The sequence below is a fragment of the Desulfarculaceae bacterium genome (assembly GCA_020444545.1).
GTDB lineage: Bacteria > Desulfobacterota > Desulfarculia > Desulfarculales > Desulfarculaceae > Desulfoferula.
Map to the genome: position 1 here is coordinate 619169 of JAHLKT010000003.1, position 57671 is coordinate 676839.

Annotated in this window: 52 protein-coding genes and 1 tRNA gene (2 of these 53 running past the window's edge); 36 read left to right on the forward strand and 17 right to left on the reverse strand. The window is 63.6% G+C overall.

The features are described 5' to 3' along the window. A protein-coding gene (gene uvrA, locus KQH53_11355; protein ID MCB2227264.1) for an excinuclease ABC subunit UvrA crosses the window boundary here: on the forward strand, positions 1–1415 show its final stretch. Its footprint begins 1423 nt before the window's first position; the window shows 1415 of its 2838 coding nt (coding positions 1424–2838); its start codon lies off the left edge, out of view; the stop codon is at positions 1413–1415. 56 nt (positions 1416–1471) lie between these two features. Further along, positions 1472–2176 carry a glycosyltransferase family 2 protein gene (locus KQH53_11360; GenBank protein ID MCB2227265.1) on the forward strand — a complete coding sequence of 235 codons (705 nt, stop codon included), beginning with the start codon at positions 1472–1474 and terminating at the stop codon, positions 2174–2176. Between the two features lie 196 nt (positions 2177–2372). Here the strand turns inward: KQH53_11360 and KQH53_11365 are convergent, their stop codons facing one another. Then, positions 2373–2672, reverse strand: coding sequence for a hypothetical protein (locus tag KQH53_11365; GenBank protein MCB2227266.1), 300 nt, complete (start codon positions 2670–2672; stop codon positions 2373–2375). A 151-nt stretch (positions 2673–2823) separates the two neighbouring features. Between KQH53_11365 and KQH53_11370 the strand changes: the two genes are divergently transcribed. The 12 genes from KQH53_11370 to KQH53_11425 all read left to right on the forward strand — a co-directional run bounded on the left by KQH53_11370 (position 2824) and on the right by KQH53_11425 (position 15814). Then, positions 2824–3525, forward strand: coding sequence for a DUF116 domain-containing protein (locus tag KQH53_11370; GenBank protein ID MCB2227267.1), 702 nt, complete (start codon positions 2824–2826; stop codon positions 3523–3525). A gap of 99 nt (positions 3526–3624) precedes the next feature. After that, a complete protein-coding gene (locus tag KQH53_11375) occupies positions 3625–3909 on the forward strand; it encodes a hypothetical protein (GenBank protein ID MCB2227268.1) in 285 nt (94 codons plus the stop codon). Positions 3910–4176: 267 nt separating this feature from the next. Continuing rightward, positions 4177–4713 carry a HEAT repeat domain-containing protein gene (locus tag KQH53_11380; protein MCB2227269.1) on the forward strand — a complete coding sequence of 179 codons (537 nt, stop codon included), beginning with the start codon at positions 4177–4179 and terminating at the stop codon, positions 4711–4713. A gap of 205 nt (positions 4714–4918) precedes the next feature. Continuing rightward, positions 4919–5386 carry a hypothetical protein gene (locus KQH53_11385; protein MCB2227270.1) on the forward strand — a complete coding sequence of 156 codons (468 nt, stop codon included), beginning with the start codon at positions 4919–4921 and terminating at the stop codon, positions 5384–5386. Positions 5387–5692: 306 nt separating this feature from the next. Continuing rightward, complete coding sequence (locus tag KQH53_11390) at positions 5693–8803, forward strand: glycosyltransferase family 39 protein (GenBank protein MCB2227271.1); 3111 nt, start codon at positions 5693–5695, stop codon at positions 8801–8803. 11 nt (positions 8804–8814) lie between these two features. After that, positions 8815–8997 carry a hypothetical protein gene (locus KQH53_11395; GenBank protein MCB2227272.1) on the forward strand — a complete coding sequence of 61 codons (183 nt, stop codon included), beginning with the start codon at positions 8815–8817 and terminating at the stop codon, positions 8995–8997. 97 nt (positions 8998–9094) lie between these two features. Next, positions 9095–10261 (forward strand): aminotransferase class I/II-fold pyridoxal phosphate-dependent enzyme, encoded by a 1167-nt coding sequence (locus KQH53_11400; protein MCB2227273.1) that lies wholly within the window; start codon positions 9095–9097, stop codon positions 10259–10261. Positions 10262–10643: 382 nt separating this feature from the next. Further along, the gene (locus KQH53_11405; protein MCB2227274.1) at positions 10644–11309 is read left to right on the forward strand and encodes a PEP-CTERM sorting domain-containing protein; all 666 of its coding nucleotides are present in this window, start codon (positions 10644–10646) and stop codon (positions 11307–11309) included. 491 nt (positions 11310–11800) lie between these two features. Further along, positions 11801–13261 (forward strand): helix-turn-helix domain-containing protein, encoded by a 1461-nt coding sequence (locus KQH53_11410; protein MCB2227275.1) that lies wholly within the window; start codon positions 11801–11803, stop codon positions 13259–13261. A 78-nt stretch (positions 13262–13339) separates the two neighbouring features. Further along, positions 13340–13433 (forward strand) — tRNA-Ser (locus KQH53_11415). A gap of 169 nt (positions 13434–13602) precedes the next feature. Further along, entirely contained in the window at positions 13603–14055 is a 453-nt protein-coding gene (locus tag KQH53_11420) for a GNAT family N-acetyltransferase (GenBank protein ID MCB2227276.1), read from the forward strand. Positions 14056–14209: 154 nt separating this feature from the next. After that, positions 14210–15814, forward strand: a complete 1605-nt coding sequence (locus KQH53_11425; protein MCB2227277.1) for an ATP-binding protein — start codon at positions 14210–14212, stop codon at positions 15812–15814. A gap of 294 nt (positions 15815–16108) precedes the next feature. Here the strand turns inward: KQH53_11425 and KQH53_11430 are convergent, their stop codons facing one another. Further along, on the reverse strand, positions 16109–16711 hold the full coding sequence (locus KQH53_11430) for a hypothetical protein (protein MCB2227278.1): 603 nt from the start codon (positions 16709–16711) through the stop codon (positions 16109–16111). 162 nt (positions 16712–16873) lie between these two features. On the opposite strand from KQH53_11430, the gene KQH53_11435 reads away from it, so the two are divergent. The 4 genes from KQH53_11435 (at position 16874) to KQH53_11450 (ending at position 20388) form a co-directional block, all read left to right on the forward strand. Beyond that, a complete protein-coding gene (locus KQH53_11435) occupies positions 16874–18496 on the forward strand; it encodes an AAA family ATPase (GenBank protein MCB2227279.1) in 1623 nt (540 codons plus the stop codon). Between the two features lie 68 nt (positions 18497–18564). Beyond that, a complete protein-coding gene (locus KQH53_11440; protein ID MCB2227280.1) occupies positions 18565–18819 on the forward strand; it encodes a hypothetical protein in 255 nt (84 codons plus the stop codon). A gap of 32 nt (positions 18820–18851) precedes the next feature. Further along, positions 18852–19970 (forward strand): NADH:flavin oxidoreductase, encoded by a 1119-nt coding sequence (locus KQH53_11445; GenBank protein MCB2227281.1) that lies wholly within the window; start codon positions 18852–18854, stop codon positions 19968–19970. A gap of 13 nt (positions 19971–19983) precedes the next feature. Then, complete coding sequence (locus KQH53_11450; protein ID MCB2227282.1) at positions 19984–20388, forward strand: hypothetical protein; 405 nt, start codon at positions 19984–19986, stop codon at positions 20386–20388. Here KQH53_11450 and KQH53_11455 read toward each other — a convergent pair. The 6 genes from KQH53_11455 to KQH53_11480 all read right to left on the reverse strand — a co-directional run bounded on the left by KQH53_11455 (position 20372) and on the right by KQH53_11480 (position 27614). Further along, positions 20372–21574: a hypothetical protein gene (locus tag KQH53_11455; protein ID MCB2227283.1), complete on the reverse strand. Its 1203-nt coding sequence runs from the start codon at positions 21572–21574 to the stop codon at positions 20372–20374. The two genes, KQH53_11450 and KQH53_11455, sit on opposite strands and share 17 nt — an antisense overlap. A 14-nt stretch (positions 21575–21588) precedes the next feature. Next, positions 21589–22746, reverse strand: coding sequence for a DegT/DnrJ/EryC1/StrS family aminotransferase (locus KQH53_11460; protein ID MCB2227284.1), 1158 nt, complete (start codon positions 22744–22746; stop codon positions 21589–21591). Between the two features lie 699 nt (positions 22747–23445). Then, on the reverse strand, positions 23446–24648 hold the full coding sequence (gene sat / locus KQH53_11465) for a sulfate adenylyltransferase (protein MCB2227285.1): 1203 nt from the start codon (positions 24646–24648) through the stop codon (positions 23446–23448). A gap of 302 nt (positions 24649–24950) precedes the next feature. Continuing rightward, positions 24951–25718, reverse strand: a complete 768-nt coding sequence (locus KQH53_11470) for a glycosyltransferase family 2 protein (GenBank protein ID MCB2227286.1) — start codon at positions 25716–25718, stop codon at positions 24951–24953. 10 nt (positions 25719–25728) lie between these two features. Beyond that, positions 25729–26508 carry a polysaccharide deacetylase family protein gene (locus KQH53_11475; GenBank protein MCB2227287.1) on the reverse strand — a complete coding sequence of 260 codons (780 nt, stop codon included), beginning with the start codon at positions 26506–26508 and terminating at the stop codon, positions 25729–25731. Then, on the reverse strand, positions 26505–27614 hold the full coding sequence (locus tag KQH53_11480) for a glycosyltransferase family 4 protein (GenBank protein MCB2227288.1): 1110 nt from the start codon (positions 27612–27614) through the stop codon (positions 26505–26507). The genes KQH53_11475 and KQH53_11480 overlap by 4 nt, the downstream gene beginning before the upstream one ends. A gap of 105 nt (positions 27615–27719) precedes the next feature. On the opposite strand from KQH53_11480, the gene rnc reads away from it, so the two are divergent. Next, complete coding sequence (rnc, locus tag KQH53_11485) at positions 27720–28448, forward strand: ribonuclease III (GenBank protein ID MCB2227289.1); 729 nt, start codon at positions 27720–27722, stop codon at positions 28446–28448. Here rnc and wecB read toward each other — a convergent pair. The 4 genes from wecB to KQH53_11505 all read right to left on the reverse strand — a co-directional run bounded on the left by wecB (position 28445) and on the right by KQH53_11505 (position 30501). Further along, positions 28445–29500, reverse strand: a complete 1056-nt coding sequence (wecB, locus tag KQH53_11490; protein ID MCB2227290.1) for a UDP-N-acetylglucosamine 2-epimerase (non-hydrolyzing) — start codon at positions 29498–29500, stop codon at positions 28445–28447. The genes rnc and wecB overlap by 4 nt on opposite strands. Before the next feature lie 40 nt (positions 29501–29540). Continuing rightward, a complete protein-coding gene (locus KQH53_11495) occupies positions 29541–29753 on the reverse strand; it encodes a hypothetical protein (protein MCB2227291.1) in 213 nt (70 codons plus the stop codon). A 116-nt stretch (positions 29754–29869) separates the two neighbouring features. Further along, positions 29870–30193, reverse strand: coding sequence for a HigA family addiction module antidote protein (locus KQH53_11500; protein MCB2227292.1), 324 nt, complete (start codon positions 30191–30193; stop codon positions 29870–29872). Positions 30194–30213: 20 nt separating this feature from the next. Beyond that, entirely contained in the window at positions 30214–30501 is a 288-nt protein-coding gene (locus tag KQH53_11505) for a type II toxin-antitoxin system RelE/ParE family toxin (GenBank protein MCB2227293.1), read from the reverse strand. A gap of 387 nt (positions 30502–30888) precedes the next feature. On the opposite strand from KQH53_11505, the gene KQH53_11510 reads away from it, so the two are divergent. The 4 genes from KQH53_11510 (at position 30889) to KQH53_11525 (ending at position 35313) form a co-directional block, all read left to right on the forward strand. After that, positions 30889–31908 carry a TRAP transporter substrate-binding protein gene (locus KQH53_11510; GenBank protein MCB2227294.1) on the forward strand — a complete coding sequence of 340 codons (1020 nt, stop codon included), beginning with the start codon at positions 30889–30891 and terminating at the stop codon, positions 31906–31908. 119 nt (positions 31909–32027) lie between these two features. Further along, a complete protein-coding gene (locus KQH53_11515) occupies positions 32028–33068 on the forward strand; it encodes a hemolysin family protein (protein ID MCB2227295.1) in 1041 nt (346 codons plus the stop codon). 3 nt (positions 33069–33071) lie between these two features. Next, positions 33072–34442: an NAD(P)/FAD-dependent oxidoreductase gene (locus KQH53_11520; GenBank protein MCB2227296.1), complete on the forward strand. Its 1371-nt coding sequence runs from the start codon at positions 33072–33074 to the stop codon at positions 34440–34442. A gap of 1 nt (position 34443) precedes the next feature. After that, the gene (locus tag KQH53_11525) at positions 34444–35313 is read left to right on the forward strand and encodes a C45 family peptidase (protein MCB2227297.1); all 870 of its coding nucleotides are present in this window, start codon (positions 34444–34446) and stop codon (positions 35311–35313) included. Here the strand turns inward: KQH53_11525 and KQH53_11530 are convergent. Next, positions 35297–35581: a hypothetical protein gene (locus KQH53_11530; GenBank protein MCB2227298.1), complete on the reverse strand. Its 285-nt coding sequence runs from the start codon at positions 35579–35581 to the stop codon at positions 35297–35299. The two genes, KQH53_11525 and KQH53_11530, sit on opposite strands and share 17 nt — an antisense overlap. A 256-nt stretch (positions 35582–35837) precedes the next feature. Here KQH53_11530 and KQH53_11535 point away from each other — a divergent pair, with 256 nt between their 5' ends. Both KQH53_11535 and KQH53_11540 read left to right on the forward strand, forming a co-directional pair. Next, positions 35838–37649, forward strand: coding sequence for a sensor domain-containing diguanylate cyclase (locus KQH53_11535; GenBank protein ID MCB2227299.1), 1812 nt, complete (start codon positions 35838–35840; stop codon positions 37647–37649). A gap of 105 nt (positions 37650–37754) precedes the next feature. Further along, the gene (locus KQH53_11540; GenBank protein ID MCB2227300.1) at positions 37755–37964 is read left to right on the forward strand and encodes a TOBE domain-containing protein; all 210 of its coding nucleotides are present in this window, start codon (positions 37755–37757) and stop codon (positions 37962–37964) included. A 76-nt stretch (positions 37965–38040) separates the two neighbouring features. Here KQH53_11540 and KQH53_11545 read toward each other — a convergent pair whose 3' ends face one another. Continuing rightward, on the reverse strand, positions 38041–38757 hold the full coding sequence (locus tag KQH53_11545; protein MCB2227301.1) for a tetratricopeptide repeat protein: 717 nt from the start codon (positions 38755–38757) through the stop codon (positions 38041–38043). Between the two features lie 23 nt (positions 38758–38780). Further along, a complete protein-coding gene (locus tag KQH53_11550) occupies positions 38781–40433 on the reverse strand; it encodes a nucleotide sugar dehydrogenase (GenBank protein MCB2227302.1) in 1653 nt (550 codons plus the stop codon). 288 nt (positions 40434–40721) lie between these two features. Here KQH53_11550 and cysC point away from each other — a divergent pair, with 288 nt between their 5' ends. The 4 genes from cysC to KQH53_11570 all read left to right on the forward strand — a co-directional run bounded on the left by cysC (position 40722) and on the right by KQH53_11570 (position 45864). Beyond that, complete coding sequence (gene cysC, locus KQH53_11555; protein MCB2227303.1) at positions 40722–41345, forward strand: adenylyl-sulfate kinase; 624 nt, start codon at positions 40722–40724, stop codon at positions 41343–41345. 182 nt (positions 41346–41527) lie between these two features. Next, a complete protein-coding gene (locus KQH53_11560) occupies positions 41528–42355 on the forward strand; it encodes a hypothetical protein (GenBank protein MCB2227304.1) in 828 nt (275 codons plus the stop codon). A gap of 63 nt (positions 42356–42418) precedes the next feature. Continuing rightward, positions 42419–43228, forward strand: coding sequence for a hypothetical protein (locus KQH53_11565; GenBank protein MCB2227305.1), 810 nt, complete (start codon positions 42419–42421; stop codon positions 43226–43228). Continuing rightward, entirely contained in the window at positions 43225–45864 is a 2640-nt protein-coding gene (locus KQH53_11570) for a tetratricopeptide repeat protein (protein ID MCB2227306.1), read from the forward strand. Before KQH53_11565 ends, KQH53_11570 begins: the two co-directional genes overlap by 4 nt. A gap of 196 nt (positions 45865–46060) precedes the next feature. On the opposite strand, the gene KQH53_11575 is transcribed toward KQH53_11570, so the two are convergent. Then, positions 46061–46546 carry a hypothetical protein gene (locus tag KQH53_11575; GenBank protein MCB2227307.1) on the reverse strand — a complete coding sequence of 162 codons (486 nt, stop codon included), beginning with the start codon at positions 46544–46546 and terminating at the stop codon, positions 46061–46063. 603 nt (positions 46547–47149) lie between these two features. Here KQH53_11575 and KQH53_11580 point away from each other — a divergent pair. The 7 genes from KQH53_11580 to KQH53_11610 all read left to right on the forward strand — a co-directional run bounded on the left by KQH53_11580 (position 47150) and on the right by KQH53_11610 (position 56067). Next, positions 47150–48238, forward strand: a complete 1089-nt coding sequence (locus KQH53_11580) for an outer membrane beta-barrel protein (GenBank protein ID MCB2227308.1) — start codon at positions 47150–47152, stop codon at positions 48236–48238. Positions 48239–48469: 231 nt separating this feature from the next. Continuing rightward, complete coding sequence (locus tag KQH53_11585) at positions 48470–49528, forward strand: polysaccharide export protein (GenBank protein MCB2227309.1); 1059 nt, start codon at positions 48470–48472, stop codon at positions 49526–49528. Between the two features lie 18 nt (positions 49529–49546). After that, positions 49547–51706, forward strand: a complete 2160-nt coding sequence (locus tag KQH53_11590) for a polysaccharide biosynthesis tyrosine autokinase (GenBank protein ID MCB2227310.1) — start codon at positions 49547–49549, stop codon at positions 51704–51706. Between the two features lie 48 nt (positions 51707–51754). Continuing rightward, the gene (locus KQH53_11595) at positions 51755–53110 is read left to right on the forward strand and encodes a tetratricopeptide repeat protein (GenBank protein ID MCB2227311.1); all 1356 of its coding nucleotides are present in this window, start codon (positions 51755–51757) and stop codon (positions 53108–53110) included. A 126-nt stretch (positions 53111–53236) separates the two neighbouring features. Then, a complete protein-coding gene (locus tag KQH53_11600) occupies positions 53237–54340 on the forward strand; it encodes a glycosyltransferase (protein ID MCB2227312.1) in 1104 nt (367 codons plus the stop codon). Next, the gene (locus KQH53_11605) at positions 54315–55364 is read left to right on the forward strand and encodes a glycosyltransferase (GenBank protein ID MCB2227313.1); all 1050 of its coding nucleotides are present in this window, start codon (positions 54315–54317) and stop codon (positions 55362–55364) included. Before KQH53_11600 ends, KQH53_11605 begins: the two co-directional genes overlap by 26 nt. 40 nt (positions 55365–55404) lie before the next feature. Next, on the forward strand, positions 55405–56067 hold the full coding sequence (locus KQH53_11610; protein MCB2227314.1) for a class I SAM-dependent methyltransferase: 663 nt from the start codon (positions 55405–55407) through the stop codon (positions 56065–56067). 63 nt (positions 56068–56130) lie between these two features. Here KQH53_11610 and asnB read toward each other — a convergent pair whose 3' ends face one another. Beyond that, on the reverse strand, positions 56131–57671 hold the 3' portion of the coding sequence (asnB, locus tag KQH53_11615) for an asparagine synthase (glutamine-hydrolyzing) (protein MCB2227315.1). It continues 382 nt past the right edge of the window; 1541 of the gene's 1923 nt are visible here — the last part of the coding sequence; the start codon falls outside the window, past its right edge; it ends in the stop codon at positions 56131–56133.

The window sequence follows — 57671 nt, forward strand, 5'->3', positions numbered from 1 at the left end:
TGGGCCTGGACTACCTTACTTTGGAGCGCACCAGCGCCACCCTGAGCGGCGGCGAGGGCCAGCGCATCCGCCTGGCCACCCAGATCGGCTCGGCCCTGGTGGGGGTGCTCTACGTCTTGGACGAGCCCTCCATCGGCCTGCACCAGCGGGACAACCGGCGGCTGTTGAACACCCTCAAGCGCATGCGCGACCTGGGCAACACCGTATTGGTGGTGGAGCACGACGAGGACACCATCCGCGCGGCGGACACGGTTATCGACATGGGCCCCGGCGCGGGCCGCCATGGCGGGGAGGTGGTGTTCTCCGGCACGCCCAAGGCCATGCTCAAGAGCCGCAAATCCCTCACCGGCCAGTACCTGAGCGGCAAGAAGTTCATCCCCCTGCCGGACAAGCGCCGCAGCAACGGCCGGGGGGCCATCGAGCTGATCGGCTGCGCCGAGCACAACCTCAAGGAAATCGACGTCAAGATTCCGGTGGGTCTGTTCACCTGCGTCACCGGGGTCTCGGGCTCGGGCAAGTCCTCGCTGGTCATCGACACGCTCTACCGCGCCCTGGCCCAGCGGCTCTACCGCTCCAAGGAGCGGGCGGGCAGCCACAAGGACATCAAGGGCCTGGACAAGCTGGACAAGGTCATCGACATCGACCAGAGCCCCATCGGCCGCACCCCGCGCTCCAACCCGGCCACCTACACCGGGGTCTTCACCCCCATCCGCGAGCTTTTCGCCCAGACCGCCGAGAGCCGCGCCCGGGGCTATCAGCCGGGGCGCTTCTCCTTCAACGTGCGCGGCGGCCGCTGCCCGGCCTGCGAGGGCGACGGCATCATCAAGATCGAGATGCACTTTTTGCCCGACGTGTACGTGACCTGCGAGGTGTGCCACGGCGCGCGCTACAACCGCGACACCCTGGAGATCACCTACAAGGGCGCCACCATCGCCGACGTCTTGAACATGACCTGCAACCAGGCCCTGGAGTTCTTCGCCAACGTGCCGGCCATTAGAGCCAAGCTCCAGACCCTGGTGGACGTGGGCCTGGGCTACATCCGCCTGGGCCAGAGCGCCACCACCCTGAGCGGCGGCGAGGCCCAGCGGGTGAAGCTCAGCCGCGAGCTGGGCAAGCGGGCCACGGGCCGGACGCTCTACATCCTGGACGAGCCCACCACGGGCCTGCACTTCGAGGACATCAAGAAGCTCCTTGGCGTGTTGGAGCGGCTGGTGGAGATGGGCAACACCGTGGTGGTCATCGAGCACAACCTTGAGGTGATCAAAACCGCGGACCACATCATCGACCTGGGCCCCGAGGGCGGCGACAAGGGCGGCACCGTGGTGGCCCAGGGTACGCCGGAGGAGGTGGCCAAGGTCGCCAAGAGCTTCACCGGCAAGTACCTCAAAAAGGTGCTGGCCGGGCGCAAAGCTTGACAGGGGGCGGCCGGGCGGTGCTTACTGGCGGGGATGTTTCGCTCGCCAGGGGGTCCATGCTCGACTACAGCGTCTTCATACCGGTCTACAACGAAGAGGCCATCCTGGAAGGCAACACCCGCCGCCTGGTGGATTACCTTCGCGGGCTGGGCCACCCCTTCGAGCTGATCATCGGCTCCAACGGCAGCGACGACAACACCGTGGCCATCGGCGAGGCCCTGGCCGGGGAGCTGCCCGAACTGGTGTTCTTCCACCTTTCCGCCAAAGGCCCGGGCTTCGCCTTTGCCCAGGCCATCCGGCTCTTCAAGGGCCGGGCCCTGATCACCATGGACATGGATTTGGCCGTGGACCTGGAATTCATGCCCCAGGCCCTGGAGCTTTTGGCCGAGAATCAGGTGGTGGTGGGCTCCAAGCGCCAGGGCCGCCAAGAGCGCAGCCTGACCCGCATCCTGGGCAGCGGCCTGTTCATCAGCGCGGCGCGGGTGCTTCTGGACCTTCCCTTTCAGGACTACTCCCTGGGGGCCAAGGGCTTCGCCCGGCCGGTATTGGAGCGCTTCGCCGGGGCGGTGGACGGCCACACCTCCTATATCACCAACCTCATGTTCTGCGCCCGGCGGGCCGGGCTGCCCATGGTGGAGCTGGCCGTGAGCTGCTCGGACAACCGGGCCAGCCGCTTCAACCTGGGCCACGAGGCGGCCTATCGCCTGGCCTGGGCCCTGCGTCTCTTCTGGCGCGGCCGCATCCTGGGCCGCTACCCCTAGTAGCTTTTCCTAAAAAACCGGCCGCCTGGTAAGATCAAGGGGCAAGGAGGCTGCCCCGAGATGAAACAGGCCTGGTCCAAATATTGGTGGGTGCTGGTGGTGGCGGCGGTGCTGGCCGGCTGGTACAGCGGGGTGCTGCCCCTGCCGGTTTGAGTATCCTCGGTGTGCGGGCTCCCCGGCGGGGCGCCTCAATAACCTACTCGAAGCTCTGGGAGGATCTGAATTCCTCTCCAATGGCCGGGGCCTGCTTGGGGTCCTGGGCCCGCTCCAGGGCCTTTTTCTTGGCCTGGTTGGCCTTTAGCTTGCGCAGATGCTCCTTGAGGCGGATCACCTCGGGGTGGTCGCCGCGGTAAATGATGCTCAGGCCGTCCAGCTGCTTCTGGATGTCCTCCACGCTGTTGGGCTCGTTGGGCCCCGCGGCCAGGGCCGGGGCGGCCGCGGCCAGCAGGCCCAGGGCCATCAGACAGGCCAGAATATAGACGCGCGGGCCGGGCAAGGCCGCCTCCGTTGGGGGGTTAACGCGCGGCAAACCGGCAACGCCGCGCCCTGGGTTTCAAACTAGCACGCCATGGCCCCCCGGGCCAGCCCGAGCTTTTAGCCGGGATTTCCCTTGTGGGCCCGCCGCCCATCTGTCAAGATTCAGCCTCATGGACCTAAATTCCCACTGGCCGTGGCTTGCCGTGGGCCTGCCCCTGGCCGTATTGGTGCTGGCCCTGTCGCCGCTGATCATGGGCCGCCTCCTGGCTCCCCGCTTCACCTTGGCCCTGTTCCGCCGCTTCGGCTGGGCCCTGGCCGGGCTCCTGGGCCGCTTGCGCCCGGAGCTGGACCTGCGCCTCATGGTGCGGGCGGGCAACCGCTACTTCCAAAAGAAATTCGCCACCACCCCCTTTGCCCGGCGGGCCCTGTTTTTGCCCTTCTGCCTCAGGCCCCTGGACTGCCCCGCCGGGGTGGACCCGGAGCTGGGCCTGCTCTGCGCGGGCGGCTGCCCGGAGTGCGAGCTGGGCCGGGTGCGGGCCGAGGCCCTGGAGTTGGGCTACGCCGCGGTCTACGTGGTGCCCTCCTCGCGCATCATGCGTGGGAAAGGCCTTCTGCCCTCGGACCAGTTCATCAAGAAGAAAATAAAAGATAACGGCTTCGGCGCGGCCCTGGGGGTCACCTGCCCCTGGCATTTGCGCAACCGCCTCCTGGCCCGCTACACCCTGAAAAACGGCCAGACCACCTCCCTGGGCGAGAGCGGCGGCACCATGAACTCGGCCTTGCGCGGGGTGCTCATGGACCGCCAAAACTGCCGCTGCGGCGTGGTCAACTGGGCCACGGTGCGCCGCTCCCTGCGCCTCACCCACGGCTAAAGCCCCAATCCCCCCATCGCGTTTCCCTTTGCCCCCCGGCCCCGTGCTAGCATTATTGACATAGGCTATCGTTTCTCTCTCCAAGTCCGGAGGATTCCCATGGCCGTTTATCCAGAGACCCTGAACCCCGAGCGCCTCACCGACCGCCAGGGCGTGGAGCTGTGGCGGCGCACCATCCAGGTGGGCGAAGGCAAAGTGGTGCTCCTGGGCGCCCATCACGAGGTGGAAGACCCCGAGCAGGGCCAGGTGGTCGAGGCCAGCGTCACCGTGACCAGTTATTGCTGCCCCCGCTGCCTGCCGGTGAGCAGCGTGGTCATTTTCAATGACACCGGGCCCGGCGCCATCGACAAGGTGAAAGCCATGGAGTCCGGCCTGAGCCTCTAGCCCACAGGCCCCTTCCCGCCTGGCCTTTGGGGGTTTCCGCCCCCCGCGCCCCGGTGCCTTCCGGGGCTATATCCTGTTTTTCCTAATTAATTGGCGCACCTCAAATTAGGGTGCTCGCCCCCCCTCATTTGGGTCGTGTCCCTCATTTACCCTTTGCCCTTCTTCTGGTTAATTAAAACTCAAGACAGCGTGATTACTCAGCGTGGTAGGAAGACCCCCGTCAGAGATGACTAAATGAGGGCTTCAAGCCCAGTAAGGATAGAGAGAATGAGAACCAGAAGCATAAAGATAATGGCCCTGACAGCGCTGATGGGCCTGTGCCTGGCCGCCGCTCCGGCGATGGCCGCCCAAGACGTTCCCCAGTACCTCCAGAACAAGGTCAACAAGACTTTGGCCCAGGCCGGTCAGCAGCCCTTGGCCGCGGTGAACGGCGAGACCCTGGTGGCCCTGCTGGACAGCCCGGACGCCAAGGTGCGTTACGTGGCCGTGTACACCCTGGGCGACATCCGCGAGACCAAGGCGGTGCAGCCCCTGGTGGCCATGCTCACCAGCCCGGACCCCAACCTGCGGCGCATGAGCGCCCACGCCCTGGGCAAGATCGGTAGCCCCGCGGCCTCCACGGCCCTGGCCTACGTGATCAACACCATTGACGAGCAGAGCCTGATCCGCCACGAGGCCGGCAAGGCCCTGTCCCGCATCCCCGGCGGCAAGGCCACCCGGCTGCTGATGGCCGCCCACTGCACCGACTGCCCCCTGGTGCACCGCACCGTGCAGGTCGCGCTGGCCGGCCGTTGCGTCAAGTAACCCCCTAAGCCCCCTCCCCCTCCCGCTTTACCCCGGCGGGACGGGTCAAGGGAGGTCATCCATCGCCCGGTGGATGGCCTCCCTTCTTTTTTTTCCGCGGCCTCGCCGCTCCCGGTTATATTAGTAGCTAGCGTTGCCCTGCCTCGGGCAGCGGCGACAGCCCCCTCCTGGAGCCGCGCCACAAGCCAAGGAGAGCCGCCGCGTCATGCACCGTCTCTTTTGGATGCTACTCGTCTGCCTGCCCGCCCTGCTGCTGGGCCCCTCCCCGGCCGGGGCCGCCCCGCCGCGCCCCTTTGTGGGCATCAACGCCGAGGTGACCGTGGTCTCGGGGAAAAAGCTGCCCCTCAAAGGCCTGTGCGTGGCCGAGCGCTGCGCCATCTGCCGCGATCTGGCCGCCGCCGGGGCCTGCCGCAATCCGGGCTTCGAGATCAAGTACATGGAATCAGACACCTTCCTGCCCTTGGACCGGGTGCAGGCCCTGGAGTTCCACGGCCGGGCCCGGGGCAGCGTGAACTACTACCACGCCTCGGTGACCATCTGGGGCGGCAGGAAGTTCATGGCCAAGGTGCTGGTGCAAAAGCAGGTCCTGCCCGTGATCATGTGCGGGCTCAACGACATCGGCACCGTCTCCTGCCTGCCCCTGGGTAAGATCAAATCTTTCGTGGTCCGCTAGCCCGCATTTTTCATGAGGGTTGGGTGGCCTTGAACAGTCGGCCAATGTTCTTGTGATCGTTATGAAACAAGCTCCTACTCTGCCAGGGCACGGTTTGAACCCTCGCCCGGCACAGCCAGCCGCCGGCGGACAAGGCGTCTGGCAAGCGAGGGCCGCGGGCGTAGCCAGAGCTACGTCGAGGCCCGAGCGCAGCCAGCAACACCGTATGCCGGTGGCTGGCGCGGCCGGACACACGGCCCTTGTGAAATATGCGGGCTGACTCAAGCGAAAGGACAACACCCGGCGGTATGTGCTATTAAAAGGCTAATGAGCCTTCGTCTGCCATACCCGCGCCCGGGCCTTTCCGGGGCGTCTCCCCGGGCGGCCCTGGAGGCGGGCATCGCCGCCGGGGCCCTCCTGGGCCTCAAGAGCCAGCTATACTTCCTTTCGGTCGACGGCTGGTCCTGGGCCGTTACCCGCCTGCTGGCCGGGCTTTTGGCCGGGGGCCTGGCCGGGGGTCTCATCGCCTGGGCCTGGGGCCTGGTGGCCGGGCCCCGCGAGGAGCGCCCCGCCCTGGGCATGCACCGGGCCGCCTGGGCCTTGTTGGGCCTTTGCCCCTTCCTGTGGCTGAACTGGGAGGCGCTGGCCGCCTGGCCTTTGCTCTGGCTGCTGCCCCTGCTGCTCTTGGGGCTCATGCTGGCCCCGGCCATGGCGGTGTGGGCCACGGGCTGGGCCCTGGCCGCCCTGGTTCCCTCGGTGATGCTCTTCTGGGACTCCCTGGGCACCGGCTCGCCGGCCTGGCTGCTGGTCACCGCCGCCCTGGGGGTGCTCTACTTCCTGGCCCTGGGCCGCCGCCTGTGCCTGGAGCCCGAGGACGAACGCCCGGCCCCGCCCTGGGTGGGCCTGGCCCTGGCGGGCATCCTGGTCCTGGGCCTGGGCCTGCGCCTTGCCGGGCTGGACCATGCCTGGCCCTTTTACGTGGCCCACGTGGACGCGCCCAAGCAGCTCAGCCTGCTGCCCGCTTTCCTGCGCGGCGAGCTGGTGCCGCCCATCCAATATCCCCTGTCCCATGTCTATCTTTATGCCGCCCTGCAAAGCCTGATCAAATGGCTGAGCGGGCCGGGACAGGGCTTGCAGCAGTGGGCCCTGGGCCAGCAGGGCTGGCTGGCCTATGTCTTGGTGGCGCGGGGGCTCCAGGCCGTGTTGGGCGCAGTGGTGCCCCTGATGGCCTTCCTGGCCGCGCGGCGGCTCTGGGGGGTGGGCGCGGGGCTTATCGCCGGGTTCCTCCTGGCGGTGGACCCGCTGCATATCACCTATTCCCGGCAGCTTATGAGCGACGTGCCCCAGACGCTGTGGGTCTGGATCGCCTTTTTCTTCGCCGCGCGCATCCTCACCGGGGGCCGCTGGTGGGACTACCTCTTTGCCGGGCTCTTCGCCGGGGCGGCGGTGGCGGCCAAGATTTACGGCGGCTACGTCATCCTGGTGGTGCTGGTGGCCTGGGCCCTGGCCCGCCCCTGGCCCGGCCTGGCCCCGCTGGTGGTGCTCGCGGCCTCCATGATCGCGGGATGTTTGCTCTTTTCGCCCCTGTTCTGGCTGGAGCCCGCCCGTTGGTGGCATGACCTCTGGCTGGTGGTGTCCAAGGCCGCCCCACGCAAGTACCTGACCTCATCCACCCTGGGCCTGTGGTACGCGCTCAAGGCCCTGATCCGCCGCATGGATATGGTGTGGGTGGCCCTGGCCGGGGCGGGGTTCATCTTCCTGGGCATCCGTCTGGGCATCCGCCACCGCCGGGGCGACCTCTTGGCCCTGCTGGGCGCGCTGATCTCCCTGGCCATCGTGGGGGTGCGCCTGTCCTACTTGCGCGAGTGGGACCTGGTTAACCTGACCCCCTTCCTGTCCCTGGGCATTGCCGCGCTTTTGGCGGCCATTCTGGAGTGGCTCAAGCGCCCCCTCTGGCGGCGCACCGCAGTGGTTCTGGTCGCTATTTTCCTGGCGGCGCAAGGGGTTGGGGCCCTGGGCGACGCCTGGCTGGCCCGCCTGCCCGATACCGGCCAGATGGCCCGGCGCTGGGTGGCCCACGTGTTGGCCCCGGGCCAGCTCATGGCCGGGCAATACCCGGTGAGCAAGGGCCGCTGGCTCACCCCGGACATCTATCTGCGCTCCCACAAATGGGATTTGCGCAAGGAGCTGGCCCAGGGCGCCCTGGAGCGCTCGTCCGATCTGGGCCTGTTGGTGGTGGAGCGCTTCTGGTGGGACAACCTCTTGCCCCAGCGCGGCCTGCGCCCCTTGCAGCGCTTCGCCTCGCGCAACTATTACTGGGAGAACCCGGACATCGGCATCTACCTGCCGGCGGTGCCCGACTACGCCAGCCGGATCCTGCTGCCCCACGTTCGGGCGACCCTGCCCGGTCCGGCCTATCTCTACACCCCCTGGTCGCTCTCCCGGCCCCGCGACCTGCTGATCGGCGACCGCTTCCCCGACAGCCTGGGCTACCGCGAGTCGCAGTGGTTCATCACCGATAAGCCATTGAACGGCCTTACCTTTGCCGCCCTTGGCCGGGGGAGGGCCCGTTTGTTCTCCGCCCCGGAGATCGGCACGCCCCTGGACCTGGCCTGGGACCGCGCCCAAAGCGGGCGCATCCACCCGGCCCGGCGGCTCATCCCGGCCAATCCCCGCACCTACGGGGTGGAGGCCAAGCCCCACCGCGAAGGCGCCTTCCTGTGGGTGGGGCTCTATCCCCGGCCCGAGGGGGCCCTGCCCGTGCTGCTGCGCGCGGGCGATTGGGCGGGCATGGCCCGGGTGGCCGAAAATCTGGACGCCCAGGCGCCGCCCGAGGCCCGGCTCATGGCCGCCGCCGCCCTGCTGGAGAGCGGCCAGCGCGAGGCCGCCGGCAAGGCCCTGGCCGAGCTGGCCAAGAAACATCCCGCCTTCCTGGGGGCTTACAAGACTTTGGCCACCGCGCCCGAGCAGGCGGCCTTTGACCTGGCCTTGGCCAACCTGACCACGGCCAGCCCGCCCCTGCTCTATTGGGAGCGCCTGGCCTGGCCCTACGAGGCCCGGGGATGGCCCGAGCCGGAGATAGTCAGCGACGACAAGGGGATGCGCCTCACCCTGCCCCAGCCCTTCCTGCCCGGGCGGGTGCGCCTGCATGTGGAGCTGGCCGCGCCCCTGGCCGCGGCGGGCCGCCTGAAGGTGACCGCCTCCGGCTGGGACCACCGGGCCGCGCTGGCCTCCGAGGAGCTGGCCGCGGGCGCCCGCCGGGTGGAGCTGAGCCTGGAGCTAAAGCAAGGCCCCCTGAACCTGACCCTGGAGCTGGCCGCGCCGGGCGGGGAGATCAAGCGCCTCATGATCGAGCCCGACCTCAGGGCCGAGTTCGCCTGGCGCTGGCAGGTGCTCTCCACCCGCCTGAGCGCCCTGGCCGCCTGGCCCGCCCCATGAAGGAGCCCGCCATGCCCCAAGACGACCTGCGCGCCGAGGTGGCCCGCCTGCAAAAGCAGGCCCAGGAGCTGTCGCGTATCGTAAGCGATGAGGGGCACTTCCCCGGCGCGGCCACCGCCAGGCTCATCGAGGACATGCTCAAGGTCCTGGCCGAGCTGGCCCAGCGCTGCCCCCGCATGCACGGCACTGACTGATTTTCTTGGCCAAGCGCCGGGTTTTAGGCTATTTTTACAGCTTCAACGTGAACCGGGCGGCGGCAGCGGCGCGCCGCCCGCCAGCCAGGAGCGAGCCTTGAAACCGGTAAACCACCTCACCAACCAATTCGGCGAATCGGTCATTCGCGGCATGAGCCGCGTGTGCGCCGCCAAGGGCGGCATCAACCTGGCCCAGGGCTTCCCGGACTGGGACACCCCCGAGGTGGTCAAGGAGGCGGCAATCAAGGCGATCCGCGACGGCTACAACCAGTACGCCGTGACCTGGGGCACCCCCAACCTGCGAAAAGCCATCGCCGAGCGTTGCGCGGCCTACAACGGCTTCACGGTGGACCCGGAGACCGAGATCACCGTGACCTGCGGGGCCACCGAGGGCATGATCGCCGCGCTCAAGGCCATCATCAACCCGGGCGACGAGATCATCATCTTCGAGCCGTTCTACGAGAACTACGGGCCCGACACCCTGATGAGCGCGGCCACCCCGCGCTACGTGACCCTGCACGCCCCGGACTGGAGCTTCGACCCGGACGAGCTGGCCGCCGCGTTCAACCAGCGCACCAAGGCGGTGGTGATGAACACCCCTAACAACCCGACCGGCAAGGTCTTTTCCCGCGCCGAGCTGGAGACCATCGCCGAGCTCTGCCGCAAGTGGGACGCCTACTTCATCAACGACGAGATCTACGAGTACATCCTCTACGACGATTACGAGCACATCTCGCCGGCCGCCCTGCCGGGCATGAAGGACCTGGCCATCACCGTCAACTCCATGTCCAAGACCTTCTCGGCCACCGGCTGGCGGGTGGGCTGGGTCATCGCCCCGCCGCAGGTGACCAGTGCGGTGCGCAAGGTGCACGACTTCCTCACCGTGGGCGCGGCCCATCCCCTGCAAGAGGCCTGCGCCGCAGGCCTCATGCTGCCCGAGTCGTATTATCAAGGACTTAGGGGCCTATACACCGACTGCCGCGAGCGGCTGTTCAACGCGCTGGACCAGGCGGGTTTCCGGCCCAACAAGCCCGGCGGGGCCTATTACATCATTACCCAGGTGGGCCACTTCATGGAGCGCTTCGGGTGCGTGGACGACACCGAGTTCGCCTACAAGCTCATCGATATCACCGGCGTGGCCACGGTGCCGGGATCGAGCTTCTACTCCGACCCCGCCCTGGGCCGCGAGCAGGTGCGCTTCTGTTTCTGCAAGAAAGCCGAGACCTTGGACAAGGCGGCGGCGGGGTTGATGAAGATAGCCTAGGCCCGGCTCGCCGGGAGGCTTTGGCGGCCCCTTGCTCTTCGGCTGAGCGAACTTACTCTTAGGTTAGAGTAAGGAGGAAGAGAGCCTTCGCCCGCAAAACCATCAGAATACTGATCCTGGCCTTGGGCGTTTGCCTGGTGCTGGCCGCTGGCGGGGTGGCGGTGCATTCCTGGTAAACCGCGCCCAAACAAGCGTTACAAATGACGATTCACACAGGATTGCGCCGCCGCTTCGGCCTTGGGTTACGCCTCGCTTCGCTCCAGACCAATTAATCCGCGTGATATTTCCTTGCCCTTCCCTCATTAATCCTTAACTTAATAGTAGGAATTTAACGAGGAGAGGTGCTTTCGCCTATCGCTATATAAAGGTACTGGCCCTGGCCGTGGCCATCAGCTTCGCGGCCCTTCCTGCCTGGGGCGGAAACATCGACCTGCTCGACAGCGTGTGGTCCCCGGCCACCGGCCTGAGCAGCTACACGGTCTATAACGTCTTGCCCGGCTTGGACGTGACGCTCACCGCCAGCGGCGGCGCGGGCACCCTGTGGTGGGACTCCAACAGCGGCTTCGGGGTCAAGGGCGCCACCAACGACCAGATCGACAAGAACGAATCCATCCTGGTTAGCTTCAGCCAGCCGGTGACCCTGAACAGCTTCGAGCTCTACAACCTGTACAACCGGGGGGGCTACTACGGCTACGACCCCGAGAAGGGCAAGGCCAATCTGAGCCCCGGACCCACCATCGACTTCCAGGCGGATTGGTCTCAGGTGTACGGCACGCCGGGGTACAAGCTGGTCAGCGTGGGCCTGGGCGGGGTGAACGAGGTCCTGTTCTACCCCGACAGCAGCAGCTATAGCAGCTACGGCGGCCACCACGGCGGGCATCACGGCAGCAAGCCCAACTTCTCCCTGGGCGGGCTGGACGTGAACTACGGCGGCGGTGGCGGCGCGGTGCCCGAGCCCGGCACCCTGCTGCTGGTGGGCTCGGCTCTGCTGGGCGGCGTGGGGGTGCTGCGCCGCCGGCGCGGCGTCCACTCCCACCGTGAGGCGTGAAACCGCTGACGGAGCGTCAAATATACGTCACTAATGTGACGCAGCGTCATTTTTATGGCATATTTTTGACGCCAAATCATTCCCCGGAATCACTTAGCTTTTACCCACAACGCGCCCCACGCCCGACCTCCGGGTTGGACTGAGGCGGCTTGGTTTTGACAAATCCGTGTCGCTTTGAGGCGCATCGCGGGTAAAACCGGGCCGAGGCCGGCCGCTTTGCCGGACCGGAGACCCCACCACAACTTGGTAGGCTAGACCTCCGGCGACCCAACATGTCGTGGTAGCGCCCCTCTCAAGGCTTTTCCGGCTTATGAGTTGACAAATCACGGGGTTATCATCAGAATAAGCAGCTGACTGATTTCGGAGGCCTTTTGCACGGCCTCCGCGGCCCCCCCGGCGCGGGCCCCGAGTAGCGTGAAACATCCAGCCCATGAGTTGGCACCGCTTTTGCTTGTATTATGGGCATACTGTTTCGCAGGAGTGCGCATATCGTGGTGAGTCACAAGACCAACGGAGCCAATGGCGGGCAGCCCGTCCGCCTGGACGCCTGGGTGGCAGCCAAGCACCCGCGCCTGCATCCCACGCGGCGCATGGTGCTCAAGGCGGTGGCCGCCCTGTGCTCCGACGGTGGTTGGGCCACCAGCAGCGACATCCGTGAGCGCACCGACCTGAGCCAGCAGCTACTCAACCGGCATCTCAGAGGCCTGGAATCCGAAGGCTTGATCCGCATTGAAAAGCCCGGACCCGGCCTGCCCCTGAACGTCCTGCCCACCCCCCTTGGACTGCGCCTGCTGGGCCATGCCGAGGCGCCCCGTCAGCTCCGCCCCGAACCCGAGGTGGAGCCCGAGGCACCCGCCGAGGCCGCCCAGCCTGAAACCGAGCTGACCGCCCTGGCCAAGCGCCTGTATCAGCAGTTGGAAGACCATCTGCTGGACCTGGACCGCCGCCAGATCGAGCAGCTTCTGCGCCAGACCCTGGGCAAGGCCGTGGCCGCCCCGGCCGTGGCCCCGGCTACCCCGGCCCCCGCGCCGGAACCGGAGTTGGATGAGCAGGATCTCGACTTCGGGCTGGAGCCCGAAGTGGTGGCCGAACCCGAGCCCCAACCGGAGCCCGAGCCCGTGGCGGCGGCCGTGGCCGTGCCGGAGCCCGAACTGGAGCCCCCGGCCCAGCCCCAGCCTCCCCGCCTTTCGCCGGTCGAGGCCACCCTGGAAGAGAAGCTGCTCCTAACCGCCCGCGCCGATTACCGAAACATTATCTGGTGGCAGCGCACCCGCGACCTGAGCGAGATCTGGGACCGGGCCCGACGCCGTCAATTGGGGCTGTTGAACACCTACTTCACCAGCTTCAAGCCGCGTTGGGAGTACCCTGAGTGGGAGGACTTCAACCTGGCCCGCCGCCAGGCTGATGCCCGGGGTGCTTCCTATGGAGATTGGATCGAGGCCCAGTTCGACCAGGCCACCCGCGAAGGCGTCAACGACGTGCTGCCCAGCCAGCTGCACGGCGAAAAGGCCATAAAGGCCTACACCGGCTCGGAAAGCGGCCAGATGCAACCCGCGGTGGACCTCAGCCGTCCGCCCTACGATACCCTGGACGCCTTTGACCTCAACGAGCCCTCCCACGTGTCCTATGCCAGCGCCCTGTTGGACCAGCTCAAGAACCTGTCCCGCAGCGTGTACGGCGACGACCCCCTGGGCCCGGTGAACCTGTTGGTGGAGGCGGTCCTGAGGGGCAATCTGCCCCTGGAGGCGCTCAAGCTGCAACCCGAGTACCGCACCGCGGTCCTGGTGGTCCTGCAGCGGGAGCACCCGGACTTCCTGGCCATGCAAAACGGCTTGCCCTCGCCGGCCGCCCCCGGCCGCCCGGCCTCGGCCCAGGCCCCGGCCCGGCAGGCCAGCCAGCCCAGCGGCGACGGGGTGTTGCAGACCAGCGCCAAGCCGCCTCTGCTCATTTAGCTGATTACCCCCCGGCTTTGGTTGACAGGCACCCGTCTTTCGGGTACCAATGCGTTTACGTTTTTTGGACAGCTTTGCGGAGAGATGACCGAGCTGGCCGAAGGTGCACGACTGGAAATCGTGTGTACGCCCAAAAGGTGTACCGAGGGTTCGAATCCCTCTCTCTCCGCCACATAGATTAGTCAGGGAGCCCGCCGCCACGGCAGGCTCCTTTTTTTTGCGCACCCCTCCCCGTTGACCCCGCCGCAGCCGCTGCCTTACCATTTTAATTAGATAGGCATTCCCTCCCGCGCCCGCGGGGCGCGGAGAGGCCCGGCCCACCCCCTGCCAAGGAGGGCGACATGCGCCTACCCTCTTCCTCCACCCCCGAAATCCGTTCCATGCAACCCTCGGACCTCGACCAGATCGTGGCCATCGACATCAAGGTGCTGGGCCGCCCCAGGCCCGAGTATTGGGAAACCAAGCTGGAGCTGGTGGCCAAACGCTCCCAGATGGCCGGCCTGGTGGCCGAGCTGGAGGGCCGGGTGGTGGGCTTCATCATCGGCGGGGCCAGCCGCTGGGAATACGGCATGCCCGAGAACATCGGCTGGATCGACACCATCGGGGTGGACCCGGACTTCCAGCGCCGCCACATCGCCGACACCCTCTTCGCCCGCCTGACCGCGGACTTGAAGGCCCAAGGCGTGGACTCGGTGCACACCTTCGTCAAGAAGCGCGACTGGCGTTTGCTCAAGTTTTTCCACCACCTGGGCTTCGCCGAAGGCGACATGGTCAACCTGGAGCTTGACCTCTAACCCCCTATTTCAGCATTTTTACTGGACTATTCTCTCGGGGGAAGGCTAACCTGAGGCGTTGGCGGGTTGTTCAACGCGGTCGCCCGCCGCTCTATTAAAATTTGGTCCGCCTTTGTCCCACGCGCTCCCCTCTCGCAGGAGAAAGGGCTGGTCCATGGTTGCGTCTTCGTTGGAAATCGGCCACGTCACCTCCATCAGCGGCTCCAAGGTCATGGGCGTGCTCTTGCAGCCCCAGGACTCGGGCGATGCCCGGGCCATGGCCGCCTCGGTGCAGATAGGCTCCCTGGTCAAGCTGGCCACCACGGGCTCGGTGGCCTTCGGGCTCATCAGCGGGCTCTCCATCCCCCGCCCGGCCTACCCCCTTTCCACCAATGATCTCAAGATGATGGAGATCGAACTCCTGGGCGAGGCCATGGCCGGTCCGGGCGGTCAGGTGCGCTTCCAGCGGGGGGTTTCGCTATACCCCAGCCTGGGCGCGCCCATCCTCACCGCCGGGCCCGAGGACCTGGCCGAGCTCTACACCAAGGGCAACGATTCCAACGTGCAGATCGGGGCCATCCGCCAGGAGTCCTCCCTGCCGGCCTACATCGCCACCGATGACATCTTCGGCAAGCATTTCGCGCTCTTGGGCAACAGCGGCACCGGCAAGTCCTGCGCCATCACCGCCATTTTGCGCGCCGCCCTCAACCAGCACCGCGAGGGCCACGTGGTGATCCTGGACCCCCACGACGAGTACGCCAAGGCCTTTGGCAACGCGGCCGAGGTCATCGGACCGGACAAGCTCAAGCTGCCCTACTGGCTACTCAACTCCGAGGAGATCGTCAAGGCGCTGTGCAGCCAGGAGGAGGCCCTCAAGGAAGTGGAGGCGCCAATCCTCAAGGAAGCCATCGTGGCGGCCAAGAACGAGCACCCGGACAACAAGAACCTCTACGCCAAAATCACGGTGGACACCCCGGTGCCCTACTCCCTGGCGGCCATGGTGGGCAAGCTCAAGGCGGCCATGGGCCGGCTCAACCGCCCCGAGGGCTCCCAGCCCTACTTGCGCATCATCTCCCGGGTGGAGTCCCTCCAGCGCGACCGGCGCTTCGCCTTCATGTTTAGCAGCGTCATGGGCCAGGACTACATGGAGCAGATCCTGGGGCGCATCCTCAGGATCCCGGTGGAAGGCAAGCCCGTGGCCATCATCCCCCTGTCGGGCATCCCCTCGGAGATCGTGGACGTGGTGGTCTCCCTGGTCTGCCGCCTCATCTTCGACTTCGCCCTGTGGAGCGAGCGCGCCTCGGCGGTGCCCATCCTGCTGGTCTGCGAGGAGGCCCACCGCTACGCCCCCCGCGACCCCTCCCTGGGCTTCGCGCCCACCCGCCGGGCTATCAGCCGCATCGCCAAGGAGGGGCGCAAGTACGGGGTGGGCATGGGGCTGATCACCCAGCGCCCCTCGGAAATATCCGAGGCCATCCTCAGCCAGTGCAACACCCTGTTCGCCATGCGCCTGAGCAACGACAAGGACCAGGACTTCGTGATGGCCGCCCTGCCCGAGAGCGCCCTGGGGCTCATCAAGGCCCTGCCGGCCCTGCGCACCCAAGAGGCCATAGTCACCGGCGAGGGGGTCAACTTCCCGGTGATCATCCGTTTCGCGGACCTGGACCAGGCCATCCGGCCCAAGAGCAACCTCTTGCGGGTGTCCGAAGGCTGGCGCCGCGACCCCGCCGCCGGCCTAGTGGCCCAGACCGTGGAGCGGTGGCGCAACCACGGCAATTAGTTAATTTAGCTTGTCAAAATAAGAGCTGGGCCCCACTCGGGCCCGGCTCTTGTCTATATTAGAGTGTTTACTGCGATTCAAATATTTTTGCTGGCCCCGACAGCTCGCTGTCGGGGTCGCGCAGCGACAGGAAATCCTCTTAAAGCAATCGCTCTAAGATTGACCTCTCAGCCGCGCGATGCGCTCTTCCAGCGGCGGATGCGAGGCGAACAGCCGCATCAGGCTGCGCCCCCGGCGATCTCCCTCGCCGCCCCGGCCCGCCCAGGGGGGCCGCGTCGATTTCAAAGCGGTTTTCTAAGGCAGGGGTTGGAAGGCCTTGCCGTCCCAGCGCCAGGAGCGGGTGATCTCCTTGCCCAAAGTGTTGTCATACTGCGAGGCGCTGATCACCCCGCCTTGGGCCCGGATGGCCTTGGTGCTGTTGACGTGCCCCGTCCCGGAGACGAACAAGCCCACGCCCCCGGCCAGAGGCAGCTCGCGCAGGCGGCCGCCCCAGTCCAGACCGAACATGCGGTACAGGTTGCCGTTGCAGGAGCCGTACTGCCCCAGGTTGAACTCCAAATTGCCGTCGCCGTCGTAGTCAGCGGTTACGATCTTCAACGGGGCCCAGAAAAAGATATCCTCGCCCCGGCCCAACAGCTCAACAGCCCCCCGCCGGTCCAGAAGCTCGGCCCCGCGCCACACCCTGAGCTCGAAGCTCCCTTGCCACTGATCTCCGGCCCCGCACCAGGGGTCCGCGTCGTGCACCCGCCGCCCCTCCAGCAACACCACCTCCACCCGCTCCCGGGCGCCATCGCCGTCCAGGTCGGCGCTGAGGGCGGAGATAACCTTGGCCCCCCCGGCGGCGGAGGCCAGGGGGAATAGCAGCACGAACAACAGGGATATCAACAGGCTTTTCATGGCTCTAAGTATAAAAGGGCCTGGCCCTGCGGGCAAACGGCAAGAGTTTCCTGGCGAAGTATTGACAATAACATAATGTTTTTTATACTTTTCGGTAGCCGCCCTTTCGCAGCCCCGTAACCGAAACGTGTCATGGCCTTTGCCCAAGGTCCGCGATTAGCCATGAACCATAGGCCTTTTGGTTTACAACTCGACCCCTTCGGGCCGGAACCGGACCCCCGCTTCGTGGTGCTCACGCCGCCGCACCGGGAGGCCCTGGCCACCCTGGTCTATGCCTTGGACCAGCGGGAGGGCTGGGCCCTCTTGCACGGCTCGGCCGGCCTGGGCAAGACCACCATCCTCCAGGCCCTCATGCTCCAGCTCGGGCCGGAGGTCATCAGCGCGGTGGTGTCGCGGCCTTATCTCAAGGTGCTCCCCTTATGCAACCAGATCGCCCTGGCCCTGGGGCTGGGCGGCCCTTATGACAGCAAGGGCCCGTTTTTAGACGACTTTAGGTCCCGCCTGGATACCATGCGCGCCCAGGGCCAAAGCTTGCTCCTGGTCATCGACGATGCCCAGATGTTGCCCCCCGATCTGCTCACCGAGGTGCGCCTTCTGGGCAACGAGGACCAGGGTTCGCCCCGGGTGCTCAACCTGTTCCTCTCGGCCCGCCCGCTCATCCAGGTGCAGATGGAGCGGGGCCACGAGCTGGCCCTGCGCCAGCTCCTGCGCCGCCAGCCCAAGCTGCTCCCCCTGGACGCCGCCGAGGCCATGAACTACGTGGCCAAGCGCCTGAGCATCGCCGGGGGCGACCCGGACCTTTTCCAGCCCGACGCGTTGCGCCTGATCCACCAGGAAGCCCACGGGGTGCCCCGGGCCATCAACCGCCTCTGCGGCCTATGCCTGAGCGCGGCCGCCGAGGCCGGGGCCGCGCCCATCGGCCCGGACACGGCGCGCGCGGTCCTGGAAAAAGCCCCCCGCCTGGAAGCCGCGCCGGGGCAGGGCTGGCTGGCCCCGAACGAAACCGCTCCGCCCCCCCAGCCCATGCCCCTGGACCAGGACGGGTTCCCCACCCCGGAGCACCCCTGGGACGCCTGCGCCCATCCCCATCCCCGCCCGGAGCCGACCCCGGAGGAGCAGGCCCTGGAAAACCGCCTGATGAACCGCTGCGCCAACCTCTACCGGGGCCAGAGCTGGTGGGAGAAGACCACCGCCTTCACCGTGGAGTGGGACAACCTGCGCCGCCGCCGCCTGGGGCTGCTGGGCCCTGCCTTCCCCAGCTTCTGCCCCCGCTGGGTGGATGCCCGCTGGGGATCGCTGAACCTGGGACGCCGCGCGGCGGACTACGAGGGCGCCATATACACCGACTGGATCGCGGCCCAGTACCGCCGGGTGCTGGGCGAATCCCTGGGAGAGCTGCCCCTGAGCGAGCTGAGCAGCCCGGCGGCGGTGGCCTATTGGCGCGAGGAGGCGGCCGGCCAGGAGCCCGCCCCCCCGGCCCCGGTGGCCGCGCCCTTCGACGGCTGGGACGACTTCGACCCCGAACGGCCCGAGCACGCCGCCCACGCCGGCAAGGCGGTGGACGAGCTGTTCGACCTGGCCTCCTATGTCTGCGCCGACGAGCGCAAGACCGCCGAGGACCTGGTCACCGAGGCGGTGTGCCAGGCGGTGTTGCCCCTCAAGGCCCTGCGCGGCCTGCCCGCGGTGCAAAAATTCGTGTCTCAGTCGCTGAGCCGCCGCGCGGACGCCGCCCCGGCCCAGGCCTCCGAGCCGCCCCCCGGCGAACACCCGCCCCTGATCATCTAGCCCGGGCTTGACACGCGCCGCCCGGCGGGGGTTATGGTGAATCGATACCGGGATCAAGGGGGTTTGATATGTCCGAGCAAAAGGTGGGCGAGGTCTTCAAGTTCTTCGCCAAACCCATGGTGGCGGCGATCAAGATAACCGCCGGCACGGTGGCCAAGGGCGACACCCTGCACTTCGCGGGGCACACCACCGACTTCGACGCGCCGGTGGATTCCATGCAACGAGAGCACGACACCATAGAAGAGGCCGGGCCGGGCCAGTTAGTGGGCATCAAGGTGCCCGAGCGCTGCCGCCCCGGCGACGAGGTGTACAAGAAAGCCTGAGCCCCACACCGCCCCATCATCCGGAGCGCCTCATGAGCACCTATCCCCATCTCTTCTCGCCGCTGGACCTGGGCGGGCTGCATCTGAACAACCGCGTCACCATGGCCCCGCTCTATCTGGGCTACGCCCGGGCCGACGGCCTGGTCAACCGCCGCCTGCGCGACCACTACGCCGAGCTGGGCGCTTCGGGCGCGGCCATGATCATGGTGGAGAGCGCCTCGGTGCATCCCCGGGGCGCGGGCACCCCCTACACCTTGCGCGCCGACCACGACGAGTTCATCGATGGCCTGAGCCGTCTGGCCGAGTTGATCCACCAAGGCGGGGCCAAGGCGGGCTTGCAGATCAACCATGCGGGCCGCTTCGCCCACCATGGCGGGGTGCCCCTGGCCCCATCGGCGGTGCCGGTGGGCGAGATGACCCCCATGGCTATCGAACGCGACGATTTGCCCGAGCTGGCCGATTATTACGCCGAGGCTGCCTGGCGGGTGAAGCGGGCGGGCTTCGACCTGGTGGAGCTGCACGGAGGCACCGGCTACCTGCTCTCCGAGTTCCTCTCCCCCCGCACCAACACCCGCGGGGACGAGTACGGCGGCTCCCTGGAAAACCGCCTGCGCTTCCCCCTACAGGTGATCGAGGGCGTACGCCACGCGGTGGGGCCGGACTATCCCATCGGCTACCGCTATTTGGCCGACGAGTGGCTGCCCGACGGCTTCCAGCTGAGCGAAGCGATTTTGGCCGCGCCCATCCTGGCCCGGACGGGCCTGGCCTATCTCTCGGTCATGGGCGGCACCTACGAGTCGTTCTTTTTGCCCGAGCGCCAGGCCCAGGAAAAGGAGCCCGGCTACATGCTCTCCCTGGCCGCGGCAGTGAAAAAGGCGGTGGATATCCCGGTGATCGCGGCCGGGCGCATCCAGGACCCGGCCCTGGCCGAAAAGGCCATCGCCGAGGGCCAATGCGACCTGGTGGGCCTGGCCCGGGTGCTCCTGGCCGATCCCCGCTGGCCCAAGAAGGCATTGGAGGGCCGGGAGGATGAGATCGTGGCCTGCCAGCCCACCTGCAACCTGTGCTTCTCCCGGGTGGGCAAGGGCCTGCCTATCTTCTGCTCCCAGTGGCCGGCGGACAAGCGCGAGCGCTTCGCCACCCGCGACTAAACCGGAGAAAAGCATGCGCCTGCCCCGCCTCGCCCTGATCGCCCTGGCCGCTCTCGGCGCCCTGGGCCTGGCCCTGTCTCCGGCTCTGGCCGCGCCCTGCCTGGTCACCGCCACGCTGCCCGTGGCCGGAGCCGAGGCGGTAAACCCCGGCCTCAAGGCCATTACGGTCAGCTTCAACCAGGCCATGCTGCCCGGCTCCTGGTCTTTCGTGAAAAACCCCAAGCTGGGCCGCTTCCCTCGGCTGGCGGGCAAGCCTCAGTTCACCAGCCCCAAGACCTGCGTGCTGCCCGTGGCCCTGGAGCCCGGCGTCACCTACGCCGTGGGCATCAACACCGAGGGCTACGGCAACTTCCGGCCCGCCGCATCGCCCAAGACGCCCTGCGCCAGCTATCAGATGATTTTTACGACAGCGAAGTGAGAGGGGGCTCCTCGCCCCGGAGCAAGGACCACACCTCCAGCGGCTTATCAAAGCCCTTGAACTGGTGCGCCCCCCGGGGGTGAGCCTGCCACAGGTGCTTGGTCAGCTCGTGGGTGGTTTGGCTGATGAGGATGTCCCCGCCCGTGGCCAGGTCGGCCAGGCGGGCGGCCAGGTTGGTCACCGCGCCCGAGGCGGTGTAGGTCATGCGCGCGGCGCTTCTTCCCGCGAAGCGCGAGAAGCCCACCAACGCCTGGCCCGAGTTGACCCCGATGTTCACCCTCAGCGGCTGGGCCTGGTCCCCCAGCATCCGCCCATTGGCCGCGGCCGTGGCCTGGATGTCGAAAGCCGCTTCCACCGCTTTCTTGGCCCCGGCCGCCGGGTCGTCGTCCACGAAGATGATCATCAGCCCGTCCCCGGCGGTTTCGTTGATGTCCCCGCCCGAGCGCTGGATGGGGTCCACGAAGCTGGAGAAGTAGGACTCCACCAGGCCGCTGACCTCCTCCTCGGGCATCCGGCTGAACAGGCTGGAATAGCCCTCGATGTCCACGAACAATACCGACACCTGCCGCCACTGCTTGCCCCCGGTCAGGCCCTCGGGCTCCTGCTCGGCCAGGCGGCGCACCGCGTGAGGCACGAAGGGGGTGAGCGAGCTGAGGGTCTGGCCGATGCGCAGCTTCTCCTGGGTCACCTCCCAGTGCAGCTTGGCGGCCAGGAGATGGTTGCCCGCGATGTCGGCCATGTCGCGCATGAGGAAGAACTCGCGCCGGGTGAAGCGCGCTCCCGGCTCGATGAGCACCGTGCCCACGGCCAGGGGCTCGCCCCGCACCATGATGGGCGTGGCCGCCTCGGGCCCGGTCGATATGACCCCGCCGTCGGGCCGGGTCACCGAGCCCGCCTGATTGAGCACCACCGCCTTGTGCTGCCGTAGCGCCTTTTGCACCGCCGTGCGGTTGCGCTTGCAGCTCAGGCAATTGCGGGGGGTGTCGTAGAGATCGCATTGCAGGGGCCGGGTGTAGGAGCCGGCCTCGGGGTCCAGGAGCAGGATGCAGGCCTCCATGGCTCCGGGGATCAGGCGCTTGGCCTCGGAGCGCACCGCCTCCAGGATGTGGTTCACCTCCAGGTCGGCGGCCAGCTCCGCGCCCAGGCGGCGGTAGAGCAGGTAGCGCTCGCGGAAGTGCTTTTCCACTCGGCCTCCGGCCCCTAGTCTTTTTGGAGCAGCGCGGCGATCTTCTCCTGGTCGCTCCGTTCCAGGTAGGGGTGCATGGGCAGGCTGAAGACCCGCCCGGCGGCGAACTCGGCCACCGGGAAGTCGCCGGGGCGATAGCCCAAATGCTCGTACACCGGCTGCAAGTGCACCGGCTCGGGATAGTGCACCGCGGTGGGCACCCCGGCCGAGGACAGCTTGTCGCGCAAGGCCGCGCGGTGCTCGCCGTCCTTGGCCAGGACCGAATACTGCGCCCAGGCCGACACGCAGCCCTCGGGCAGGCGCGGGGTCTCCACCTGGCTCCCGGCCAACAGCTCGCTGTAGCGCGCCGCCGCCTTGCCCCGCAGCTCCAGCTCCTCGGAGAATATCTCCAGCTTGGCCAAGAGCACCGCCGCTTGCATGGTGTCCAAACGGGCGTTGAGACCGATGCGCAGGTGCTCGTAGGCGTGGCGGCCGCTGCCGTGCACCCGGAGCGATACCATGCGGTCGGCCAGCTCAACGTCGTCGGTGAAGACCATGCCGCCCTCGCCGTAGGCCCCCAGGGGCTTGGCCGGGTAGAAGGAGGTGCAGCCGATGGCCCCGAAGCTCCCGGCCGCCTTGCCGCCGCGGCTGGCGCCCATGGACTGGGCCGCGTCCTCGATCACCGCCAAGCCCTCGGCCTCGGCGATCTCGCCGATGGCCGCGTAGTCGGCGGGCAGGCCGTAGAGGTCCACCGCCACTACCGCCTTGGGCTTGAGCGGCCCCACGCCCGCCTCGGGCAGGGGGTGCAGGCGCGGGTCGCCCTTGCGCAGGGCCACCACCGCCCGCTCCAGCTTCACCGGGTCCAGGTTGAAATCCTCGCTGGCGATGTCCACGAACACCGGGGTGGCCCCCACCAGGCTCACCGCCTCGGCGCTGGCGAAGAAAGTAAAGGCCGGCACCAGCACCGCGTCGCCCCGCCCGATGCCCAGGGCCATGAGCGCCAGCAAGAGCGCGTCGGTGCCCGAAGCGCAGCTCAGGGCGCGGGCCGTGCCCGCCCGCGCGGCCATCTGCTTCTCCAGCTCGCCCACCTCCGGGCCCATCACGTAGGCACCGTGATCCAGCACCTTTTTGAGGTTGGCTTCGATCTTCTTGCGGATGCGCTTCTGTTGGGTGGCCAGGTCGATGAACTGCATGGTTTGTCGGTCTTTCTCTCGGGTTTCCGGCGGTTCGCTCGCCCCGCCAAGGGGCTTGTCACATTTTAACCCATGAACCGCCCCGCGCCACCGTCCCTCGTTCGTGGCGGCCGACCTTGCATGGGAAAAGACAGGAAGAGGTTGGTGAACAAAGTCTGCCTGGCTGATCCGTGGGTCAAGATGGCGACTGGTGGCTGGGGGTGGCAGCCGGTGTCACGTTGTGGCAGTCCGTGGCTGCTCCCGGCTACCGTCCCTCTGTTACGAGAGCATCCGCCGCACCCCTGCCCAATACAGAAACGGAAGGTCATTGCGAGGGCCGCCGCTTCTCGCGATTACTGACTTTTCCTTTGTTCCGCTTCCTCCTCGTTTCCCCCAAACCCCCACCGGCGGGGTCGGCTCGGGGCCGGCATCTCCCCAAATCACCCCAGCCTGCCTCCCTCGGGCCGGTTGACATTTTGCCGAACCCATCTCCATTCGCCCAGGTCAGCGAGAACGCCCTGCCAACGAGCCTCCCTCGTTGGCCCCACCCCTTATGCCGGCCCTGGGTGACCCCGGCAAAAAAGCGCCCTTCTTTTTCTTTTCTTCCCCCCGGATCGTCCGGGGGCCGGCCTAAAAAAGAACCCGCCCCCCGGTTTGCACCGGAGGGCGGGTTTACTTACTCAATCGCTCAGCGGCCGGGGCCGCTAAGCCACAGGCGGCTTACTTGCCGTCGATGGACTGATAGTAGTCCATGAGGATCTTGGCCACCTCGGGACGGGAGAACTCGGGCGGGGGCGCGATGCCCTGGCCCAGCATCTCGCGGACCTTGGTGCCCGACAGCAGGACGAAGTCTTCCTTGGTGTGACCCTCGGGAGCGTCCTTCATCATGATGACCTTGTCCAGCTTCTTGGAGTAGGCGGTGTGGTCGGCCTTGTAGATCTCGATGTCCAGGGCGTCGGCCGGCACCTCGTCGTCGAAGATGGTCTGGGCGTCGAAGCCGCCGTAGTAGTCGCCCACGCCAGCGTGGTCGCGGCCCACGATCAGGTGGGTACAACCGGTGTTCTGGCGGAACACGGCGTGCAGCACGGCCTCGCGGGGGCCGGCGTAGAGCATGTCGAAGCCGTAACCGGTCACCAACACGGTGTTGGGCTCGAAGTAGAGCTCCACCATCTTGCGGATGCAGGCGTCGCGCACGTCGGCGGGAATGTCGCCGGCCTTCAGCTTGCCCAGGAGCATGTGGATCAGGATGCCGTCGCACTTCAGGTCGTTGTAGGCCATGCGGCAGAGCTCTTCGTGGGCCCGGTGCATGGGGTTACGAGTCTGGAAAGCCACGACCTTGGACCAGCCCAGCTTTTCCATGTCCTCGCGGATCTCGTAGGCGGTCTTGAAGGTGCCTTCGAAGTCCTTCTCGAAGTAGGAGTAGCTCAGGACCTTGATGGGACCGGAGATGCAGGTCTTGCCGACGCTGTTGAAGGCCTTCACGCCGGGGTGGGCCATGTCGTCGGTGCGGTAGATCTTGTCGGTCATCATGGCCATCTCCTCATCGGAGAAGGTCTCGACGGCCGTGACGTCCTGGATGGCCAGAACCGGGTTGCCGGCCACGTTGGGGTCGCGCAGGGCGATGCGGTCGCCGGCCTTGATGGCGCCGGCGTCCTCGACCATGTTCAGCACCGGGGTGGGCCAGAACAGGCCGGAGGCGGTCTTCATTTCCTTGGCCACGCCCAGGGCGTCGGCCTTGCTCATGTAGCCTTCCAGGGGGGTGAAGTAACCACCACCCAACATCACGGCGTTGCCGGCCGCGGCGGAGCTGACGGTGATCGAAGGCAGCGACATGGCCTCCTTGGCCAGATCGGCGCGCTGAGCCTCGTCCATCACGAACAGCGGCTTCAGATTACCGCCGCCATGGGGTTTGATAAGTGCCATTTGATAAAGCCTCCTTACGCTGGTTACATGCGCCCCACGACGGGGCGCCCGCCGCGAGGCGGGTAATTCCTATCGATCTTCATTGTCCGGGCCGGCGGCCCGGCGTAGCTTGCACCGGCCACCTTGTGCCTTTTGGCACTTTAGTGGTCAAAAACTTGGGGCCCAGTAGGCCCTCTCGGTTCACCCCGGCCGCCGGCTAACACCCGCCGCCAGAGTTCTCGTTCCGGTTTATACGAGTCTTGGCTACCTTAAATAGAGTGTCCAACGGTGTCAAGCCTAAAGTAGATGGGCGTAAGGGGAGTTCAGGCCTCCTCGCGCTCCCGGCGCAGCTCGGCCAGACGGGCGTATTTACGCCAGGTGTAGCCCGCCTCCTCCCGCGCGGCCCGCCATCCGGCGGCCCCGTCCAAGAAACCCAGCCGGATCACATACCTGGACGCGAAATTCCCCACCGCGTGCAGCGCCCCGGCCAGCTTGCCCTCGCTGCGCCCGGCGGCCAGCATGTTCCGAGCCCCGGCCTCGGCATAGCGGGCGGCCCGCTGGCGGTATTCGTCCACCGAATCATAGGAATAATGGTCGTAGAGGCACTCGTGCAGCCGTCCCACCGGGCCCTGAACCTCCAGGCGCTCGTGCACCTCCTGGCGGGCCCAGCGGGCCGAACCCCGGCGGTAGAGGCGCAGGTTCCATTCCGGGTAAAAGCCGCCCCAGCGCAGCCAGGACCCGAAGAACCACACCCGGGAGGGGAGGTGGTAGGCCTCCACCCCGGGCTCGGGGTTGGCCTTGAATCCCTTGAGCACCTGGATGCAGGTGTCGTTGATCACCTCGTCGGCGTCCAGCATGAGTATCCAGTCGCCGCTGCATTTTTCGGCCAGGAAGTTGCGCTGGTCGGCGTAACCGGTCCAGGCCCGGTGATAGACCTTGGCCCCGGCCTTTTCCAACAATTCCACCGTGCGGTCGCTGGAGCCCGAGTCCACGGCCACGATCTCGTCGGCCACCGCGGCCACGGCCCCCAGCCAGCGAGGCAGGTTCTTTTCCTCGTTCTGCACGATTATGGCCACCGACAGCTTCAACATGGCTTTTAGCCTACCACCGGCTCTTGGCGCGGGTCAGCTTGAGGCCGAAGTCCAGCCCGGTGTCCGAGCGCTTGACGATGATGCGACCCACGGCCAGGGGGTCGCTGGCATCGTTGAGCATGGCGGGCTTGGTGGAGCAGGCCGCCGCGAAGCCCGCCGCTTTCACCGCGTGTTGCACCCGGTGGTCGAACAGGCCGTAGGGATAGGAAAATACCTTGGGCGGCTCGCCCAGCAGTTCGGCCAGGGTGTCGCGGCAGGCGGCCAGGTTGGCGGATAGCGCCTCATCGTCCAGGCTGGTCAGGTCCACATGCTCGTGGCCATGCCCCCCGAACTCCACCCCCTGGGCTGCCAGCTCCCTTATCTGCTCGGCGCTCATCAGCGGCGCGCTGGGGATGCCCTTGTCCGCGTCCCATACATTGGAGCCCGCCAGCTGGCTGGTCACCACGAACACCGTGGCGTTCATGCCCCGCGCCTTGATGAGCGGCCAGGCGGTTTCCAGGAAGTCCTGGTAGGCGTCGTCAAAGGTGAGCACCGCCGCCTTGGCCGGGCGGTCGGGCCCCAGGGCCCGGCCCAGGCTGATACCGGCGTAGCCCCGCTTTTGCAGGAGGTCCAGCTGCGCGGCCAATTGCTTGGGCCGCACCCGGAGCTTGGGCAGAGGGGTGTTTTCTAGGTCTTCGCGAATCTGGTGGTACATGAGCACCGGGGTGCCCGTCTGCCGGGGCCGCCACCAGTGCCAGCGGGCCGAGAAGCCCGCCGCCCCCAGGCCGGCCGCCAGCCACCACCAGATCATGCGGCCCCCTTGGCGGCCAGCACCTTGGTGTAGATGGTCTCGGTGAGGGTGAGCATGTGCTCCAGGGAGTGGGAGGCCAATACCATCTCCCGCCCTTGCCGGGCCAGGCGCGCGGCCAGCTCAGGCTCGTCCAACATGCGGGCCACCCCAGCGGCCAGGGCCGAGGCGCTGCCCGGCTCCACCAGGATCCCGGTGTCCATGTTGCGCACCACCTGGCCCACGTCGCCCGCATCGGCGGCCACCACCGGGCGCTCGGCGGCCATCTGCTGGAGCACCGCCTGGGGCACGCCCTCGTTCTTGTCGCTGGCCAGGACGCACACGTCGCACAGGGGCAGGATGCGCTCCACGTCCGGCCTCATGCCGGTCATGCGCACCGCGTCCGCGAGCCCCATGCTCTGCACCAAGGCGCGAATCTCCTCTTCCTTGGGCCCGCCGCCCACCAGCATGAACTGGATCCGGCGGCCGGCGGCTAGCAGCTCCTGGGCCATCTGCAAGAAGAGGTCATGCCGCTTCCAGGAGCGCAGGATGGCCACGATGGCCACCACCGGCGTCCCCGGCTCGAGGCCCAGCTCGCGGGCCAGCCCGGGGTCGGGCTGGGCGGGAGCGTAGCGGCTGGTGTCCACCCCGGTGGGCACCGAGAACACCCGGGCCGCGGCCAGGCCGTAGTCCTGGATCAGATGCCGCCGGATGCCTTCCCCGGTGGTGGTCACCGCCTGAGGCAAACGGTAGACGAAGTTGAAGGGATGGTTGGGCACCTTGGCCGAGAGGTGCCGGGTGCGCACGTTGGCCACCCCGCTCAGGCGGCAGGCCATGCCCCCCACCCAGCCGTCCACCGAGGAGTGAGTGTTAAGAACGTCGGTGCGCTCGCGCTTCATCAGGGCCATGAGGCCCCGGATGGCCGCGAGGTCCCAGGGGCCGCGCATGTCCAGGGGATGAAAGACGAGCCCGGCCTCCTCGGCGGCCTGCCGCAGCTTGCCGATGGGGCAGCCGCACAGGGCCACCTGGTGCCCCCGGGCGGCCATGCCCTGGCACTCGGTGAGGATGCGGATCTCCTGCCCACCCCAGCCGTTGGACCATTCCGTGTGAATTATGTTCAGAGGCTTCATGCTGCCTGTTCTTACGCCGGGACAATCCCGGCGTCAACCTTTGGCCCGGCGCGGCCTATCCCGGTTTGACATTCCCGCTTCATAGGCCGATACTGCACCCGGAGGATGTCCTTGGACCTGGAACAAAGTCAACTGCTTAAAGAGCTTTGCCGCCGCTTGGGCCATGAGTTCGCCAACCAGGCCCTGCTTCGGCAGGCGCTCCGGCACTCATCCTACATCCATGAGCACCCCGAAGAGGACGGCGACAGCTACGAGCGCCTGGAATTCCTGGGCGACGCGGTGCTGGAGCTAAGCATCACCGAGATGCTCTTCGCCCGCTTCCCCGAGGCCAGCGAGGGCCAGCTCTCCAAGGCCCGGGCCGGGGTGGTCAACGAGAACCGCCTGGCCTCCACCGCCCGCGACCTGGGCATCGGCCCCTGCCTTATGCTGGGGCGCGGCGAGGAGTTGCAAGGCGGACGCGACAAGCCTTCCATCCTGGCCGACGTGGTGGAGTCCCTGGCCGCGGCCATATACCTGGACGCCGGCCTGGAGGCGGCCCGCCGGGTGCTCCTGGATCTCCTGGGCCCGGCGGCGGAACGCGCCCTGGAGCGCGCTCCCAAAAAGGACTTCAAAACCCGCCTGCAAGAGGAGGTTCAGGAGCGCCTGCATCTGACCCCGGTCTACGAGATGATCGAGGCCGAGGGCCCGGACCACGCCAAGGTCTTCACCGTGGCGGTGATCATCGGCGAGCGCTCCGTGGCCTCGGGCAAGGGCCGCAGTAAAAAAGAGGCCGAGCAGGAGGCCGCCTGCGCGGCCCTGGACTGCTGGCGCGACCTTTCCCCGGACGAAGCCTAAACTCCCAGTTGCAGCCGCAACGACTCCGCGCAACGATCCGCCGTATGCCCGTCCCACAGGGGCGGCACCTGGCCGTGGGGCCAGTCCCCGGCCAGGACCTCGCGCACCCCGTCGCCGATCTGCTCCACCGTAACCAGCCGGTTGGTTCCCAGCTCCACGGTCACCGGCCGCTCGGTGGAGGGCCGCACGGTCAGGCAAGGCAAATGCAGATAGGTGGTCTCCTCCTGGATGCCGCCCGAGTCGGTAATCACCAAGCGGCAGCCCAGCACAAGGCTCATGAAATCCAGATAGCCCTGGGGCTCCAGCATGATCAGCCCGCCCGCCTCGATGAGCCTGCCCAGGAGGTCGAAGCTCTCCAGACGCGCCCGGGTGCGGGGGTGGGCCGGGAAGACCAGGGGCAATTGCCCCGCCGCCTCGGCCAGGGCCTCGGCCAGCTTGGCCAGGGCCTGGGGATGGTCCACGTTGCCCGGCCGGTGCAGGGTCACCACGCCGTAGCCGCCCTGGGCCAGGCCATGGGCCTCCCAGGCGCGGCGGGCCTCAATGGCCGGGCGCACCATCTCCAGCGAGTCGATCATGATGTTGCCCACCAGCTCCACGCGGGCCGGGTCCACCCCCTCGCGGGCCAGGTTGGCGTCGCCGTCGTCCGAAGGCGTCCACAACAGATCGGCCAACTGGTCGGTGAGGATGCGGTTCTGCTCCTCGGGCATGTCGCGGTCCCAGGAGCGCAGCCCGGCTTCAAGGTGAGCCAGGAACACCCCCGCCCGCCGGGCCACCAGGGCGCAGGCCAGGGTGGAGTTCACGTCGCCCACCACCACCACCGCGTCCGGCTTGGGGCCCTCGTTGATCAGCTTTTCATAGGCCATGAGGCAGCGGCCGATCTGGTCGCCGTGGCCGCCGGAGCCCACCCCCAAATGGGCGGCCGGGTCGGGCAGGCCCAGGTCCGCGAAAAACGCCGCGCTCATGTTGTAGTCATAATGCTGGCCGGTGTGCACCACCGCCGGGCAACACCACTCCAGGGGCTCCAAGGCCCGGTAGAGCGGAGCCACCTTCATGAAGTTGGGCCGGGCCGCGGCGATGAGATGCACCAGCTTCTCAGCCACGCCGCCCTCCCCGGCTCGCGGCCAGCCACCAAATCAGCGGCGGCGCGGTGAGCAGGATCAAGGCGGCCAGGCCCATCTGCCAGCCGCCGGGGAACATGGCCGTGCTCCAGGCGATGAGGGCGTAGAGCCCCAGGATCCCGCCCGCGATTACCGCGATCAAGGCCGCCTTGCTCCCTTGCTTGGCCTGGGTCTGCTCTTTGTCCATGCCGCCTCCCGGTCGTGGCTCCCATATTAGCGTTTAGCGGGGCAAAAGGACAGGCCCCGGAGCGTGAGTTCCGAGACGCCAGGAGACAGAAAAATGGTTGGGAAATAAAAAGCCCGTCAGGCAGAGGCCGCGCTGGGATGCACCTTCACCTCGCGCTCCAGCCGCCCGGACAGCTTTTGGCGGGCGGTCTCCAGGTCAAAATCCTCCTGCAGGCCGGTCCAGAACCTGGCCGACATGCCGAAATAGCGGGCCAGGCGCAGGGCGGTATCCGCGGTCAGGGCCCGCTTGCCGTGCACGATCTCATTGATGCGGCGCGGCGACACCCCGAGGTCGCGGCCCAGGCGGTTCTGGCTCAGGCCCAAGGGGCGCAGGAACTCCTCCAAGAGCACCTCGCCGGGATGCACCGGCGGGAGTGATTTTTCCTTCCTAACCATTTCCATCCCTGCCTTACTCGTAAGCTTCAATGATAATCGACCATTTCCACTTCATCTGCCGTGGCGTTCGCTTCTTGCCAGACGAAGCAGATGCGAAAGCGGGCATTGACCCTGATGCTGTAGGAGCCTTGCCGGTCGCCCAGCAAAGCCTCTAGCCGGTTGCCTGGCGGTACCCGTAAATCGTTCAAGTCCGCCGAGTGATGAAGCATCATCAGCTTGCGCCGGGCTGCCCGCTGCACCTCCGGCGGGAAACGCCGGGACACCATGCCTTCGAAAATTTTGCGCGTCTCTTTGCACTTAAACCCAACTATCATCTTCCCCCCACCTGTCCGCTTTGCGGACAGCCAACTAATTTATATAACGCGTAACGTTATATGTAAAGATTTTTTCCACCAATCGTTGACCCCCAAAAATCCTTCTTGCCAGGCGATACGGGCCGTGCTACAAACCTCTGCGAGCCGGGCCACCGCCCGGCCGCCCATCGTGGCAAGGAGATATCGCCGGCGACACCATGAGCAACAGCATCTCCCATAGCTCCCCCGCCCAGGCTTATCTCTATTCCTACGACTATCGGCCGCCCCGCGGCTGAACTACCCCCATACATACACCCCCATACCCCCTTTTTAGACCGACAGCTATATAGGCGCGCCCGGAATCTGTGACCATAAGCGCGGGCCGCCGCCCTCAACTTGGAGTGCGACATGTTTATCAGCAAGCTCGTGCGGGCCTGGTCCCTGGCCCTGATCCTTTGCCTGGGCCTGGCCGTGGCCGCCCCGGCCGCCACCACCCTGACCTACAGCAACTTCTTCCCCCCCACCCACGCCCAATCCAAGCTGGCCCAGGCCTGGTGCGATGCGGTGACCAAGGCCACCGACGGCGCGGTGAAGTTCCAGTACTTCCCCGGCCAGACCCTGACCAAGGCCAACCAATCCTATGACGGCGTGGTGGGCGGCATCTCGGACATGGCCATGGGCTGCTTCGCCTACACCCGGGGCCGCTTCCCGGTCATGGAGGCCGTGGACCTGCCCCTGGGCTACGTGTCCGGCAGCCAGGCCACCCAGACCGTGAACAACTTCTTCAAGCGCATGAAGCCCAAGGAGCTAAAAGAAGTTGAGGTGATGTACCTGCACGCCCATGGGCCAGGCCTGCTCTTTACCCGCTCGCGCCCGGTGGCCAAGCTGGAGGACCTGAAGGGCCTGAAGATCCGGGCCACCGGCACCTCGGCCCGCACGGTGGCCGCCCTGGGCGGCACCCCGGTGGCCATGCCCATGCCCGAGAGCTACCAGTCCCTGTCGCGCGGAGTGGTGGACGGCTCGGTCTACCCCATGGAGTCCAACAAGGGCTGGCGCCTGGGCGAGGTGGTGGAGCACGGCACCCTGTGCTATCCGGTGGGTTACACCACCACCTTCTTCGTGGTGATGAACAAGGACCGCTGGAAGGCGCTGCCGGCCAAGGTTAAGGAGGCCATCCGCAAGATCAACCAGAGCTGGATCGCCAAGACCGGCCAGGCCTGGGACGAGGCCGACCGCCAGGGCAAGGAGTTCTTCCTGGGCCTCAAGGGCCGCACCCTGATCAGCCTGACCCCGGCCGAGGCCGCCCGCTGGAAGCAGGCGGTGGAGCCGGTCTTGACCGGCTACGCCAAGCAGGTGAGCCAAAAGGGCCTGGACGGCGCGGCGATCCTCAAGGCCGCCCGCGAGGAAGCCGCCCGCCCGGTGCAATAGCGGATTCTCCCGCCTTACCAGGCGGCGCAAATTATGGCCGGGGCCGGTTAATATTCCGGCCCCGGCCATGGTATTCTTGAAGCTCAGGGCGGCGGAATTGCTGCGCCGCGGGAGAAGAAATGACCACCCTGATCATAGCGGTGACCGCGTCCATTCTGATCTCGGCGCTGTGCTCCCTGTTGGAGTCGGTGCTCTATTCCACCAGACTCATCACCCTGGAGGCAGCCGCCGCCCAAGGCAACCGCCTGGCCCGGGCCATGCGTGCCTTCAAGTCCCAGGTAGACCGGCCCCTGGCCGCCATCCTCATCCTCAACACCGCGGCCAACACCGCCGGCGCGGCCCTGGCCGGCTGGGCCGCCGGGCAGGTGTGGGGGGCGGGCTCCCTGTGGGCCTTCTCGGCCTTCTTCACCCTGGCCATCCTGCTGTTCAGCGAGATCATTCCCAAGACCGTGGGCGCGGTGTTCTGGCGGGTGCTGTGGGGGCCTTCCATCTACCCCCTCAAGATCATGGTGCTGGTGCTCCGGCCCTTCATCTGGCTGACCCAGGCGGTCACCGGGCTCATCACCGCCCGGCGCAAGAAGGGCTCGTCCATCAGCGAGGACGAGATCGTGGCCGCCGCCCGCCTGGGGGCCAGCGGGGGCGAGATCAGCCGCATGGAAGCGGAGCTGATCAACAACATCATCCAACTGGAAGAGATCACCGCCGAGGACATCATGACCCCCCGCACGGTGATGATGTCCCTGGACGGGGCGCTCACCGTGGACGAGGTGGAACTGCAGGCCCGCCACTGGCCCCACACCCGCCTGCCGGTCTGGCGCGACAATCCGGACCAGGTGGTGGGCTACGTGCTGCAAGACAGCATCTTCCGGTCCGAGAGCCGCGACCAGGACAGGGCCCTGTTCGAGCTGGCCAAGCCGGTGCGCTTCGTGCCGCCGGGCATCAACGCCCTCAAGCTGCTGGCCAGCTTCCTGGGTTCCAAGGAGCACCTGGTCATAGTGGTGGACGAGTACGGCGGGGTCATGGGTCTGGTCACTCTGGAAGACGTGATCGAGTCCCTGGTGGGCTCGGAGATCGTGGACGAGACCGACGAGGAAGTGGACCTCCAAGAAGCGGCCCGCCGCCGGGCCAAGGCGGTGCTCAAGGCCAGCCGGGAAGCATAAGAGATGAGCAACTTTGATTACGACGTTTTGATCATCGGCGGCGGGGGCAGCGCGGGATTTACCGCCGCCACCACGGCCATGAAGAGCGGGGCCAAGGTGGCCATGGTGGAGGGCAGCCGCCTGGGCGGCCTGTGCATCCTGGCCGGGTGTATGCCCTCCAAGACCCTTTTGCACAGCGCGGCCGAGGTCAAGCGCCTGCAAGTGAGCGGACTGGCCGCCTACCCCGAAATCCATCAATACACCCGGGGCGTAGTCAACTACCTGGCCACCGGGCGCGACGCAGCGGTCAAGGCCAAGGCGGCTAAAGGCCTGGAAGTGATCGAGGGGCGCGCCAAGGTCAGCGGCCCCCACGAGCTCATAGTCGAGGGCCGTGTGCTTAGCGCCAAAAGCATCGTCATCGCCACGGGCAGCACCGAGCAGGTGCCCCCGGTGCCCGGCCTGGCCGAGAGCGGCTTCCTGGACTCGGACGCCTTCATGCGCCTGGAGGCCCTGCCCGCCTCCCTGGTGGTCTTGGGCGGCGGCACCCAGGCGGTGGAGCTGGCCCAGTTCAGCGCGCGCATGGGGGTCAAGGTCACCATCATCCAGCGCAGCGAGCATCTCATCAGCAACGAGGACCCCCGGGTGGGCGAGCTCATCGCCCAGGCCCTGGAGGCCGACGGGGCCGAGGTGCTGGTGGGCACCGAGCTCAAGGCGGTCAACCGCTCGGGCGGCGGGGTCAGCGTGGAGTTCGAGCAGGCGGGGCGGCCCCGCTCCGTGAAGGCCGAGGCGCTGCTTCTCTCCCTGGGCCGCCGGGCCAACACCGACGATTTGGGCCTGGCCGAGGCCGGGGTGGAGTTGGGGCGCAAGGGCCAGGTGGTGGTGGACCGCTATATGCGCTCCAGCCTGCCCAGCGTCTATGCGGCGGGCGACGTGACCGGCGGGCCCATGGTGGTCAACCTGGCCGTGCAGCAGGGTAAGGCCGCTGGGTACAACGCCACCCACGACGAGCCCCGGGAGGTGCAGGACCGGGTGCTGCCCCGGGCCATCTTCACCGACCCCCAGTTCGCGCGGGTGGGCCTGAACCACGCCGAGGCCCACGCGGCGGGCCTGGATTTCATCGAGGCCGAGGAAGACCTGGGCGAGATGTCGGTGGCCCGCACCTACCCCCAACCGATAAGCGGCTACCTCACCCTGCGGGCCGAGCGCCAGGGCGGGCGGCTCATCGGGGCCGAGTTGGTGGCCCCCGAGGCCTCGCTGATGATCCACGACATGGCCGTGGCCCTCAAGATGAACGCCACCGCCGGAGACATCGCGGCCATCCCCTACATCCATCCCTGCCTGTCCGAGGCCAGCGAGTTTGCGGCCGGCGGCCTGGCCCGCCAGGTGGAAGACTGAGTTGACCCGCCGCCTGCTGGTCATCGCGGCGGTTCTCATCCTGCTGCTGACCGCCACGGCGGCCCACGCCTGCACCCTGTGGGGCGCGGTGGGCTCGCGCGCGGCCGGAGGCGGGGCCCTGGCGGCCAAAAACCGCGACTGGACCCCAAACAGCCCTGGCCGCTTGGAGCTGGTGAAGCCAAAGGAAGGCCGGGCCTACCTGGCCCTCATGGCCCGAGGCCCCAAAGGCTGGGGAGTGCGCGCCGGGATCAACCAGGACGGCCTAGTAGTGTTCAGCGCCTCGGCCTCGTCCCTGCCCAAGGCCCTGCGCCGCGAGGGCAAGGGGCGCAACCGCCGTTTGCTAGCGGGCTTCGCCTCGGTGGATGCGGTGCTGGCCGAGGCCGCCCTGTTCGGCGGAGCGCGCCCGGCCTTCTATTTTTTGGCCGACCCCCGCCGCCTGGCCGTGGTGGAGGCCGCCCCGGGCGGGGCCTACAAAATAACCAGCGCCCGCGACGGGGTGCTGGCCCACACCAATCATTACCTGGGCCCCGGCTTCGGCCAACACAACCTAAAGCCCGCCAAAAGCAGCCGGGCCCGCCTGGGCTTCATCGACAAGCTCCTGGCCGGGCACCCGGCCCCCTTTACCCTGGCCGATTTCCTGGCCTACAGCCAGGACAAGAGCAACGGCCCGGACCACAGCCTGTGGCGGGTGGGCTCCACGCCCCGGAAAACCCGCACCCTGGCCGGCTTCATCGTGCGCCTACCCGTGAGCGGCCCGCCGGTGGTGGAGGCGCTGGTGGCCAACCCCGGCCAGAAGCCGGAGCGCCATCGCCTGGTGCTCGACGCCGGGTTCTGGCGGGGCGAGGCGGGGATTATCAGGGGGTCTCGTTAGGCTCCGGCTTTTCGTCGCAGGGATACCAGCCCAGGGATTTCATGCAGTCGTTGTAGCGCACCGGCAGCACGCTGCCCAGCACGCCGGCCTTGTTGCGGCAATAGTCCTGGTCCGTGTCCAGGGTGGAATAGTCGTTTAGCTTGTTGCACCACTGGTCCGTGGCGCAGCCGCCCAGGGCGCAGAGCAGCAGCAAAGCGGCGGCCAGGGCGGCGGTGCGTCGAGTGGATTGGGGGGAAGAATTGAGCCTGCGCAAGGGTTGCCCTTTCAAGGTGATCCTTGGTGTTGTTCGGCGGAAAGCCGCCGACGGACAGGGATGAACGGGCAGGAAAGATGCGAACAGCAACCGGGCAGGCCTTTATTCCGAGTAGTATACCCGGTTTTGTTTTTCAAGGCCAAGGGCGCTCCACACGCCGCGCCGCATAAAAATCACCCTATCCCCGGGCGGCATTGTTTATACTCAGCAGGACGCCTCCGGGTACGCCGCCGGAGGGTTTCGCAAACGCGGCGACTGGTTTGAAGGTCTAATGCCGAACAACCTCGCGCACAGGCTGGGGGGCTTTTTCGCGGCCCTTGTGGTCTGCCTGCTCCTGGGCGGCCCGGCCTGGGCCGGGGCCATGCCCCTGCCCCCGGGCATGGACGGCGAGGACACCTTTCCCTGGACCTCGGTGCTCCACGACCCCACGGGCAAGCTGAGCGTGGAGCAAGTACGCGCCGAGCCCTGGGCGGGCCGCTTCCGCCCCTTCGCGGGCGGCCGCACCCATCTGGGGGTGGCCACCGGAGCCTGGTGGCTGCGCCTGGAGGTGCATAACGCCTCGGCCCAAGCCCGCTCCTGGCTGGTGCAACCCACCCATCCCCAGTTCGACCAGGCCGCCATGTTCTGCTTCCCGTCCGCCGGGCCACCCACGGAACTGAGCCTGGGCGACCACGCGCCCTTCACCGCCCGGCCCGTGCCCCACCAGACCAGCGTATTTCCCCTGCGGCTGGCCCCCGGCCAGAGCGCCACCCTCTACCTGCGCCTGGCCTATGTGGAGGCGGGCATCGCCGACGTGCGCCTGCGCGTATGGTCCCCCGCGCTCTTCGAGTTTCACCAGACGCTTCACGTGGCGGTCATGGCCCTGATGATCGGGGCCCTGCTCATGATCGCCCTGTTCAACCTGGTCATCGCCTTTTCCACCCGCGCCCCGGAATACGTCTGGTACGTGCTCTACATCCTGGCCGTGGTGGGCACCAGCCTGGGTTACCAGGGCCTGGGCTACCGCTTCTTTTGGCAGCAATGGACCTGGTTCACCGACACCGCGCCCATCTTGTTCCCGGTGCTCATCCTTACCCTCTCCTCCCAGTTCACCCGCTCCTTCCTCAAGCTCAAGCAGACCATGCCCCGCATGGACCTGACCATCAAGGGATTCATCGCCTTCACCCTGCTCATCCTGGCCGCCATGCTCCTGGGCTATCGCCGCGAGGCCATCATCGTCTCCAACTGCGCCACCGTTTTCAGCCTGGTCTTCCCGGTGCTGGGGCTCCGGCTGTGGCTGCGGGGCCGCCGGGAGGCCCGCTACTACACCCTGGCCTTCACCGCCTGGGTGGCGGCTCTGGCCCTGGTGTTCATGCGCTATTTCGGCTTCAACCGCTCGGAGCTGGTCAACAGCGTCCTGCCCTTTGTCTTCATGTTGGCGGAGGCGCTTTTGCTGTCCATGGCCATGGCCGACCGCATCAACATCCTCAGGGGGCAAAAGGATAAGGCTGAAAGGAGCTATCTGGAGGCCCTCAGGCAAGACAAGCAGGAGCTGGAGCGCCAGGTGCGGGAGCGCACCGCCGAGATCGAGCGTATGCACCAGCAGGCCCTGGAGGCCTCGCGCACCGACATGCTCACCGGCCTGCCCAACCGCCGGGCCTTTTATGACGGCGCGGCCCAAGAGCTGGAGCGGGCCGAGCGCTACGGCCGACCGGTCTCGCTGATCATGCTGGACATCGACCGCTTCAAGGACATCAACGACACCCAAGGCCACGCCGCCGGCGACGAGGTGCTGGGGCATCTGGCCGAGGTCTTGCGCCTTCAGATGCGCCGCAACGACCTGGTGGGCCGCCTGGGGGGCGAGGAGTTCGCCCTGGTGTTGCCCGAGACCTCGGCCGAGGAAGCGCTCAGCCTGGCCGAGCGCATGCGCGCCACCATGGCCGCCACCCCGGCCATGTACCAGGGCGAGGCCATCCCCTTCAGCGCCAGCTTCGGGGTGGCCCGCCAAATGCCGGGCGACAGCGTCGAGAGCCTTTTGCACCGGGCCGACCAGGCGCTCTACGCGGCCAAGGCCGCGGGACGCAACCGGGTGGAGGTCGCCTGAGACGCGCCGCCTTGCCATCCCTGTCCCAGGGGCGCATACTGGTTATATTCATAAAACGCTAACGCATCCTGGGCGGGGCTCCCCGCCGGTAAAAGGAGACTGATCATGAAGGTAAGCGCGCGCAATCTCATTCCCGGCAAAGTCAAGGAAGTGACCGTGGGCATGGTGGCCGCGGAGGTATTGGTCGAGGTGGCCCCCGGCGTAGAGGTGGTCTCGGTAATTACCAAGCACTCGGTGGAATCCCTGGGCATCAAGGAGGGCGCGGAGGTCAAGGTCATGGTCAAGGCCACCAGCGTCATGCTGGTCACCGACTAGACCCACGCCGCCTGAAAAAACAAAAGCGCCCCGCCATCTGGCGGAGCGCTTCTTATTTATCTGCTTGCTTGGGCGTCTAGCTGGCGGAGGGCTCCTCGCCCAGGGCGGTCAGGGCCGCGCGGGCCCGCTCGGCCAGGGGCGCGCCGCCGGGGGTGTCCCCGGCCTGGCCCAGCACCTCGCGGTAGAGCTGGGCGGCGGCCTTCTTGTCGCCGGCCGCGGCCAACACCCGGGCCCGGTCCAGCTTGTACATGGCCCCCAGGCTGGGTCCGGCCAGGGACACCGCCTTGGCATAGGCCTCACCCGCCTTGGAGTAGTCCTTCTGGCCTTCCAGGCCCTGGCCCAGGCCGTGCCAGGCCAGGGGGACCAGCTCCGGCGCCAGGCCGCTCTCCTGGGTCAGGGAGTGCAGGGTCTCCACCGCCTTGGCGTATTCGCCGGTGCTCAGGTAGAGGTCGCCCAGGGCCAGGCGGGCCTGCAAGCCGGCCGGGGTGGAGCCGTACTCGGCGGTCACCCTTTGCAGCTCGGCGCTCAACTTGGTCAGGGCGGCCTTGCCCGCGCTGCCCTCAACCGCCGCGATATAGGCGGTCATCACCGGGGCCAGCTCGGCGGCGGCCTTGCGCTCCTGCCAGTCGAACCAGGCCTTGGCGCCCAACACCGCCGCCGCGGCCAGGGCCACCACCGTGGCGCCCCAGAGCACCTTTTGCAGGTTCACCCTGCTCCAGCGGATAACCCGGTCGCTGATGGTTTGGAACTCGTCGGGCTCTTTGAGGAGCTTCTTGCGGTCCACCTTGGCCATGTTCGCCTTCCTTTAAATTATCTCTAGGCCTTTTGGTCGGCCTTCAACTCTTCCTTGATGCGCTTCACGTGGCCCCGGCCCAGGCCCTTGACCTCGCAGCCCAACTCAAGATAGCGCCTGATGCGCGCATCGTCCAGCAGGGCGAAGCAGTCCACCATTGCCACCGGCTTGCCGCAGGCGGCCACCACCCAATCCGGGTCCAGGCCCAGATACTCGGCGTGGCGCACGCACAAGACCACCGCGTCCGCCCCCTTGAGGGCGGCGGCCAGGTCCTGGCCCACCTCCAGGTCCTTGAGCCCCTCCTGGTTGCGGAAGAAACGGGCCCGCCCCGCGCTGGTGGCCGGGTACTCGTCCTGGTTGGCGAACTCCCACCACTTGAGCACATAGGGATCGTGCACCACCAGCTCGGCCCCCATCTCGGCCAGGCGCCGGACCACCAGCTCGGAGCCGGAGTAGCGGGTGTCGCCCACGTCCTCGCGGTAGGCCGCGCCAAGGACCACGATGCGGCTGTTGGGCACCAGGGTGCCCATGTTCCTCAGGGCGTCGCGCACCAGCCCGGCCGCGTGCAGGGCCCGGGAGTCGTTGATGTCGATGGCCATGGGGGTCATTTTGAACAGCGGCTGCTGGAAGCCCATGAGGTGGTGATAGGCCCACACCCCCAGGCCGCCGTCTTTGGGCAGGCAATAGCCGCCGATGCCCGGGCCCGGGAAGATCAAGTTGTTGTGGGTGGGCCTCATGCGGATGGCGTTGATCACCTTCACGATGTCCACGCCATTATTCTCGGCAAAGGTGCTCCATTCGTCCATGAAGGCCAGAATCGAGGCCCGGAAGCTGTTCTCCACGATCTTGGTGGTCTCGCTCTCCATGGGCCGGTCCAACACGGTCAGCGGATACTCCTCGGTATTGAGCACCTCGGTGAGGAACTTCTCCACCTTGTCCCGGCTCTCGGGGTTTATGCCCGAGCACACCCGCCAAAAGTCGCGGATGCTCCGCACGTACTCGCGGCCGGGCATGACCCGCTCGAAGGAGTGGGCCAAAAGGGGCTCGCTGCTGATGCCCCGCTTCTCGAAGGCCTTTTTCATGATGGGATGGGCCACGTACTCGGTGGTTCCCGGCGGCACCGTGGTCTCGATGAGCACCAGGCACTCGGGGGGCACCTTCTCGCCGATGATGCCCAGGCTGGCCTCCAGGGCGGCCATCTCCACCGTGCCGTCGGTCACGTTGGCCAGGGCGGCCTTGGAGTAGTCGCACTGCACGTCCACCACCACCACGTCGGCGTGGGTAAGCGCCTCGTAGGAAAAGGTGGCGGTTAGGGTCTTCTTGTCCTTGACGCAGCGGGCGATGGTGATGTCCACCTCGGGGTCCTCGGCCTTCACCGGCGACTGACCCCGATTGAGCAGAGGGATTTTCCAGAAGCTCCTGGTGCTGGGCCGCTGCATCCCGATGACGAATTTGCCGGGCTCGCCGTCCGGTCCCACGCTGTCGGCCACCACCGCGGCCATCACCGCGCCCACGAAGCCCACGCCCATGACCACCACGATCTCGCGGCCCATCTCCCTCTGGGCGGCCACCAGACCGGCCAGGCGTTGGTTCTCGGCCTCGTACTCCGCCTCGCCGGGAAGGGGAAAGGTTTCGCCTTCGGGGCTCAGGCTGACCTGGAGACGTTCTTGATCCATGGCGTGGGTCGCTCCCGCGGTTGCCGCCTCAGGGGCGGGGCCATATCTGGCCGGAAAAGGCGGCTTTTCCACCGCCTGCTACTCGCGATTTAAATCAATACCGGGCGGGAGGAACTCAGTCAAGCCGTAAACCCGGCCTCGGGGCGGCAAGGGGGTTAATTCGTTTATGGATTGTTATAATTAATGATACATTAAACTCCTGCGAGCCGCCGGCGGCCCTCCCGGCCCGGCCGAGCCGGTTCATCAACCAGAACAACCCCCGCCCCGGGCGGGCCCACAGGCCGACTGATGGAACTTCCACACAATAAAGCCAAACATATCTTTCCGTTCCAGTCATCCATCTCCTGCGGTATGCGCAACCGCCTCAACCAGCACGGCTCGGGCCTGCTGTGGTTCTACGGGCTCTCGGGCAGCGGCAAGAGCACCCTGGCCCACGCCGTGGAGTACACCCTGCACCAGCGGGGGGTGCGCTCCTACGTGCTCGACGGCGACAACGTGCGCCGGGGCATTAACCGCGACCTGAGCCTGAGCTCCGAGGACCGGCGGGAGAACATCCGCCGGGTGGCCGAGGTGGCCAAGCTGATGGTGGACGCCGGCCTGCTGGTCATGGCGGCCTTCATCACCCCCTTTGAGGACGCCCGCCGCATGGTCAAACAGATCATGGGCCCCCAACCGGTGTACCAGTGCTATTTGGATTGCCCCCTGGAGGTGTGCAGCGGGCGGGACCCCAAGGGGCTCTACGCCATGGCCAAGGCGGGTCAGCTGGAGGGGCTCACCGGCTACAGCGCCCCCTTCGAGTCCCCCGCGGACCCGGACCTTGTCATCCCCACCGCCGAGCTCAGCCTGGATCAGGAGGTGGAAGCGGTCATCTCCTTCCTCATCGAACGGGAACTGATCAAGGCCACTGATTGAGTATATAATGCGGTCTAGGCCAGCCAACGCCGGCCGCCTGGAACCAACCCGCCGAGAGGCCCCCGCCGGTGGGTTGTTTACCAACCCCTACTGAGCTGTCTGGTGGCCCCTCCATGACCACACCGGCCCAATGCCCCGCCTGCCAAGGCGACCGAATCCATCGCTCACGGCGGCGTGGCGCTTTGGAAAGGGCCTTCAGCCTCCTGGGCTACCTGCCCTACCGCTGCCACAAGTGCAAGCACCGCTTCTTTTTCCACCCGGGCAAGCCGGGGCCGATGCTCTTGCGCCTGGGCATGGCCTTGCTGGTGCTAATCCTGGCCGCGGTTGTTATCTGGAACTTGTCCGCCCACCAGGGCCCCGCGCCGGTGGCCCCCCAGACTCAGGCGGCCAACGAGGCGGCCCAGCTCACCCAGGAGGTGCAGCGTCTACGCGAGGAGGTACGGCTCTTGCGTGCCCAGTTGGGCCAGCCGCCCATGGCCCCCAACCCGTCCCCACTGCGCGGGATGGCAGCCGCTCCCTCCCCGGCTCCGGCCCCTCTGTCCGGCGTTGCCACCTCTCCGACTCCGGCCCCGCTGCCCGGCGCCGCTCCCTCTATCGCCCCGGCGCCGCTGCCCAAGGCCGCGCCCCCTCCGGTTCCGTCCCCGGCTCCCCTGCCCAGTTACATCCGCCCCACGCCCGATCCCGGCCTGGGCCGACATGCCCTCCTGGGCCAGGACGTAGCCTTACTGCGCCAGGAGATGACCCGCCTGGAGATCCAGGCCGGCAAGGAAATCGGGGAAGCCGCCCTGTTGTGGCGCGAGCTGGTCAAGCAGGGCAAGGCGCCTAAACCGGCCCAAGGTCTCGCCTCGCCCTTCACACCCAACTCGGGCCTGGCCTCGTCCCGTCCCAGCCTGGCCGGTCTGTCGCCCCAGGCCGCCGCGGCCAGCCTGCGTCAGCGCATCGCCCTATTGGAGCACCAGATCCGCGAGCAGCGGGCCAAGAACCAGGTCATGCGCTCGGTGCTCTACTGAGCACCGGACCGGGGCCATCAAGCAAATTGACCCCCCGGGGGTTTAGAGGGCAGACTAGGGCCCATGCCTAGCCGCCGCGCCATAACCTTTTGCTTGGCCCTGTTGGCCGCCCTGTTCTGGGCCGCCCCCGCCCGGGCCAACATCAAGCTATCCATCACCGTGCGGCCGGCTCTGCAAGGCTCAGCCCTCACCGTGCGCATCGGCGTGGTCAACCAGGGCAACGAGGCGGCCAAGCGCCTGGGCTACGCGGTGTACCTGGGCGAAACCGTGGCCCGGGCCCAGGGCGCGGCCGACCTGCCGCCCGGCGGCCGCGACCAGGCCGAGCTGACCCTGCCCTTCTCCCCTACCCTGCCCGGCGGCTACGGGGTGGGGGTACGGGTGGACTACCACGACATCAACGGCTACCCCCTGAGCGCGGTGTCCTGGGGCCTGTTCAAGAATCAGACCCTGGCCATAGCCCCCAGGCTTTTGCGGGGGCGGCCCGGCAACCCCTGGCCTGGCAAACCCCCCGCCTTTGAGCTGCACAACCCCCTGGACAGTCCCCTGGAGGTGACCCTGCGTGTCCTGGCCCCGGCGGAGTTCGTTCCCGACCGGCTGACGCGCACCCTCACCCTGGGGCCGCGCCAGGAGGTTCGAGTGCCCCTGGAGCTGGAGAACCGGGCCGCCCTGGTGGGCAGCACCTATCCCCTGGCCGGGCTGGTCAGCTACGTGCACCAGGGCAAGCACCACATCGGCGCGGCCCAGAGCCTGCTCTCGGTGGGCCTCTTGAGCGACCCGCTCTACGCCTGGCGTCCCTGGCTGTGGGCTCTGGCCGGGCTGCTCCTGGCGGCTCTGCTGGCCCTGGCCTGGGTGCGTCGCCGGAGGGCGGCATGAGCGCGCCGGGGGAGAACCGCGCCGCCCGCCTGGGCCTGGAGCTGGCCGTCCTGGCCGCGGTGTGGGCCTATCTGTTGCTCTACTTCCGGCCCGACCTGCTCACCAGCCCGGGCATCACCACCGGCGGCGACACCGGCAGCCACGTGTACGCGGCCTGGTATATGAAAAACGTGCTTCTGCCCTCGGGAAGCATCCTGGGCTGGTGCCCGGGCAACCTGGCCGGCTACCCCATCTTCCAGTTCTATTTCCCCCTGCCCTTTTTGGGCATGGCCGCCCTGGGCTGGCTCATTCCCCTGAACATGGCCTTCAAGCTCATCACCGCGGGCGGGGCCTTCATCATGCCCCTGGGCCTGTACCTGGGCCTGCGCCTGGCCCGGGCCCCCTTCCCGGCCCCGGCCCTGGGCGCGGTGTTCAGCCTGCTGTTCTTGTTCAACAACACCAACAGCACCTATGGCGGCAACCTGCCCAGCCTGCTGGCGGGGGAGTTCACCTATTCCTACAGCCTGGCCCTGATGGCCGTGTTCCTGGGGGCCCTGTGGGGCGACCTTGAACAGCGCAAGCACCCGGTGCGCACGGCCCTGTGGCTGGCCGCCACCGGGCTGAGCCACGGCGGGCCGCTCCTGTTCGGGGTGCTGGCCGGGGGCCTGGTGCTCTTCCACCGCCAGTTCGCGGCCCGGGCGGTGTATTTGGGCAAGGTCTACGCCCTGGCCTTTGCCTTCATGGGCTTCTGGATCGTGCCCCTGTTGGTCTTCGCGCCCTACAACAGCCCCCACAACATGGTGTGGATCATCACCGACTGGCAGGCGGTGGTGCCGCCCCTGCTCTGGCCGCTCATGGCCGTGGCCCTGGCCTCGCTGGTCCTGGGCCTGGCCGCCCGCTTGCGCCAAGGCCAGCCCCTGGGCGCGGCGGCCTTTTTCCTGGGCCAGGTGCTCCTGGCCTCGCTGCTTTATCTGGTGGCCTTCCACATCAACGTCATCGACATCCGCTTTTTGCCCTTTGCCTGGCTGGCCATCACCATGTGGGCCGCCTGGGCCCTGGGCTCCTGGCTGGCCCGAGCGCCGGGCCGGGCCCTGGCCCCGGTGCTGGCCCTGGTGCTGGTGGTGCTGGCGGTGGGCTACAACGTCAGCTACCTCCCCCGCTGGATCGCCTGGAACTATGCCGGGTATGAATCCGCCCCCGGCTGGGAAGATTACCAACGGCTCAACGACTACCTCAAGGGCGGCCCGGCCGATCCCCGGGTGATGTACGAACATTCTGTTTTGCACCGCCGGGCGGGCACGGTTCGGGCCATGGAGTGCCTGCCCCTGTTCTCGGGCCGGTCCACCCTGGAGGGGCTCTACATCCAGTCCTCGCCCAACTCGCCGTTCATCTATTACTTGCAATCCCTGACCTGCCAGGCCCCCAGCACCCCCATCACCGGCTACAACTACGCCCGCTTCGACCTGGCCCGCGCCCTGCCCCGTTTGGGTCTGTTCAACGTGAGCCAGCTCGTGGCCATCAGCCAAAAGACCCGCCGCCTGCTGGACGCGGACCCCACCTACTCCCTGGCGGCCGAGATCGGGCCCTACGGGGTCTACCGGGTGGCCGGCGGAGGCGATGGCTACGTGGTCCCCCTCAAGTACAAGCCAGTGCTGGTGACCGCCCGCGACTGGAAAAGCGAGGCCTTTGAGTGGTTCCGGCGCGGCGACCTGGAGGTGCCCCTGGTCTTCGCGCCCCGGGCGGAGGCCGGCGACCCGGCCCGCTACGCCGCGGTGCTGCCCAAGGCCCCGGCCAAGCCGCCCCGTAAGCCCCTGCCTCCGGCACGGGTGAGCTCGCGGGTGGGCTGGCAGGAGATCGAGATCACCACCGATTCCCGCGCCCCCTTGCTTATCAGAATGTCCTATCACCCCAACTGGAAGGTGGAGGGAGCCGAGCGGGTGCTCCTGGCCAGCCCGGCCTTTATGCTCATCTACCCCACCCGGGACAAGGTGCGCCTGTACTTCGGCCAGACCTGGCCCAATTATCTGGGGCAGGTGCTGTTCGTGTTGGCCTGTCTTGTCGGAGTGTTGTGCCTGCCCGGCCTGCGAGGCGCGGTCTGGAGCATGGCCCTGCGCGGTGCGGTCGACCGCCCCCTGGAGAGCCTGGCCACCGGGTTGGAGCGCATCCTGGCCAGCCCCCTGGACTGGGCCTCGCGCCACACCCTGGCCCTGGCCCTGGCCGGGCTGCTCGCGGTGGCCACGGGGGCCGGGGCCTACGTGGGCCTGGGGCTAAAGGCCGATTCCACCGTGGCCTACAACCAAGGCAAGGTTGCGTTCGACGCCAAGGACTACGCTCGCGCCGCCGAGCTGTTCGCGGACGCGGCCCGCCGCTTCCCCCGCTCCCTGATGATCGACTACATGCTGTATCACCAGGGCCTCAGCCTGATGAAGCTCAAGGAATACGACCAAGCGGTGGAGGTTTTCCAGGGCTTGGCGCGCCGCCTGCCCGAATCGCGCGTGGTGCCCGAGGCCCTGTTCCACGCCGGCCTTTGCTATGAGCGCGCCGGACGTCCGGAGCGGGCCCGGGTGGAGTGGCGGGAGCTGATGGAGAGCTTCCCCTTCACCCATTGGTCCGACCTGGCCCGCAAAGGCCTACAACGCCTGCCACACGGCCAGTAGGCCCAAAGCGGGCAATCAAATCGTTCTCAGCGCACAAATCCACGCGACATTTTTGTATTTCTGCCACCAAATCTTCATGAAGTCGAAACTCGCGCAATCAAAAAATTCCCGCCGTATAACGAAACCGGCCACAAAAAAGCCCCGGACCGCATGGGCCCGGGGCGATAGTTTTCAGCTTGGTGCTAGATGATTATATCTAGCGAACCTCCAGCTTGGCCAGCTTGTGGTACAGCTCGGTGGAAGGGCTGGCCGAAGTGGTAGTGGTCTCCGTGGTGGAGGTGGTGGAGCTACTGCTGCTGGTGGTGACCGTAGCCGAGGTGGCGGTAGTCGCAGTGCCGGTGGTCACGGTGGTGTAGTCCGTGAACTTGGCGGACATGGCCTGGTTGACCTCTTCGGTCTGATCCGGGGCCACATCTACAACCGCCTGGGCGATCGCCTGCTTGGAGGCATCCGGAACTGCATCGCTCACCGCCACGGCGATGTTGGAAGCCTGGGCGGGAACCACCTGAGCCACGGCCGCGGCCACGGCCGCAGCCTGTGCGGGGTTGGCCTTCGCCGCGGCAGCCGCGATCTCGGCCGCCAGGTCCGGGTTGTCGGCCGCAGCCTGGGCCGCGATCTGAGCCGCCTGCTCGGGGTTGGCCGCCAACTGGTCCAACACCGACTGTGGCACCCCGCGTTCCACGGGTAACCGTCCCGCTTGGATCCCTTGCAGCAGCGCCTTGGGCGGCGCAGCCACTGCGGGCACGGCAATAAAAGCCAGGACCATGGCCGCCATGACAGCCATGAGTGCAATTCGTAGGCAAGCTTTGCTGCTGGACCTGCTATGAGTTAATTGACGTCTCATAAGATCATCCCCGCAGTTTAATAGAATATGCCCTCGGCGTAACTACAGATGCATCCCCGCCCATGGCGAGGGCACTTTTCTTACCAAGGCTAGGTCATTATAGAACATGCATCGCACCGAAACGCAATAATTATTTTTAAAAATTCCTTGCCTTCTTCCATCGATTTTTGTTAACAAATTATACGAGGAGAATTTGAATCTTTCAAAAAGCATACCCACACAAAGGCGGGGGTAGCGATGAAGCGCGTCCACGCGAAAATTTTCGTTATCGGAATGGTACTTGCGGGCCTGCTCATGCTCGGAGTTCCCCAACTGGCGCAAGCCCAGTCCGGTCCAGGTCTTTCCCGAGAAACGGTAATCCCAACTCCAGCTTTGGACGAGGAAGGTACCTTCCTCAGCCGAGGGCCCTTCAAAATCAAGGGCGGCCTTGAAGCCGGGTGGATGAACCGTTCCAACATCTACCTGTCCCAGAACAACACCGTCTCGGACAACATCCTGCAGGTCATGCCCTATATCGGTGTGATGCACAACTTCACCCCGACCAGCTACTGGTCGCTTTCCTATAACGGCACCTACGCTTGGTACCAGGAAAACGACCAGAACAACTGGGCCAGCCACTACATCCCCTTTGACTTCTTCCTGGGTGGCAAAACCGGGGCCTTCGTGGAGCTGTCCAACGACTTCTGGCGCTCCAGCGACCCCTACGGCAGCCAGGACCTGTACAAGCTGGGCCAGCAGGTCTCGCGTACCCAGAATATCACCTACCTGGCTCCCGGCTGGACCTTCAGCGAGAAGACCAAGGCCAAGGTGTTCGGCCGCTACACCATTCTGGAATATGACGACGACCAAGACCGCTACCAGAACCAGCGGGAGTGGAACGTGGGCGGCGTGTTCTACTACAAGTTCATGCCCAAGACTTCGGCCCTGTTCGAGTACAAGTACGTCAACCGTGAGTATCCCGACCAGCCCACCGGCGCCTCGGAAGACCAGTACCGCCACGACTTCATGGTCGGCGTGACCTGGGACGCCACCAGCAAGATCCAGGGCGAGGCCAAGGTCGGTTACGGCTTCATGGACTACGACAATGAGTACAACACCGTCGGCCAGAAGTACGAGAACAAGAACACCTGGATCGCCGAGATGAACGTTACCTGGCAGGCTACTCCCAAGGTGCTGGTGACGGGTACCTTGCAACGAGCCATCCGCCAGTCCACCCAAGGTGTGGTTGGCACCTCCTTCCCCAACAACTACTATGTTGACACTTTTGCAGGCCTGGGCGCCCGCTGGACCTTCATCCGCAACCTGACCGCCTTTGCAAACCTGGGCGCGGGCCTCAACGACTACAACAGCCTGGATGGCACCTCGGCCCGCGAGGACGACATCTACAAGGCCCAGGTCGGCCTCGAGTACGCATTCCTGAAGTACATGTACGTGCAGGGCTACTACTACTACGACTACCGGGACTCCAACAAGGACAACCTCGGTTACACCGACAACGTGTTCTACGTCGGGCTGGGCGGCCGCTTCTAAAAGCCCTCCAGCAGATACAGTCACATGATGCGGGGCAGGGGGCATGGTTCCTTGCCCCGCATTTCATTGCAACCGTGTTATACAGTGGGTAGAATCATCGCATAGCTCATAGTCCCTCACGCTAAATCCGAATTAGGGGAACCAGTGAAAGCCTTTCGCGTCTTCCACCTATTCATATTTGCTCTGGCTATTTCATCCTTTTTGATCCCGGCCTCTTCCGGGGCGCAGGGCATGAACCTTCAGCGGCGGTTGTTCGACCACAAACCCAGTGCTCCCACTGCCGAGCCCGCCAAGCCCACTCCGCCGCGTCCCGCCGTGGCCCAAGCCAAGGCCCCCGAAGCCGCCCCGCCGGCGTCCGACAAGGCCAAACCCCAGATGGCCAAGCCGGAGCCCCCCAAGGAAAACCCACTCACTGCAGCGGTTGCCCAAGAGTTCGAGAAGGCCCGCCAGATGACCGTGGGCGAATACATCCGCACCTACGGCGTACCCAAGGCCCACGCGGACTACAAGGTGGGCCCTCAGGACGTGCTCAATATCAGGGTGTTCGATGAGCCTGAGCTTACCCGCGAAGACCTGCGCGTGTCCTCCCAAGGCAAGATCACCATGCCCCTGATCGGGCCGGTCAAGGTGGACGGGCTTTCACCACGCCAAATCGAGACCCTCCTGCAAATCCGCTACAAGCAAGAAGGTATCCTCAAGCATCCCCAGATTTCGGCCCACATCAAGGAATTCCGGGGACGTTGGGCGCTCATCCTAGGCGCGGTCAACCAGCCGGGCCGCCATCCCATGGAGGGCAACGAGCGCCTCATGGAGATGCTGGCAAAGGCGGGAGGCATCAAGTTCGACGCGGAAGGCGACATCGCAGCTAACAAGATTCGCATTCTGCGCCGCATATCAGGTAACGGCAAGGACTCCAACCGCGATCGGGTGTCCATGGAGATTGACCTGGAATCCATGACCCGCGGCGACCATCCCGAATACAACCTTTCCATGCAGCACCGCGACGTCATTTATGTGCCCGAAGCAGCCCGCTTCTTCATCACCGGCGAGGTCAAGAGCCCAGGATATTACAAAATCAAGGACCGGGATATTAGCGTGGTCGAGGCCATCACCATGGCCGGCGGCCTCACCAGGATAGCGGCCGGCAACCGCACCAAGCTGGTTAGGGTTAAGGACGGCAAGGAAGTAACCATCAAGGTTCCGGTTGACGACATACTCGATGGTGACAAAAGCGCTGACGTGGACGTCCAGCCGGACGACGTCATCGTGGTGCCGCAAAGCTACTTCTAGAAGTCAGGCGTAGAACATATGATAGGTTCGGGCCAAGAAAAGTCCATACACCTGCGCGATTACATTGACGTAATTAAACGGCGCCGCCTACCCATCCTGGCCGTGTTCCTGGTCGTTGTGGGCCTGGTAGCTACATACACCTTTTTAGCGACCAAACAATACACCGCCACCACCCAGTTGCTCATAGAGCAAGGGGCCCAGCGCTCCTTCTCCCTGCAGGACGCCCTGGCCGTGGACGCTTCGGCCATGGACTTCTACCAGACCCAATACCGCCTCATAGAGAGCCGGGCCATTGCGGAAAAGGTGGTCAAACAGCTTCAACTGTACAAGCTGCACGAGTTCGGAGCGCCGCTTCCCGGAGAAACCCCGGAAAAGAAGCTCACTCCAGAGCAGAAAATCAGGCAGGCGGCTGAGATCTTTCTGACCAAAGTCAAGGTGACCCCCATCCGGCAGAGCCGCCTGGTCAACATCTCCTTCACCAGCGGCGAGCCGGTTTTGGCGGCCAAAGTGGCCAACGCCATCGCCAAGGCCTACATTGACTACGTGTTGGACCGCAAGCTCAGGATCAGCCAGATGGCGGTCAACTTCCTGGGCCGGCGCATCGACGAGCAGCGCCGCAAGCTGCAGGCCTCCCAACTGTCCCTGCAGAAGTACATGGAAGACAACAAGCTGGTCAATGTAATCTCCGACGATTACAACACCATCACCTCCCAAAAGCTGGCCGAGCTGAATCAAAAGCTCATCGAGGCCGAGACCTCCCGCAAGGAGGCCGAGGCCCGCTACCGCCTGGCTCTCAAGGCCCGCAGCGACACCAGGAAGCTCGACAGCATCCGCGAGTTCCTGGACAGTCCGGTGATCCAAAAGGTGCGGGAGCGCGATCTGGAGATTAGCAAGCGCGAGGCCGAGCTCTCCCAGAAGTACGGCTCCCGGCACCCCAAGATGTTGGCCCTCCAGGCTGAAAAAAAGGCCATCGAACAACAGCGCAACGGCGAGATCAATCAGATCATCAACTCCCTGGACAACCAATACCGCATCGCCCTGACCAAGGAAAATGCCATCCGCCAGGCATTGGAGCATCAGAAAGAAGACGCGATGATCACGCGCAAGAAGGCCATCGGCTTCAATGTGATCAAGCGCGAGGTGGACACCAACCAGCAACTGTTCAACATGCTACTGGCCAAGGTGAAAGAGGCACGCATCACCGAAGAGATTGATGTGGGCTCGGTGATGGTGGTGGACTCGGCCGAGGTCCCCCATGGTCCCTCCAAGCCTCGGGTTAGGCTGAACCTTGCCCTGGCCGTGCTAGGCGGCCTGATATTGTCATTGTTCTGGGGTTTCCTATTGGAGTACATGGACAATACCATTAAGCTGCCCAGTCAGATCGAGGACCAGCTGGGACTTCCCTTGTTGGGCAGCGTGCCCTTTGACACCACCTTGCATAGTCCCCGCGGCAAGGGGAACACAGACCAGGCCCCGGTGGTGTTGGCCGCCCTGTCGCGGCCCAACGCCTCCACCATCGAACCGCTACGCATCGTGCGCACGGCCATATCGCTCTCTAAGGCGGGCAGCCCGCCCCGCTCCATCGTGGTGAGCAGCTCTCTGGAGCGCGAGGGCAAAAGCGTCACCGCCGCCTGTCTGGCCGTGGCTTTTGCCGAGGCCAACAAGCGAACCATCATTATCGATGCCGACCTGCGCAAACCCCGGCAGCACCGTCTGTGGAACAAGAACAACAACCTGGGGCTCTCCACGGTGCTCAGCGGCCAATCCAGCATCCAGAACTGCGTCCACGCGGATGTCATCCCCAACGTGGACGTGATCACCTCCGGCCCCATCCCGCCCAGCCCCTCGGAGCTATTCCAGTCCGAGCTCATGGGCCGGGTCATGGAGGTGTTGGGCAAGGCTTATGACCAGATCATCATCGACTCGCCGCCCATTCTGCCCCTGGCCGACCCCCTGATCCTGGGCAGCCTTGCCGACGGCCTGATCCTGGTGGCCGCAGCGGCCAAAATCCCGGTCCACGTCCTGGAGCAGTCGGTGAACAAGCTCAACAAGGCGGGAATCGATCTGCTGGGGGTGATCCTCAACCAGGTGGAAAAGGGCCGCTCAGACTACTATTACGGCGGCTACAAGCACCGCTACTACTATCAGTATGGATACGGCGAGCAAAAATCCAAGTAAGCATGTGTCAGCTTAAAAGTGCTAATCCTAAGGTGCGGGAAAGCGACCGTGGGAAAAGTTGCATGCCATACCTTATTGAGCGCATTGTTAGCCACAGCGGTCTTGCTAGTGGCTTTGTGGACGGCTGGCGCGTTCTACTATGCCCAGGCTTTATATGCAATACCGGCCAAGTCGCCGACCAGGGATATCCCGGAGGAAGCCAAGGCGCGGTTGGCCAACTGCCTTTTCTCTCTGAACAACAGCCTCACGCTCAATCCCGTTGACTATGAAAATTGGTATTCCCGCAGCAAGGTTATTGAACTGGGCTACGCCGCCCTGCCTGACTCCTGGAAAAACCATGCCTGGGAATTCGACCTGACCCGTGCCATTGTCAGATCACCCGGCACGGTGTCGCCCGTGCTGCGTTTAGCTCTGGCGTGCGCGGCGGGCCAACGGCGTTTGGTTCCAAAAGCCAACGGCTGCAATGGCATTTTTGAGGCCGCCATCCAGCGGGCGCCTATGTATGCATATGCCCATCTTAGGTATGCCGGATACCTTTACACCGAGGCCTTGAGCAAACCGAAACAAAGACAGGAACTTGCCGAGAGGGTTTGTCAAAACTACGGCTTCGCCCTTTCCAGTTTGTTCGCCAGCAGACTGCTCAAGGGTTGGCACCAAGATCGGGCCTATTACGATTGCCCAAATCTGGCCGACCGCTTTACCCAGATGGAGCCTTTGAATCCCATATCCAAAGAACAATGGTATCTACTGGGTAAGGGAGTCGCTAGAAAAGGCGAGCGCTTCTTAAACACGAATCAAGCAAGCATCATTGCTTATATGCAAAACCAGAACGCTTCTGTGGCTGATTACGAGGCCTTTGCCAGAGGTTTGGCCCAATTTGGACTCGTTAAGGGTGGCGAGAACATTTTATATTCCTACCTGATGGGACACGAGCAGGATGGCAAGGGATGGGAGGCCATACTGCGCTACCTTGATAACAACCGGAAAGCTTTAGGAAAAGAGCGAATGGCCTTGGCCCTCTCGTTAGCGGTTCAAAGGGTGGTGCCAGAAGCTTCATCAGGCTTGTTTCTCATGGATCAGGCACGCAGACTTTCGAGGGTAGATCTGGTCGAGGCCATGTTCAAGAGACTAGTTGCCTCCTTCCCTGATGATCCCGAAATTTATCTTGGCATGGGTCGGTGCCAGGCTAGGTTGGGCCGCCGGGCGGAGTCTGTCGCTTACTTTCGCAAGGCGGTTCTTTTAGATCCTAATTCTCCAAGACTACACATCGAGCTTGGGCGTGCCTACGTAGCGATCAAACAGTTTAATTTGGCCATTGACGAATTCCAAAAGGCTTTGGACCTGAGTCCAGACAGTAAATTGGCAAAAGAAGAAATGCGGCGTATGGGAATATATGAAAATTGATCGCAAGCGTCAGTCCCTTAAATAGTTTAACTTCTACAGTATAATTATATCATATTATTTTTTTGATAATGCGATGCGGCTTCGTTTTGACATATACCCTCAAACACACCCGTGCGAGGCTATTTAATGGTTTTCTTAATCATAGATCCTTATGGTGAAAAAGGCGGAGGCGCAATACTTTTAAAAACTCAAATTGATATTTTGCGTAAGCTAAGACCTGAAGATGATTTTATTATTTTTAAAACCAAAGTCGCCACCCGCAACAAGTTCGCTAGTTATTTCCTACAATTTTTAAACGTTACCCAAAAAGCCAGCATTATCAAAAAGGCTGACCTCGTAATAATTTGCAGCGTATATCAGATTGAAAATATACTGATCGCCCGCAAGTTGAAAAGCCTTAATATACCCTATATTCTATTACCGAAAGGCGACTTTCCCCCACACGTATCGCTGAATAAAAGTATAAACAAATATGTTATCAAAAAATTCCTTTGGGGTTTTTTTATAAGAAATATGATGAATAATGCAACTCGCCTGGTCACAACTTCTCACAACGAAATATTTTGGTACAAATGCAGCGGATATTCAAGCAACCGTTATGCTGTAATTTCAAACCCCTTAGACATAAATTTCAATCCAATCAGCGAATTTAACAAAGAACAGCGCGAGCGTCCTCTTGTATTGTGGTTGGGTCGATATTCTCCAGAAAAGAATTTAGAATTTTTACTTGAATCCTGGAAGCTTGTTGTGCACGAAATACCAGAAGCCGTTCTTTTTCTGGCAGGCTATCAAAAAAACAAAAAGTATGTCAATAAAATTAGACGGAGAATACAGAGATACAATCTTCAAAACAATGTGATTTTGAGTGATTGGTTAAATTTAGATTTCAAACAGCAGTTGCTTGACTTATGCAATTGCCTTGTTTTGCCCAGCCACTATGAATCATTTGGCAATGTTGTCTTGGAAGCTATTTCCTCTAACACTCCAGTTGTTGTATCAGACAACACACCTTGGCGTGATTTGCCTAATCAAATTGGGGCATGCATCCCTTTATGTCGTGAAGACTGGGCCCGCTGGATCATTAGATATATTAATTCAAACGAGGATATCTCAGCGGGTATTAATTTACGTAAAAAATATTTAGAGAAGTTTGAATATAACGTTATAATGTCCAATTGGAATCGCCTGCTGGAGGCAGTTTGCAGTGAGATCGCAACCAAAAAAGCTTAAGATTTACTACGTAGGACCTGTCGTTCATGGTTCTTTGAGTGCGCAAAGAGCTATGATTATGAAACGGCTTGGTCATAGCGTTACCATACAAAATATTGCCATTCGTGTTGGGCAAAATAAAAATCAACTTAAAAACAGATTGCTGGCCAAATTAAAACTAGCTCAGCACCGTAAAAAATTAAACGCTCAAATAATTAGCGCAATAAAAAATGACAATTTTAACATCTTGTGGGTCGACAAAGGTCTTGATATTCTACCCAGTACTCTCCATGAAGTAAGGCTAAACAATCCTAATGTTAAAATTGTAAACTTCAACCCTGACAACCCTTTTGGCAGCAAGGCTACTGGCTGGAAAAACCATATAAATAGCATACCATATTTCAATATTGTTTTTGTTCCCCGTGACAGAAATATCGCTGAATACAAAGAGCATAATGCACAACATGTATCACGTTTTTATTGGGGATATACGCCTGAAATACATATGCCACTGTATATCAGTTCGGAGTTAAAGAATCGAATTGGAGGAAGCGTTGGCTTTATCGGGTCTTACGAAAAGCAACGTTTTGATTATTTATTATACGCCGCCCAAAATGGGATTCGCATTAGAGTATGGGGCGGCGGATGGTCTAAGTACAGACTGAAATCTAAGAACCTTATTATTGAAAACAGGGAGCTGTGGGGAGGTTATTTTACCAAAGGCATTAACTCTTTTGATGTCAACCTATGCTTTCTAAACAAGGCTAACTTCGACACTTTTAACACCCGATGTGTCGTGATACCTGCGTGTAGATCTGTAATGTTATGTGAGCGAACTAAAGATACAACAAAATATTTTAAAGACAACAGCGAGGCAATGCTGTTTGACTCAAAAGATGAATTTCTCTCTAAACTTCAATATCTAACTCAAAATCATGCCGCGCGAGACAACATGAAAAATAACGCTTACAATAGGTGCCAAAAAGACAAATATAGCAACTACCATCTAATTATAAACCTGCTTAACCAAGTCAACAAAAATTAATGCATTTCCCACCAACAACATACTGTATTGGAGCATAACGATGAAAGACAAGCTAAACAACTGGGCAAACGCAGCACAGAGTTATTTGCGAAAAACTAATTTTTTACAAGCAGACTTTCATTATCTAGATTTGGGATGTGGTTATGGTAACTTTAGCTATCTACTACAAAAAAATGGCATTAATAATTCAGTGGGGGTTGATTTAGATAACCATAAAATTAAAATCGCCAAAGAACTTACTCAATCTGGTAATTTTATTGTCCATGATGCAATTGCTTACCTGGAAAATACTGAACAACAATTTGATGTCATTACTTGTTTTGATTTTCTAGAGCATTTACCGCAGAATTTGCTTGACAAGTTTTTTGTGTTAGTCGCACGCAGACTCAAAGCTGGCGGTAAATTTATAATCCAAACTCTTAATGCTGAGAATCCAAATAGCTTAGTTTATTTATATGGAGACGAGACACATCAAACCTCTTTTTCTACCGACCTCATTAAAAAATATTTAACCAGACACGATTTTTCCAACATCAAGTTTTATGAATGCGGCCCTTATATTCACAACACAACTAGTTTTATTAGATATATTGCTTGGCACTTTATCCGAACACTTAAGATAATCTATAACCTTATCGAACTAGGAGACACAGGCAGCAAAGTTTACACAAGGGTAATAATTGTTGTGGCAGAGAAACGCTAACTTTGTCTAGTAACAAATAATTTATTAAACGCTAGCTATTTCACAACTTCGCTCGACACCCACCTAGAAAGTGACAAACTTCTTATTTACATAATAGCTAACGACAACAACAGCCCATATTCTCGACCAATGAACATTGCCAGCAATAAAATTTGACCATAATTCATTCAAGCTTTTTTTATTAAAAATGTAACGGTCTGCTTCCATGATCATGGTTTCTACAAATTCATACAATTCATTCCTCATCCAAGAATCCATCGGCATTACAAAACCCTTTTTTACTACACGGTTTTTTATTTTATCAGGCAATAAGTCCGGAAATGAATCGATCAATAATTTTTTCTTTTTTATGAACGCATGCTTATAGTGGCAAGGCAACGTTAAAACGTATTCAACAAGCTGATCGTCTAACAAAGGCACTCTCACCTCGAGAGAGTGGGCCATACTCATCACGTCTGTATCTCGCAACAATTGGTTGCATGTAAAATTTAGCAAATCGGCAATACTGCAAACGAGAAAAGCATCTTGATTATTTTTAACATTATCAAAATCGATATTTCTTGGCTTTCTTATATATTTTTTAAAGTCATAGCCAGCCTTTTCATTAATATCGTAGCTTAATATATTACCTACTTGCTCTTTTGAAAATAATCCTCTCCTCGCTAAATACAAAGACGAAAAATTAATTTCTCCTTTTATAGAATCAAGGAACTTACCCCAACGATTTGGATTAAAATATTTCCAAATTATATTTCTTACTAATGGCATGCCGTAAGGAATTTTTGAAAATACACCAAGCATAGATAATAATATGGGTATATCTCTGAACACATTAGCATATCCCCCAAACAGCTCATCACCCCCTAGCCCACTCAAAGATACCGTTAGGCCCGTATCTTTTGCTACCTTTGAAACAAAATAGGAATTTACACCATCTATAGAAGGCTGGTCCAAATAATAAAGTATATCTTCAATCTTATCCACCACCTCCTTACCTGATACAATATATTCATGGTGCTTGGAGCCAATTTTATTAGCCAACTCCTTTGAGTATTTGTCCTCTGAATATTTTTTATCATCAAATTTTAAAGAACAGGTGTTTATCGGTATGCTTAAATTTTTTTGCATCACTGAAGACACGATACTAGAGTCAATACCACCACTTAAAAAGCTCCCTATTGGAGCATCACTTATACAATTTAATTTTACAGCCTCCTCGACTTTTTCTCTTACGGCACTTATTACATTTTTCCTGTTACCAACAATTCTATTCAGTTTATTTGGGAATTGCCAATAACTAACCGTTTCCATAGTTACTCTATCATTCAGTCTAACTACGGAATAAGTTGCTGGCTCTATCTGCTGTACTGTTTCATAAATAGTCCAAGGGCAAGAAACCGAACCAAAAGCAAGAAAATTTAAAAAACTTTCCGGCCTTACTCTATTCGAACTGTCATTCAACTCAAAAATACCTTTAATTTCAGAAGAAAAACACAAAGCTTCATTGTTAATTGTATAATATAAAGGCTTAATGCCAAATTTATCTCTAGCTAATATTAGCTTGCCATCATTATCATGTATGCCCTCATCATAAATGGCAAAGG

What these genes read in the sequence shown, in the direction of transcription:
- wecB (MCB2227290.1), bottom strand. Translation starts at nt 29,500, where the DNA reads ATGAAGGTGGCTCCGCTCTACCGGGCCTTGGAGCCCCTGGAGTGGTGT.
- KQH53_11480 (MCB2227288.1), bottom strand. Translation starts at nt 27,614, where the DNA reads ATGAAGCCTCTGAACATAATTCACACGGAATGGTCCAACGGCTGGGGT.
- KQH53_11580 (MCB2227308.1), top strand. Translation starts at nt 47,150, where the DNA reads ATGAACCGTTCCAACATCTACCTGTCCCAGAACAACACCGTCTCGGAC.
- KQH53_11585 (MCB2227309.1), top strand. Translation starts at nt 48,470, where the DNA reads ATGAACCTTCAGCGGCGGTTGTTCGACCACAAACCCAGTGCTCCCACT.
- KQH53_11550 (MCB2227302.1), bottom strand. Translation starts at nt 40,433, where the DNA reads ATGGATCAAGAACGTCTCCAGGTCAGCCTGAGCCCCGAAGGCGAAACC.
- KQH53_11540 (MCB2227300.1), top strand. Translation starts at nt 37,755, where the DNA reads ATGAAGGTAAGCGCGCGCAATCTCATTCCCGGCAAAGTCAAGGAAGTG.
- KQH53_11460 (MCB2227284.1), bottom strand. Translation starts at nt 22,746, where the DNA reads ATGCAGTTCATCGACCTGGCCACCCAACAGAAGCGCATCCGCAAGAAG.
- KQH53_11395 (MCB2227272.1), top strand. Translation starts at nt 8,815, where the DNA reads ATGCCCCAAGACGACCTGCGCGCCGAGGTGGCCCGCCTGCAAAAGCAG.
- KQH53_11535 (MCB2227299.1), top strand. Translation starts at nt 35,838, where the DNA reads ATGCCGAACAACCTCGCGCACAGGCTGGGGGGCTTTTTCGCGGCCCTT.
- KQH53_11545 (MCB2227301.1), bottom strand. Translation starts at nt 38,757, where the DNA reads ATGGCCAAGGTGGACCGCAAGAAGCTCCTCAAAGAGCCCGACGAGTTC.
- KQH53_11450 (MCB2227282.1), top strand. Translation starts at nt 19,984, where the DNA reads ATGCGCCTGCCCCGCCTCGCCCTGATCGCCCTGGCCGCTCTCGGCGCC.
- KQH53_11380 (MCB2227269.1), top strand. Translation starts at nt 4,177, where the DNA reads ATGAGAACCAGAAGCATAAAGATAATGGCCCTGACAGCGCTGATGGGC.
- cysC (MCB2227303.1), top strand. Translation starts at nt 40,722, where the DNA reads ATGGAACTTCCACACAATAAAGCCAAACATATCTTTCCGTTCCAGTCA.
- KQH53_11470 (MCB2227286.1), bottom strand. Translation starts at nt 25,718, where the DNA reads ATGTTGAAGCTGTCGGTGGCCATAATCGTGCAGAACGAGGAAAAGAAC.
- KQH53_11515 (MCB2227295.1), top strand. Translation starts at nt 32,028, where the DNA reads ATGACCACCCTGATCATAGCGGTGACCGCGTCCATTCTGATCTCGGCG.
- KQH53_11420 (MCB2227276.1), top strand. Translation starts at nt 13,603, where the DNA reads ATGCGCCTACCCTCTTCCTCCACCCCCGAAATCCGTTCCATGCAACCC.
- KQH53_11510 (MCB2227294.1), top strand. Translation starts at nt 30,889, where the DNA reads ATGTTTATCAGCAAGCTCGTGCGGGCCTGGTCCCTGGCCCTGATCCTT.
- KQH53_11370 (MCB2227267.1), top strand. Translation starts at nt 2,824, where the DNA reads ATGGACCTAAATTCCCACTGGCCGTGGCTTGCCGTGGGCCTGCCCCTG.
- KQH53_11500 (MCB2227292.1), bottom strand. Translation starts at nt 30,193, where the DNA reads ATGGAAATGGTTAGGAAGGAAAAATCACTCCCGCCGGTGCATCCCGGC.
- KQH53_11475 (MCB2227287.1), bottom strand. Translation starts at nt 26,508, where the DNA reads ATGATCTGGTGGTGGCTGGCGGCCGGCCTGGGGGCGGCGGGCTTCTCG.
- KQH53_11600 (MCB2227312.1), top strand. Translation starts at nt 53,237, where the DNA reads ATGGTTTTCTTAATCATAGATCCTTATGGTGAAAAAGGCGGAGGCGCA.
- KQH53_11440 (MCB2227280.1), top strand. Translation starts at nt 18,565, where the DNA reads ATGTCCGAGCAAAAGGTGGGCGAGGTCTTCAAGTTCTTCGCCAAACCC.
- KQH53_11375 (MCB2227268.1), top strand. Translation starts at nt 3,625, where the DNA reads ATGGCCGTTTATCCAGAGACCCTGAACCCCGAGCGCCTCACCGACCGC.
- KQH53_11430 (MCB2227278.1), bottom strand. Translation starts at nt 16,711, where the DNA reads ATGAAAAGCCTGTTGATATCCCTGTTGTTCGTGCTGCTATTCCCCCTG.
- KQH53_11360 (MCB2227265.1), top strand. Translation starts at nt 1,472, where the DNA reads ATGCTCGACTACAGCGTCTTCATACCGGTCTACAACGAAGAGGCCATC.
- KQH53_11445 (MCB2227281.1), top strand. Translation starts at nt 18,852, where the DNA reads ATGAGCACCTATCCCCATCTCTTCTCGCCGCTGGACCTGGGCGGGCTG.
- KQH53_11495 (MCB2227291.1), bottom strand. Translation starts at nt 29,753, where the DNA reads ATGGACAAAGAGCAGACCCAGGCCAAGCAAGGGAGCAAGGCGGCCTTG.
- KQH53_11425 (MCB2227277.1), top strand. Translation starts at nt 14,210, where the DNA reads ATGGTTGCGTCTTCGTTGGAAATCGGCCACGTCACCTCCATCAGCGGC.
- KQH53_11570 (MCB2227306.1), top strand. Translation starts at nt 43,225, where the DNA reads ATGAGCGCGCCGGGGGAGAACCGCGCCGCCCGCCTGGGCCTGGAGCTG.
- KQH53_11590 (MCB2227310.1), top strand. Translation starts at nt 49,547, where the DNA reads ATGATAGGTTCGGGCCAAGAAAAGTCCATACACCTGCGCGATTACATT.
- KQH53_11390 (MCB2227271.1), top strand. Translation starts at nt 5,693, where the DNA reads ATGAGCCTTCGTCTGCCATACCCGCGCCCGGGCCTTTCCGGGGCGTCT.
- KQH53_11520 (MCB2227296.1), top strand. Translation starts at nt 33,072, where the DNA reads ATGAGCAACTTTGATTACGACGTTTTGATCATCGGCGGCGGGGGCAGC.
- KQH53_11385 (MCB2227270.1), top strand. Translation starts at nt 4,919, where the DNA reads ATGCACCGTCTCTTTTGGATGCTACTCGTCTGCCTGCCCGCCCTGCTG.
- KQH53_11505 (MCB2227293.1), bottom strand. Translation starts at nt 30,501, where the DNA reads ATGATAGTTGGGTTTAAGTGCAAAGAGACGCGCAAAATTTTCGAAGGC.
- KQH53_11565 (MCB2227305.1), top strand. Translation starts at nt 42,419, where the DNA reads ATGCCTAGCCGCCGCGCCATAACCTTTTGCTTGGCCCTGTTGGCCGCC.
- sat (MCB2227285.1), bottom strand. Translation starts at nt 24,648, where the DNA reads ATGGCACTTATCAAACCCCATGGCGGCGGTAATCTGAAGCCGCTGTTC.
- KQH53_11610 (MCB2227314.1), top strand. Translation starts at nt 55,405, where the DNA reads ATGAAAGACAAGCTAAACAACTGGGCAAACGCAGCACAGAGTTATTTG.
- KQH53_11435 (MCB2227279.1), top strand. Translation starts at nt 16,874, where the DNA reads ATGAACCATAGGCCTTTTGGTTTACAACTCGACCCCTTCGGGCCGGAA.
- rnc (MCB2227289.1), top strand. Translation starts at nt 27,720, where the DNA reads ATGTCCTTGGACCTGGAACAAAGTCAACTGCTTAAAGAGCTTTGCCGC.